Below are 57,671 nucleotides of genomic sequence, written 5' to 3'. Positions count from 1 at the left end.
CGGCCAGCCTTGGCGCAAAACCTGCTGCCAATGGGCTAACGCATGCGCAGACTGCTCGCCGCCGCGGGCTTCGAACAGGCTGTACATCTGCTGTAGTGCCCGTGAATTACTGTTGGTCGGAAAGCCAGCCATAGCCCTGCTCCTCCAACTGTTTCACCAATGAGAAATCACCGGACTTCACGATGCGCCCCTGGGAAAGCACGTGAACGTAATCCGGCTTGATGTAATCAAGAATGCGCTGATAGTGGGTGACAATAATAAAGGCGCGCTTGCCGTCACGCAGCGAATTGACGCCGTTGGCGACGATCTTCAGGGCATCGATATCCAGCCCGGAATCCGTTTCATCCAGAATGCACAGCTCCGGCTCCAGCGCCGCCATTTGCAGGATGTCGTTGCGCTTCTTCTCACCGCCGGAAAAACCGACGTTGACCGAACGGGTCAACAAATCCGCTGGCATATTCAGCAACTCGATCTTCTGTTCGATAAAGTCGGCGAAATCGAAGCGATCCAGCGCCTCTTGGCCACGGTAATTACGCACCGCATTCACCGAGGTCTGCAGGAAGAAATGGTTGCTGACGCCGGGGATCTCTACCGGATACTGGAACGCCAGGAATACGCCCTCACCGGCCCGATCCTCAGGAGCCAGCTCCAGCAGATCTTTGCCTTTAAACGTCACTTCCCCTGCGGTGACCTCATACTCTTCCCGGCCAGCCAGCGTGGCGGAAAGCGTGCTTTTGCCAGAGCCGTTGGGTCCCATAATGGCGTGCACTTCGCCCGGTTTGATGTCCAGGCTCAGCCCCTTGAGGATCTCATTACCTTCGGCGCTGACGTGCAAATTCTTGATACTTAACATGCTGTGTCCTCTGATCGCGCTGCTGCGCTATAAATACGGGTGCTTAACCGACGCTGTGTTCCAGGCTGATAGCCAGTAACTTCTGTGCCTCTACGGCAAACTCCAGCGGCAGCTCGGAGAACACGTCCTTGCAGAAACCATTGACGATCATCGAGATGGCATTATCTTCGCTGATGCCCCGTTGCAGGCAGTAGAACAGTTGGTCGTCACCGATTTTCGAGGTGGTAGCCTCATGCTCAAGCTGGGCGCTGTTGTTGCGAGTTTCCACATAGGGGAAGGTATGTGCCCCGCTGTTGGGCCCGATCAGCATTGAATCGCACTGGGTAAAGTTACGGGCGTTTTCCGCCCCAGGCAGGATTTTCACCAGCCCACGATAGGTATTTTGGCTGTGTCCGGCGGAGATCCCTTTGGCAATAATGGTCGACTTGGTGTTTTTACCAATGTGGATCATCTTGGTGCCGGTATCCGCCTGTTGGTAGCCGCTGGTCAGCGCCACCGAGAAAAACTCACCGATCGAGTTGTCGCCCTGCAAGATCACGCTTGGGTATTTCCAGGTGATTGCCGAGCCGGTTTCAGACTGTGTCCAGGACATTTTGGACCCTGAGCCTTCACACAGCGCCCGCTTGGTGACGAAGTTGAGAATACCGCCCTTGCTTTCGCCGCCGCCGGAGAACCAGTTTTGCACCGTGGAATACTTCACTTCGGCGTCTTTATGCAGGATCACTTCAACCACCGCCGCGTGCAGCTGATAGCTGTCGCGTACCGGCGCTGAGCAGCCTTCGATGTAGCTGACATAGCTGCCTTCATCGGCAATCAGGATGGTGCGTTCAAACTGGCCGGTTTTCGCGGCGTTAATACGGAAATAGGTGGAAAGCTCCATTGGGCAGCGTACGCCCTTCGGCACGTAGACAAAGGTGCCGTCAGAAGCCACTGCTGCGTTAAGTGCGGCAAAGAAGTTGTCGTTATGCGGCACCACTCGGCCCAGATATTTACGTACCAAGTCTGGATGGTCGTGAATGGCCTCACCGAACGAGCAGAAGATCACCCCACTCTCTGCCAGCTTTTCACGGTAGGTGGTCGCGACAGAAACCGAGTCGAAAATGGCATCTACCGCCACTTCACTACCTTCACGCACAGGTACACCCAACTGATTAAACGCCAGTTCAACCTCGCTGGTCAGGTAGCCGTTCTCCGAACTGGCACCAGGCTGCTGCTCCGCCCCAGGCTGAGAACCGCAGGAGTCATCACAGCTACCGCAGGACGGCGCTGAATAGTAGCTGTAATCCTGATAGTTAAGCTTGTCATAGTTGGCTTTCAGCCAGTGTGGCTCTTCCATTTGCAGCCAGGCACGGTAAGCCTCCAGGCGGAATTCCAGCATCCACTCGGGTTCGTTACGCTTGGCAGAGATGGCGCGTACCACCTCTTCGTTGATACCTTTGGCCAACTCATCGGTGGCCAGTTGGGTAAAGAATCCTTCCTTATAGCGACCTTCGCTGACCCAAGCCGGTACATCTTTCGCTGTTTCTACGTTGCTTCGTGTCATGTTGATTGCATCGCTTAAACGCCAAAGCTCTCACCGCACCCGCAGGCGTTCTGAGCTTTAGGGTTATTAAATTTGAACATCTGATTCAGCCCTTCCCGAACAAAATCTACCGTGGTGCCATCGATAAACGGCATCGCTTTGAGCGGCACGAACAGCTTGGCCCCGTCACGTTCGAACAACAGATCGTCGCTGGCCGGTTCGCGGGTCAAATCCAGTACGTAGGCAAAGCCCGCACAGCCGGATTGTTTGACGCCGAGTTGCAGCCCTTTCACCTGAGCATCCTGCTGCATGAGTCTGATTATCTGCTTCACCGCGCTGTCGCTCAGCGAAATGCCTTGCCAGACGTTGTCTGCCAAAGAAAAAGTACCAACATCTTCCGTATGCATATGACCTACCTCACATTCGTGTTTACTACAGCCGATCTGGCTTACCGCCCATGTTAGTGATAATGATTATCACTTCAACCTTTTGTTTTGCGGGGGTATTTACCAAACGCCCGGATTTACGCTCGGCAACACGATAAATCGATGGCGTATCCAAGCAAAATAGATATGGGGATAATTTTTATCCCTCTGAATTGATAGCAATTCATCATATCTCGTACGGCTTATCCCGCTGTTCCGACAAGGTTATAGCGCCGGATAAGTCGTCTGTTTTAAACATTCATAGAAAATACCTATTTCTACATTTTGTCTGTCTGAAAAATGCCTTTCCCTGCTTTAAGTCTAGTCGCTCGCGTGTTTTTAGCCCGTGGCGGTCAAAAGACCGACTACAGAAAAAAATCTGCGGGGAGCATTGATCATCGCCACAGCTACAAATATGATAATGATTATCATTAAGCTTTAATTGGGCGTGGACCTATGGCTATCTCGATGAATGCGTGGCTGCTGAGCAAAATTGATGAATACAAGTTCAACATCCGTGATGCCACGGTGGATTTCTATATGGCGGAAGCAGCGCTACAGCGGCCTGAATGCAACATCAATCATCTGAAGCGTTACAACGGTGTCAGCCTTGGCATGGCGAATTTATGCCTGGAAAATGGCGATGACGAGAGCTACCTGCATGCGCTGAGCAAACTGCATAACCGGCTGATTGTCGAGATCAACAACCCACAGCGTTGTCAGCTGTTCCGCGTGCAGTGCTATCATTTTGCCCGGCATACGCTAACGCTGATTTGCCAGAAATATTCGATGGAAGGCGGCTGGGACAAGGCTACCGCTTTTCAGAAGGATTTTGTGAAACGGGTGCCGTTCCAGCTGTAACGTTTACCCCGCAGGCGAAAACCTGCGGGGTTGGTGTTACTCCAATACTGCCGTGGTCAGCCGTGAGGTACAGCAGAGGCGATCGCGATCGTCGAAGATCTCGATCTGCCAGACCTGATTGCGGCGGCCGGCGTGCAATGCACGACAAACCCCGCGCACCTGCCCTTTAAATACCGCGCGCAGGTGGTTGGCGTTAATCTCTAACCCCACCACCTTTTGTTCCCCTTCGGTGCACAGATACCCCGCCATTGAGCCCATCGACTCGGCCAGCACCACCGAAGCCCCACCGTGTAACAGGCCAAACGGCTGGGTAGTGCGGTGATCGACGGGCATCACCGCCTCTAAATAGTCATCTTCCAAGCGGGTAAACTGAATGCCCACATGGGCCACCATGCATCCTTCACCGCTTTGGTTGAGTTGTTCCAGCGTTGTTTCACGTTTCCACAGCTTCACGCAATCATCTCCAGAAGTGCCTGTAATGGATGCCGCACGCCATTGCCTTCAATGCGTTTTACCTGGCTGCGGCAAGAATAACCGGTCGCCAGACAGCGTTGCCTTGGCAAACGCTGTAGCGCCTGATGCCATGATAGCTCATAAATCCCCAGGGAATTTTGCAGATTCTTGGCTTCGTGACCGTAAGTGCCCGCCATGCCACAGCAACCCACGCTGACGTTTTCCAACTTGGCGCCAAAACGGGCAAAGATGGCGGCCCACTGCTGGGTACTCGCCGGTAATGCGGTAGTTTCGGTACAGTGGCCAAACAGATACCAGGCTTCACCGGTCGCAGGCTGTTCTGCTCGTTCTGCCAGCAACTGTTGCAACCACTCATGAACCAGTTGCACCTGGAAATTACCCCGCTCGGCCCCGAGAATTTCTTGATACTCGTCGCGATAACACAGCACCAACGCCGGATCGACACCCACCATCGGCATCCCCAGTTTGGCTACCCGGTTAAGAAAGTCCGCTGTCTTGCGCGCCGTTTTGGCAAAGCGTGTCAGGAACCCTTTGATATGCTGTGCCTTGCCGTTCGGTGAGAATGGCAACAGCACCGGCTTGTAGCCCAGCTTTTCCACCAGCCGTACAAAGTCTGCCACAACCTGGGCATCGTAATAGCTGGTAAACGGATCCTGCACCACCAGCACATGCTGTTCGCGCTGGCTTTCGCTCAATGCTTCCAACTGTTCAAGCGTCATGCTGAACGCGCTATGGCCCGACAGTTGTTGGCGTAACGTTGGGCTCGATAGCAGCGGTAAATCCACCATACCTATGCTGCTGCGGCTCAGTTCGCGCACCCATGGCTGCTTGAAGAAGAAGTTGAACACCTTTGGCGCTTTGGCCATCAACGGGGTATAGCTCTCAACGCCAGCGACCACGTAGTCACGCATTGGGCGCAGATAACGGGTGTGATAAAGCTGCAGGAAGCGCGAACGGAAGCCCGGCACGTCGATCTTGATCGGGCACTGGGTCGAACAGGCTTTACAGGCCAGGCAGCCAGACATCGCTTCTTTGACTTCATGGGAGAAGTCATATTCGCCCTTGCCTGCATGCCAGCTATTACGGGTTTTCTCAACCAGCGTGCGGAAGCTGAGGCGCTGCTGCGGCAACTGCTTTTCCAGTGCGACGGGGTCCACGCCCTGCTCTGCCAATAAGCGTAACCATTCGCGAACCAGGGCCGCTCGGCCTTTCGGCGAGTGGATCCGATTCGCGGTGATCTTCATCGATGGGCACATCGGGCTGTGGACATCAAAGTTAAAGCACAGTCCGTTGCCGTTACACTCCATCGCGCCACGGAACGAAGTGCGGACATCGATGGGGATGCGGCGATCCAACGTGCCACGTTTCACCGCATCGACTTTCATCATCACGGCATCTACGCCCAGCGGCGGGCAGATTTTCCCCGGATTGAGGCGATTGAGCGGGTCAAACGCGGCCTTGATGCGGCGCAGTTCTTCATAGAGCTCCTCGCCGAAGAACGCCGGGCTATACTCCGCCCGGAAGCCCTTCCCGTGTTCTCCCCACAACAGGCCGCCATACTTGGCGGTTAACGCCACCACCTGGTCAGATATTTGCTTCATCAGCACTTCTTGCTGGGGATCGCACATATCTAAGGCCGGGCGCACATGCAGCACACCAGCATCAACGTGGCCGAACATACCGTAGCTCAGGTTATGGCTATCCAACAGTTGGCGGAACTCGGTGATATAGTCGGCCAGATGCTGCGGCGGCACGCAGGTATCTTCGGCAAACGGGATGGGTTTGGCCTGCCCTTTGGCGTTACCCAGCAACCCAACCGCCTTTTTGCGCATATTGTAGATACGCTCAATGCCGGTCAAATCGCCGCAAATCTGATAGCCGATCACCCCAGCCTGTTGCTCGGAGATCAGATCGTCCAGACGCTCGCACAACGCTTCCATCTGGCCGTCGATCAGTTCTTTATCGTCACCGGCAAACTCAACGATGTTCAACCCGAGCATCTCTTTATCGGGCACGTTGGTGATCAGTTCGCTGACCGAGTGCCAGACGATATCTTCGCGGGCCAGATTCAGCACTTTAGAGTCGATGGTTTCCACCGACAGCGCCTTGGCTTCCACCATAAAGGGCGCATTGCGCAGGGCCGAATCGAAAGAGTCATATTTGACGTTTACCAGCCGCCGCACCTTCGGCAGCGGTGTGATATCCAGCCGCGCTTCGGTGATAAAGGCCAAGGTCCCTTCGGCACCGGTAAGAATGCGGGTCAGATCGAAGGTTTGCAGATCGTCGCTCAGCACGTGGCGCAGATCGTAGCCGGTTAGGAAGCGGTTAAGCTTGGGGAATTTTTCCAGGATCAGTGCGCGTTGCTCGCGACAACGGTTCAGCACGGTGTGGTAGATCCGCCCCTCTGGCGTATCTTCCTGGGCAATCGTTTCCGCCAGCGGCGTTGGCATGGCGCGAGTGTCGATCATTTCGCCCCCCAGCAACACCGCCCGCAGCCCCAGCACGTGGTCTGAGGTTTTGCCGTACACCAGCGAGCCCTGGCCAGACGCGTCGGTATTGATCATGCCACCTAGGGTGGCGCGGTTGCTGGTAGAAAGCTCCGGCGAGAAGAAATAGCCGAACGGCCGCAGATACTGGTTAAGCTGGTCTTTAATCACTCCGGCCTCTACCCGCACCCAACCTTGCTCGACGTTGATGTCCAGAATGCGGTTCATGTAGCGCGACATATCAACCACAATGCCGGTGTTAAGTGCCTGCCCATTGGTGCCGGTGCCACCACCGCGCGGGCTGAAGGTGAGCGCCTTGAAGCGCTCCTCGTCGGCCAGCCGGGCGATAAGCGCCACATCGGCGGTTGAGCGAGGAAACACCACCGCATCGGGCAACAGCTGGTAAATGCTGTTATCCGTCGCCATCGTCAACCGATCGGCATAGCTAGTGGCGGTATCGCCGTTGAATCCGCTCTGTTTTAACGCGGCCAAAAAGTCCAGCACCCGTTGAACGAGGCCGGATGCCTGAGAAATTTGTGGGATCATTCGCTTGTTTGACTCTGTCTGCTCTTCATTGCTTAACCGGGCCCGGAACTGACCCTCCCCTGTCTTTTATTATCACGATAACCGCAAGGGCCGTTACCCGCCCCTGCATCATCGCTATCTACCTCATAATGGCGGGTGTTTTGCCGCTTGTACATCCTGAATTTGGCATTATTTGGCGGGGAAAATGATAGCGCAACCGATGGCTGCGCTATCGGCAGAAGAAAATCTGGCGGTTATTCCACTGCGCTTAATAGTGAAAGGCGGTACCGCTGATGACGTTCCACGGCAAAATGTGCTGCTGACTGTGAAAGTTGCCAAAAATGCTCCATGATAAAAGGGTACCAAGGAATTAACTCACTAGGATGAAAACGCATTCATGACACAACCGCAACGCCGCTACGATTTACCGACGATAATTTTTGGTGTGCTGTTTATCGCCATTATGATCGTCGCCAGTTTTTGGGTCATTCAACCCTTTATTCTGGGATTTGCCTGGGCATCGATGGTGGTGATCGCCACCTGGCCGGTATTGATTAAACTACAGAGCCTACTTTGGGGCCGCCGGTCGCTAGCCGTGCTGGTGATGACCATCCTGCTGCTCTTACTGTTTGTGCTGCCTATTGCCCTATTGATCAGCAGCGTGGTGGACAACAGCGCGCCAATCGTAGCCTGGGTGAACTCTCCGGGCCAGCTCCACGTTCCACAGTTGGAGTGGCTGCGTTCCATTCCAGTGATCGGGCACAAAGTCTATAACAGCTATCATCTGTTGGTGAACACCGGTGGTAACGCTCTGGTGGCCAAAATTCAACCTTACTTTGGCCAGACCGCCACCTGGTTTGTCACCCAGGCAGCGCATATTGGCCGTTTCCTGATCCACTGTTCGCTAATGTTACTGTTCAGCGCCTTGCTGTACGCCCGCGGTGAGCAGGTTGGCATGGCGATCCGCCATTTTGCCGTGCGCCTTGCTTCCACTAGGGGCGACGCGGCCGTGTTACTGGCCGGGCAAGCGATCCGTGCAGTCGCATTAGGCGTGGTGGTGACCGCATTGGTGCAGTCGATCCTGGGCGGTATTGGGCTGGCCGTTTCCGGCATTCCGGCGGCCACCTTGCTGACCGTAGTGATGTTCGTCTTTTGCCTCGCTCAACTGGGGCCATTGCTGGTCTTGGTCCCGGCCATTATCTGGCTTTACTGGACCGGTGATACCACCTGGGGCACCGTGCTATTGGTGTGGAGCTGTGTGGTCGGAACTCTGGATAACTTCCTGCGCCCGGCGCTAATCCGCATGGGTGCCGACCTGCCGTTGATTCTGATCCTGTCAGGCGTTATCGGTGGCCTGCTGGCCTTCGGGATGATTGGCCTGTTTATCGGCCCTGTCGTGTTGGCGGTCTCTTATCGGTTGGTTAGCGCCTGGGTGAACGAAGCTCCAGAGCCCACCGCCGATCTGGAAGAAGTCGCCAAAGATTTAGAACAGTTGTGATCCCTACATCGCCTGCTCATTCATTGGGCAGGCGATTAATCAAAATATTCCCATTCCCCACCGCATCGTTCCCGATAATTATTCTGCTGACTCACCTGCTGCAATAATAGATGCCATTCAAGTACCTGTTCTCACAATGAACCATTACAAACCAGGCTGTTTGATTGGGACGATTCTTAATGACGCGCGCCAGATAACTGCCTAGTATGAAACTCTATCTTGCTGAAAATCATTGCTTTCCATGCATTGCTTGCCAGTCAAGTCAGCTAACAAGGTAACCTCGAATCACTGAATTGCTGTGTGTAGTCTTTGCCCGTCTTTTGATGGGCTTTTTTTTGTGCAAAATAACCCGCCAATATAAAAAAACCGCCAGGTTTAACCGGCGGTTTTATGTTTTCAATAGACGTTGTTATTCAGGTTTACTTTCTTTGTGACAAATTAACCCAGGTCTGCACCACGGTATCCGGGTTAAGCGACAGGCTATCAATCCCCTGATCCATCAGCCACTCGGCAAAGTCCGCATGGTCTGACGGGCCTTGTCCACAGATGCCGACATATTTGCCGTGACGCTTGGCCGCCTGGATCGCCATGGAAAGCAGCGCCTTGACCGCCTCATTGCGCTCGTCAAACAGCTCAGAGACCACTCCGGAATCGCGATCCAGCCCCAGCGTGAGCTGCGTCATATCGTTGGAACCGATAGAGAAACCATCAAAGTGCTCAAGGAACTGATCGGCCAGCAAGGCGTTGGAAGGGATCTCACACATCATAATCACTTTCAGCCCGTTCTCGCCGCGCTTCAACCCTTGACGCCCCAACTCTGCCACCACGGCCTCCGCCTGAGCCACGGTACGCACAAACGGCACCATCACCTCAACGTTGGTTAGGCCCATCTCATTACGTACCCTCTTCATCGCGGCACATTCCATGGCGAAGCAGTCTCGGAAGCTGTCCGCCACGTAACGACCCGCGCCACGGAAACCTAGCATCGGGTTTTCTTCGTGCGGCTCATATTTCTCGCCACCTACCAGGTTGGCGTATTCGTTAGATTTAAAATCGGAAAGGCGCACAATCACGCGCTTCGGCCAGAATGCCGCGCCCAACGTGGCGATCCCTTCAGTCAAACGACCGACATAGAACTCGACCGGATCGTCATAGCCCAACATCAGCGTTTTTATTTCTGCCTGCAGCTCTGGGGTTTGCTGGTCGAACTCCAACAGGGCACGCGGGTGTACGCCGATCATGCGGTTGATAATAAACTCCAACCGGGCCAGCCCTACGCCTTCATTTGGCAAGCGAGCGAAGTCGAACGCACGGTCAGGGTTTCCGACGTTCATCATAATCTTCAACGGAAGTTCCGGCAGTTCAGTGACTTCCGAGCTTTGCACGCTGAATTCCAGCATGTCGCTGTAGACAAAGCCGGTGTCGCCTTCGGCGCAGGAGACGGTGACTTTCTGCCCTTCTTTCAGCAGGTCCGTTGCGTGGCCACAGCCTACAACGGCAGGGATCCCCAGTTCACGGGCAATGATCGCTGCATGGCAGGTACGCCCACCACGGTTGGTTACGATCGCTGCCGCCTTCTTCATGATCGGTTCCCAATCCGGGTCGGTCATGTCGGTGACCAACACGTCGCCCGGCTCGATGCGATCCATTTCGCTGATATTGTGGATGACCTTCACCGGGCCTGCCCCAATACGATGGCCAATGGCTCGCCCTTCTACCAGCACGGTGCTGTTACCGTTCAGTTGGTAGCGTTCCATCACCTGCTCATTGGAGCGCACGGTTTCTGGCCGCGCCTGGACTATCAGCAGCTTGCCGGTGTGGCCGTCTTTGGCCCACTCGATATCCATCGGGCGGCCATAGTGTTTTTCGATCAACAACGCCTGATGTGCCAGTGCCTGGACTTCATCATCGGTCAAAGAGAAACGATTGCGTTGCTCTTCTGGCACATCTTCGATACGGACCTGCTTGCCGTGATCCTGTGAAGGTGCGTACACCATGCGGATTTTTTTCGAGCCAAGGTTGCGGCGCACAATGGCCGGTTTGCCCTTCAGCAGCGTCGGTTTATGGACATAAAACTCATCCGGGTTGACCGCCCCTTGTACCACCATTTCCCCCAAGCCGAACGCCGAGGTAATAAATACCACCTGATCAAAGCCGGATTCGGTATCAATGGTAAACATGACCCCAGAGGAAGCCAGGTCGGAGCGCACCATGCGCTGTACACCGGCGGAAAGCGCCACGCCACGGTGATCGTAACCCTGATGCACACGGTAAGAGATGGCCCGGTCGTTAAACAGAGAGGCGAAGACGTGTTTGATCGCCACCATCACCGCATCAATGCCCTGCACGTTGAGGAAGGTTTCCTGCTGGCCAGCAAACGAGGCGTCTGGCATATCTTCGGCCGTGGCGGAAGAACGCACGGCAAAGGAGGCTTCGCTTTCGCCCTCGGACAGTTGTTGGTACGCCAGGGTAATTTCACGTTCAAATTCCGCGTGGAAAGGCGTATCGATCACCCATTGGCGAATTTGCGCACCGGCCTTGGACAGTTGAGCAATATCGTCCACGTCAGTCTGATCCAGCAGCTGATAAATGCGCTGGTTAACCCCACTTTGCTCAAGAAAATCGTTAAATGCCTGGGCGGTGGTGGCGAAACCGTTGGGTACGGCCACGCCCAAATCGGAGAGATTGGTGATCATTTCACCGAGGGAGGCATTTTTGCCACCGACACGGTCAACGTCGTGCATGCCAAGCTGGTTGTACCAAAGCACATTACGCAAGTCTGGGCCATTGTTAGACATCGAGACAATCCTTATTGCTATCAGTAGGGTATTGACGGATTTTTGACGGGTACCGCAAAAACGGCACCCACCCACACTAGCACAATGATCCATAGACAATAGACAGGTGAATCGATCAAGCCAATGAAGAAAATAGCAATTAAGAGAATTCCAGCGAGCACAATTTTATTAGGGATCGTTCCCTAACTGGCTAAAAGCTTACAATTCAACAAATTATGTATTATTTAAACTTTTGCTTAAATACCCGTAATTTTAGTGATTGATTTGACGAAAATAGCGCCAATTTGCGTCGGAGCAGGTAGTTAAAATAGCACCATTCATTTTATTAAAAATGAAATATAGTTTTATTAAATATATTCAATTGCCGCGAATGATCCCCAGCGTCACAAAATTTCTGTCCTCCTCTTTACCGTATGTGGGTATGCAGACCATGATGTTGCTATCCGTCGTTTCAGGCATTAAGGAGTTATGGGTGGAAAGAAGCGTTTTTTATATCTCGGATGGCACGGCCATTACCGCCGAAGTATTGGGGCATGCGGTGCTGTCACAGTTTCCCGTCAAGGCCACCACTTTCACTCTGCCCTTTGTGGAAACCGAAGCGCGTGCGCGGGGCGTATGCCAGCAGATCAATGATATTTACCAACAAACCGGTGTGCGCCCACTGGTGTTCTATTCGATTATCTCGCCGGAGGTTCGCCAGGTGATCACCCAAAGTGAAGGATTCTGCCAGGATATCGTGCAAGCCCTGGTTGGCCCGCTGCAGGGGGAATTAGCGGTGGATCCAACGCCGGTCCCTAATCGCACCCACGGGCTGACGGAAAACAATCTGGGCAAGTATGACGCCCGGATCGCGGCCATTGAATACACCCTGGCCCATGATGACGGCATATCGCTGCGCAATCTCGATCAGGCGCAGGTGATCCTGCTCGGCGTATCCCGCTGCGGTAAAACCCCTACCAGCCTGTATCTGGCGATGCAATTTGGTATCCGCGCGGCCAACTATCCGTTTACGGCCGATGATATGGACAATTTGCAGCTACCCACCGCGCTAAAGCCGTTTCAACATAAATTATTTGGGTTGACCATTAACCCAGAGCGGTTAACGGCGATCCGCGAAGAACGCCGCGAAAACAGCCGTTACTCTTCCCCGCGCCAATGCAGGATGGAAGTTGCCGAAGTGGAAGCACTGTTTCGCAAAAACCAGATCCGCTACCTCAATACCACCAACTATTCGGTGGAGGAGATCTCCACCAAGATCCTCGATATCCTCGGTATGAGCCGGCGAATGTTCTGATAGTAGGGGCTGGCCGGATAGTCGTCCATCCCCCCTCTTTTGTGCTTTTTTACCGGTTTTAATCAGCCGATCACAATCTCTACGGTTGAAATCAGCCGTTTTTGCGTTATTGTGATCGCCATCACTTCCCGGTATTCCTGCCGTCGCGAAGAACAGTTTTAGAGACAATCATGCACAAAACAGATGAACTGCGGACCGCGCGCATCGACAGCTTGGTCACGCCTCAGGCGTTGGCAGAAAAGTTGCCGATCTCAGCATCGGTAGCCGATAACGTGACAGCGTCACGTAAACGTATTGAAAAAATCCTCACCGGCGAAGATAAGCGCCTGTTGGTAGTGATTGGCCCCTGCTCCATTCACGATCTGGATGCGGCAATGGACTATGCCACCCGTCTTAACGTACTGCGCGAGCGCTATCAGGATCGCCTGGAAATCGTGATGCGCACCTATTTTGAAAAACCGCGCACCGTAGTGGGCTGGAAAGGCTTGATTTCCGATCCCGATCTGGACGGCAGCTATCAGGTCAACCGTGGTATTGAGATGGCGCGCAAGCTGCTATTGTCAGTAAACCAGCTTGGCCTGCCAACGGCGACCGAGTTTCTGGATATGGTGATCGGCCAGTATATTGCCGACCTGATCAGCTGGGGCGCGATTGGCGCTCGCACCACCGAAAGCCAGATCCACCGTGAAATGGCTTCGGCGCTCTCTTGCCCGGTCGGTTTCAAAAATGGCACCGACGGCAATACCCGCATCGCCATTGATGCCATCCGTGCCGCGCGCGCCGGTCATATGTTCCTGTCGCCAGACAAAACCGGCCAGATGACCATTTACCAGACCAGCGGTAATCCTTATGGCCATATCATCATGCGCGGCGGCAAGACGCCAAACTATCACGCGACCGATGTGGTAGCCGCCTGTGATAGCCTGCGCGAGTTCGATTTACCTGAACAGCTGGTGATCGACTTCAGCCACGGCAACTGCCAGAAATTGCATCGCCGCCAGTTGGAAGTGGCGGAAAACGTCTGCCAACAGATCCGTGCAGGCTCCGTGGCCGTCGCAGGCGTGATGGCCGAAAGCTTCCTGGTGGAAGGCACGCAGAAGATCGTGGCTGGCCAATCACTAACCTACGGCCAATCCATTACCGACCCTTGCCTGAGCTGGTCGGACAGCGAGCAGTTGCTGGCTATGCTGGCCGATGCGGTGGATACCCGTTTCTGATTATTTTAGCCAGCATGCTTTTGGCCTGCTGGCTCTCATTTATCCGTTCACGCAGTATCACTTTCGTGATGGGATTGAAAACTCAATAATTCATCCACTCAATCATAAAAACCAAAAAAGGGATGAAAGAAAGCGTTACGTACAACATACCTATGTTATCTATTTCTTTTAGACGTTTCTTTCCTTTACCCCACCGTATTACACAAGCCAATAGCATGAGAATAATGCAAAAATTTGCAGTGAAAATCTTATAGCCACTAGATACCCCTGCAAACAAAAGCATCAAAGAGGCAAGTGCCATTGTATTCCTCTTAACGTCTGGAAATACTCCCAACCCCACAAAGAAGTGGCAACACACTGATAATATTAGAAAAATAACAATTAACACATTCACATCATCTCCCTATGTAACAATTAGCTCATACTTTCCCTATTTACGTAGATACCACAAAAAAAATAACATTACACATTCAAAAACCCAAGCGTCAATGCCTGTAAAATAAAAGCTGAACACCTATGATTACTCACTCAATTAAACATTTTAAATATAAAATGGCATTTGCATATGATGCTTGCTTTAATTTAATTATTGTTTTCCAACGAGTAAGTGGGGATCTTAAACACTGCATTACCGGATCTTCATCACCTAAATCAGGTTATTGATGCCATATTCTACGAAGTATTCTTACGTCATTCCGCTATACTTGCCAAACATCTGAACTAAACCGATCTGGAGCCCTCTTCCGTGAACCATTCACTGCTGTCCATTCCCTGTATCACCCTGCAAGGGGAACATAAAACGCTGGCCGACTTCCCGGCGCGAGCCTACCTGGTGGTCAATACCGCCAGCAAGTGTGGCTTTACCCCGCAGTATGCGGGCTTGGAAAAGCTGTGGCAGTATTATCGCTCACGCGGGTTGATGGTGCTGGGCTTCCCCTGCAATCAGTTTGGCGGACAAGAGCCGGGCAATCCGCTGGAGATTGCCAACTTCTGCACCCTCAACTATGGCGTCAGCTTTCCGCTGTTCAGCAAGATCGACGTCAATGGCGCGCAGGCGCATCCCCTGTTCAGCGAGTTAAAACGCCGTGCTCCCGGTCTGTTAGGTAGCCAACGTATCAAGTGGAACTTCACCAAATTCCTGCTCACCGCCGATGGCGAGCGCATCACACGCTTTGCCCCCATCACCAAACCTGAGCGCCTGTTCAGCCGTATCGAAACTTTGTTGAAATAGCCGTTTTATCAGCAAATTGGTCGCAATCAATCCAGCCCCGGTAAGCATGACGACAAAAAGGTTCCATCGGTAAGAAAATTTCCCTTGATGTAACCTTTCGCTAACATGATAATGATTATCAATTTGATATTAATTACCATTTACCGGTTGAATTTATGGACAATCTCAATAATTGCCAACAGTCCAACAACGCTTTGGTGACTCCTGACGGCAGTGCTCCTGCCGCTTTACCGCCCTGCTTCGACAGTGCCGAGCTGCTGGGCACCGATGGGCTGGCGGTGATCATCCATCAAGGGCAACGCTATCAACTTCGCCAAACCAAAGCGGGAAAATTGATCTTAACCAAATAACGTCTTAGTTCCTTTTAACGCCAGCCACCCCGATCTTGCGATCCAGGCAGCCAGCAAATCTATTGATATGTTTAAAACATACGGAGAGTTGCCACATGCCTGCCATTTTTGCCTCCCGGCTGCGTTTATCCGCATTAAGCCTGGCCATTGCCTGCGCTTTGCCTACGGTGGTTTTTGCCCAGACCGACACCAGTGTTTCCGCTGCCACCAAGGCACAAGAAAAAAACAAAGATGAGACCATGACCGTGGTCGCCACCGGTAATCAGCGCAGCAGTTTTGAAGCGCCGATGATGGTGACGGTGATCGACGGCAACAGCCCTCAGAGCCAAACCGCCACCACCGCCGGCGATATGCTGCGTCATGTGCCTGGGGTTACCGTAACCGGTACTGGCCGGAGCAATGGGCAAGACATTATGATGCGGGGTTACGATCGCCGTGGCGTGTTGATCCTGGTTGATGGTATTCGTCAGGGAACCGATACCGGCCATATCAATGGCACCTTCCTGGATCCTGGCTTGGTAAAACGGATTGAAGTAGTGCGTGGCCCATCGGCACTGTTGTACGGCAGTGGCGCATTAGGTGGGGTTATCTCCTATGAAACGGTGGATGCCGCCGATCTGCTGTTGCCCGGCCATAACACCGGCTACCGCGTGTTCGGCACAGCGGCTACCGGCGATCATAGCCTGGGCATGGGCGCCAGCGCTTACGGTAAAACTGACGTTCTCGATGGTCTGATCTCTTTCGGCACCCGCGATATTGGCGATATTCGCCAGGGCGATGGCTTTAATGCACCGAACGACGAGACCATCAGCAACGTTCTGGCCAAAGGCACCTGGGCCATCGATGACAACCAGTCCCTGAGCGGTAATCTGCGTTATTACAACAACCGGGCGCAAGAACCTAAGAATCCGCAAACGCCTGATGTTTCCAGCAGCAATGTGTTAACCGACCGTTCCACCATTCAGCGTGACGCACAGCTCGGCTATAAGCTCAAGCCCACAGGCCAGGATTGGCTGGATGCCGATGCCAAGCTCTATTACTCCGAAGTAGAGATCAATGCGCATACCGACGGCAGCACGGATGAAGCTCGCAAACAAACTACCAAAGGTGGCAAGCTGGAAAACCGTACCCGCCTGTTTGCTGACAGCTTCGCTTCGCACCTGTTTACCTATGGTAGCGAAGCCTACCGACAGGAACAGACGCCAGGGGGGGCAACAGAGAGCTTCCCGCAGGCCAAAATCAACTTCGCTTCCGGCTGGTTGCAGGATGAGATCACTCTGCGTGACCTGCCCGTCTCTTTCCTGGCCGGGACGCGTTATGACAACTACAAAGGCTCTAGCGACGGTTATGACGACGTCAATGCCAACAAGTGGTCATCACGTGGTGCGATGAGCGTTACCCCTACCGATTGGCTGATGATGTTCGCCTCCTATGCTCAGGCGTTCCGCGCACCAACCATGGGCGAGATGTACAACGACTCCAAGCACTTCTCGATCCCGATGGGCCCGACCACCATCACCAACTATTGGGTGCCTAACCCGAATCTGAAGCCGGAAACCAACGCTACGCAGGAATACGGCTTCGGCTTGCGCTTTGACGATCTGTTAATGGCCGATGACAGCCTGCAATTCAAGGCCAGCTACTTCGATACCAAAGCCAGAGATTATATTACTACCGGTGTCACCATGGAGTTAGGCCGTGGCCCACGCGGTATGTACTGCATCAGCTGTACTACCTTCTCAACCAATATCGATCGCGCCAAGATTTGGGGATGGGATGCCTCGCTGAACTATAAAACCCGGTGGTTCGGTTTGGATCTGGCCTACAACCGCACACGTGGTAAAGATGAAGCGACGGGTGACTGGCTCTCCAGTATCACCCCGGATACGGTCACCAGCGTGTTGGATATTCCTATTGCCGAGACCGGTTTATCCACCGGCTGGGTGGGAACCTTTGCCCAGAGTGCGCACCACGTAGCTACCGGCTACAGCAAGCAAGCCGGGTATGGCGTGAACGATTTCTACCTAAGCTATAAAGGCCGCGAAGACCTGCAGGGCGTCACCACTACCGTGGTACTGGGGAACGCTTTCGATAAAGAATATTACTCACCACAGGGCATTCCGCAGGATGGTCGTAACGCCAAACTGCTGGTCAGCTATCAGTGGTAACCCTTTGAACCACAGCGGGCAGACCGTTTTTGCCCGCTCCTCACCCACTAACACAGGAATCAAATTAATGAGCGAGACCCTATACCAACGTTATGAACAGGCGAAAATTGATCACCCAGGTAAATATGCCCGCGATCTGGCCGAGCTGTTGGGTATCAGCGAAGGCGAACTGACCCACGCCCGCGTCGGCCACGATGCTCGTCGCCTGCAGGCCGATGCCCGTACGCTGCTGACCGAACTGGAACAGGTTGGCGTCACCAAATCCATCACGCGTAACAGCTATGCGGTACACGAGCAGGTTGGGCGTTATCAGAATCAGCACCTCAATGGCCATGCCGGGCTGATCCTCAATCCGCGCGAGCTGGATCTGCGCCTGTTCCTCAACCACTGGGCCAGCGTTTTTGCCCTGAGTGAAACCAACAAGCGTGGCGTGCGCCACAGCATTCAGTTCTTTGATCATCAAGGCGACGCGCTGCATAAGGTCTACACCACAGACGAAACCGATCTCGCCGCCTGGTTCGCCCTGGTCGAGCGCCATCGAAGTGCGGAAAACCCGACACTGGAGCTGCAAGCGGCCGAAATTAAAGAGAGCAACAGCGCACCAGATGCCGCCAAAATCGATGCCGACTGGCGAGCCATGACCGACGTCCACCAGTTCTTCCAACTGCTGAGCCGCAATAATCTGACCCGCCAACAGGCCTTCCGCGCCGTGGGTAACGATCTGGCCTATCGTGTGGACAACAGCGCGCTGACGGCGCTCCTGGAAGCCGCCAAGTCTGCGCAGAACGAAATCATGATCTTCGTCGGCAACCGGGGCTGTGTGCAAATCTTTACCGGCCAGATTGAGCGCCTGATGCCGCAGGACGGCTGGGTCAACATCTTCAATCGCCACTTTACCCTGCACCTGATTGAAGGGGCGATCGCCGAAAGCTGGATCACCCGCAAACCAACCAAAGATGGCGTGGTCACCAGCCTGGAGCTGTTTGCTGCCGATGGCACCCAGATCGCGCAACTTTACGGGCAGCGTACCGAAGGCCAACCGGAGCAGCTCCAGTGGCGTGAGCAGGTTGCTGCACTTGAACCGAAGGAAGTCGCCGCATGATAGCTTCATTGCCCCGTCGCCTGGCGCTGTGCATCGCCCTGGCGTTTCCATTAGCCGCCGTGGCGGCCGAGAGGATTGTTTCGATAGGTGGTGACGTGACCGAAATTGCCTTCGCGCTGGGCGCGGGCGATGAAGTTGTGGCACGAGACAGTACCAGTTTGCACCCTGCTGCGGTGCAGAAATTGCCCGACGTAGGCTATATGCGCCAGCTGAATGCCGAAGGTATTCTGGCGCTGAAACCCACCCTGATCCTGACTACCGAGTTGGCAGAGCCAGCGTTGGTACTCAGGCAATTGGAAGACAGTGGCGTAAAGGTGGTGCGTATCCCTGGGGATACCACCGTGCAGGCGGTGCCCGAAAAAATCAGCGTGATAGCCGATGCCATCAATCGCAGTAGCCAAGGCAAGCAGTTGGCCGAACGCTATCAGCAACAGTTGGCAGCGATAGCCAATACGCCGCTACCGGTGAAAGTGCTGTTCGTGATGAGTCACGGAGGTATCACCCCCATGGCCGCGGGCCAGCAAACCGCGGCAGATGCCATTATCAGAGCCGCTGGGTTGAAAAACGCGATGCAAGGTTTCAGCCGATACCGCCCGCTCTCGCAAGAGGGCGTGATTGCCAGCGCACCAGACTTGCTGTTGGTGACTACCGATGGCGTTCGCTCCATCGGTGGCCAGGAAAACCTGTGGCTGTTGCCCGGCATGGCTCTGACACCGGCGGGGAAAAATCGCCGCGTGCTGATCGTTGATGATATGGCACTGCTCGGTTTTGGTCTGGAAACGCCGCAGGCGCTGGGCCTGTTGCGTAAAGCGGCGGAGCAAAAGTAATGCGTTGCCGAACCTCACCCCGCCTGGCGATCGTCAGCCTGCTGATCCTGCTGACGATCCTGGCGCTTGGGGCCGCTAACCTTGGGGCGTTGACACTGTCATTTCGAACCCTGTGGCAGGCTCCTTTCAGCGATGCCTCCTGGCATATCTGGCTGAATATTCGCCTGCCACGCGTGCTATTGGCCGTAGTGATCGGCTGCGCGTTGGCGGTTTCCGGGGCGGTGATGCAGGGATTGTTCCGCAACCCCTTGGCCGATCCCAGCCTGTTGGGGATCAGCAGCGGCGGCGCACTGTTAGTCGCCCTGGTGATCGTCATGCCGCTGGCCCTGCCCCCGCTCATCGCTCTGTATAGCCATATGCTGGCGGCGTTTCTTGGCAGCCTGCTGGTTTCAATACTGATTTATGGCATCAGCCGCAGCGGACACGGCAGCCTGTCGCGGCTGTTGCTGGCCGGTATCGCCATCAATGCGCTGTGCATGGCAGCGATTGGTGTGCTGTCGTACCTCAGTAGCGACCAGCAATTACGTCAATTTTCGCTGTGGATGATGGGCAGCCTTAGCCAGTCACAGTGGCCCACCCTGGTGGTATCCGCTTCGCTGATCCTGCCTGCCGCATTGCTGACGCTGTTACAGGCTCGTCGTTTGAATCTGCTACAGCTGGGCGATGAAGAGGCACATTACCTTGGGGTCAATGTGCAACGCGCCAAGCTGCAGTTGCTATTACTCAGCGCCCTGCTGATTGGGGCCGCCGTAGCGATGAGTGGCGTGATCGGCTTTATTGGCCTGGTGGTCCCCCACCTGGTGCGCATTCGGCTTGGGGGCGATCACCGCTGGTTGTTACCAGCCTCTGCACTCGGCGGTGCCTGCCTGCTGCTGGTGAGCGATACCCTGGCACGTACGCTGGTCGCCCCGGCAGAAATGCCGGTAGGCCTGATGACCAGCCTGATCGGTGGTCCCTATTTTCTGTGGCTGGTGATGCGCCAGCGGGAGCGCTCCGATGGATGATTCATCAATGCTGATAGCACGGCAGTTGCGTTACAACCTGGGGGATCGCCGGCTGATCACCGATGTCTCCCTAAGCATCGCCAGCGGTGAGATGGTGGCGATTATTGGCCCCAACGGCGCGGGGAAGTCGACCCTGCTTCGCTTACTTACCGGTTATCTGGCCGCTGAATGTGGCGAGTGCCGTCTGCAAGGTAAACCGCTTGAGCAGTGGCAACCGCAGCAGTTGGCCAAGGTCCGGGCGGTAATGCGTCAACACAGCGAGCTGGCCTTTCCGTTTACCGTAGAAGAAGTGGTGGCCATGGGACGCTCTCCGCATAGCGGGCGCGATGCCAAACGGGCGATCCAACAGGTGATGGAGCAGACCGATTGCACCAGCCTGGCCCACCGTGATTACCGCCAGCTTTCCGGCGGGGAACAGCAGCGGGTGCAACTGGCCAGAGTATTGGTGCAGTTGTGGCAGCCACAACCTGCACCATCCTGGTTATTCCTTGACGAACCCACCTCGGCGCTCGATCTGTATCATCAACAACATACCTTACGCCTGCTCCGCTCCCTGACGCGTCAGCAGCCGTTGGCGGTCTGTTGCGTATTGCACGATCTTAATCTGGCCGCGCTGTACGCCGATCGCATTCTGCTGTTGCATCAGGGCCGCCTGGTCGCTTCCGGTACCCCGCAGCAGGTATTACAGACGGATATCCTGACGCGTTGGTATCAGGCAGATCTCAGTGTCGCCGCCCACCCAGAGACCGCACTGCCGCAGGTGTTTTTACGTCAGTAACGGTAAGCCATGGAGGGCTTGCTGCATTTAGCTCGAACAGGAAATTTCCAGATGCTTGCCCCAATCCGGTGGCAAGGCCGCCAGATCGTCATACTGGGCATCATCGGCAAAAGGTTGCAGCAACGCCTGGTGCAAACGTGCCAGCTTAGTGACATCGTCCTGCTCTGCCGCTTCGATGGCCTGCTGCGCCAGATAATTACGCAAGATCAGTTTAGGATTCGCCAGCTTCATCGCTTGCTGGCGCTCGGCATCACTCACCTGTTCAAGCTGTAAGCGCTGGCGATATTGTTGATACCAGCCGTCAAACGCCTCTCGATCGATAAATTCATCGCGCATTGGCGTTTGCGACTGTTGCTGCTCAACATCGCTCAACAGACGGAAGGTGCGAGTATAGTCACGCCCTTCTTGTGCCATCAGACTCAATAAGCCAGTCAGCAGATCGTTATCCTGTTTTGACGGGGTGAAGAAGCCCAGTTTGGCACGCATTTGCTCGCCATAAGCCTGCATCAGCGCCGGTTCATAGGCGGCTAGCGCCTGCTGTAACTGCTCGGCACTCAGCAAACCGGACAGCGTTTGCGCCAATCGATGTAGATTCCATAGCCCCACGGCTGGCTGGTTATCGAACGCATAACGGCCCTGATGATCGGAGTGATTGCAGATATAGTCTGGCTGGTAGTCATCAAGGAATCCATAAGGCCCATAATCCATCGTCAGGCCGAGGATCGACATATTGTCGGTATTCATCACCCCGTGGGCAAACCCCACGCACTGCCAGTGAGCAATCATACGTGCGGTACGTTCCACCACATCGGTAAACCACAGCAGATAGCGATCTTGTTCATCAACCCATTGCGACCAATGGCGCGCAATAACGAAGTCCGCCAGTTGCCTGACCTGTTCCGACTGTTTGCGGTAATAGAAATGTTCGAAATGACCAAAGCGGACATGGCTTTCCGCCACTCGCAGCAGCATTGCCCCGCGCTCCGGTTGTTCACGGAACACCGGATGCTCGCTGGTGACAATTGTCAGGGCCCGCGTCGTCGGGATCCCTAAATGGTATAGCGCCTCGGAGGCCAGGAATTCACGGATCACCGAGCGCAGCACCGCCCGCCCATCGCCCATGCGGGAATACGGCGTTAACCCAGCGCCTTTCAGATGCCAGTCCATACTGCGGCCGTCCGCGAGCCGCTGTTCACCCAGCAGGATCCCCCGGCCATCTCCCAACTGCCCCGCCCAGGAACCAAACTGATGGCCGCTGTAAACCTGCGCCAAAGGCTGCATGCCGGGTAACAGGGTTTCACCTGCCCAGATTGGCGTTTTCTCTGGAGTAAACCAGCTAGCGTCCAACCCCAGTTCCTCAGCCAGCGGCTGGCTGTAATACAGCAAACGGGCCGCTTTGAGCGGCGTCGGCTGCAGTGCGGTATAAAAACCAGGCAGCTGTTGGTAATAAGCGTTTTCAAATTGCGGCATAGGCCCTCCGTAACGCTTAGTGTAGAGCCTGGAGGAGCGGATTAACACGGAGGATTTACAAGGGAATCGCCCCTGGCCGGAAAGCAGCAGGGGCGTGGTAGACTAAAAAGCGGTGGTGAGCCCTGTTAGCTTGGTTATTTAGCGCCGGCGACGTGAGTCTTTTAATGACCTACTACGCGCATGGCTAAAGTGCTTTATCAATGATAAAGCGACAATAATTATCAGTACTGGGATCACGGTAAAAATCATCCAGTCCACTATTTACCCCGGTGTGTAAGCAAAAATCAGTTATTATTATCGAACTCTTCAGCAATCCTGCGTAGAGACCGCAGATTATCCACACTGATGGCAGGCCATAAAAATCCCTGTAGCCCTAAAACACCGGTGTTGGTCAGTTTATTGAAATACTCATGTTTCTCAATGCCGCAAACAATAACTCCCTTACAAAGTTGATTGATATTCTTAAGCAGTGAATCGATAACCAGGTCATATCCCTGTTGGGTAACCAATTGCCAATAAAAACGTTTGTCGATCTTCACAACATCAAATAAACCATCGTACAAGGCGGTCAACGTCGCTTTGCCCGAACCGAAGCCATCGAGCCACAGCGAAAAGTAAGCACTTAACAAGCGGATTTTCCCGTTGTCTTTCCCCGCGGAAAGGTTGGGGAAACTCTCATTGATTTCAAAGGCAATAAACGGCAACTGCTGAACGCGTTGACGACGCTCTTCGCTGCCAAGCAGCCAATCGACAACCGTTTCTTCGATATTAATGGTCAACAGCACCTTGTTGGCAACAAACCACGAGGCCTGCTTTTCGGCCAGCATTAACTGGTCGTTGAATAACTCAATCCTTTGTTCCGGGGTTAATAACCGCAGGCCGATCTCCGTAGGCATCGCCAGGTTATCGCCCGAGCCAGTAAAACGGGTGAGAAGTTCCACCGCCAGTAATCTTCCCGTCATGGCGTAAATCGGCAGGAAGACATACTGACTAATAAAATCAACGTCAGATTGAATATTCATTTTAATGCCAGAGGCTTAATGGCGTGCAAAACATCCTATAACAATAAGTTATACCGATCAATCCCTGGGAGATAGTTCAGAAATAGTAATGCGATTAGCCAGGCATTGCCAAGTAATTGATAGTTTTAGCGATGTTTTTTTGTGCAGGCAGTCAGATGCGTTAATTTACTTTGCGGCAGCTATCGTTACAAATTAATAGCCTTATGCAAGGTGTGAATTCATTTTTGATGTTCAACGATCAGGTGATGCGGCGACCACCTGATTTTATTAATAAAATTCCTAATTTATTTGCCACACAGCACTACTTGATGGTTTCCAACAGCCAACGCCGCAACTCACTAAGCTCGTTCTCCTGCTGCGGATATTGCGCTACCAGCTGTGCACAACAGTCTGCCAACGCCTCGCTGCGATAGGCACAGCCCACCAGCTTTTCGGCCAAAGTCTGTAATGGCGCAGGGTTAAGGCTGTCGGTGAAGATCTGCGCGCGTACAATCGCGCCCTTCTCCACGTCAAAGAAGATATCCACCCCACCCCAGGTAAAGCGCTCATTCAGCAAGTGGCTAAACGCTGGCGCTTTGCCAAAATTCCATTCCCAACTGCTCTGCTTGGCAAATTGCTGGGCAAAATCAGGCAGGTCTGGGAAGACATCCGGGGAGATCACTTCCGGCTGTGCCGTTTCACCATAATGGGCGAAGAAAGCCTGAATGACGGCGTCACAAACCTGCTGATGGTCGATTTCTGGCACAAACTCGGCCAGGTTGGCGACCCTGGAACGCACGGAAGTGATGCCTTTCGCCTGCAATTTTTTCGGATCGGGATTGAGATAGTCTGCCAGGCGATTGAGATCGGCATTCAACAGCAGCGTACCGTGATGAAAACCGCGATCCTGAGTTTCGCGGTAGGCTGAGCCGGAGATCTTGCGCACTCCGTCGGCCGTTTCGACCACCAAATCGTTACGTCCGGAAGCCGAAGCATCAACACCCAGCTGTTTCAGCGCCGCCAGAATAATGCCGGTAGAGACGGTTTTATCATAGCCGGGCTTACCGGCCATAAAGGTAAAGCAGGTATTGCCCAGGTCGTGAAACACCGCCCCGCCGCCGCTGCTGCGCCGTGCCAGACGAATGCCATCCTGTTCCATCCGCCGGGTATTGCACTCTTTCCACGGGTTCTGCGACTGGCCGATCACCACGGTTTCGGCATTACGCCACAGGAAGAGGATTTTTTGCGTGGTCATTTCGCGGAAGATGCACTCTTCTACCGCCAGATTAAACCAGGGATCGTAGGAATCGGAAATCAATAAACGTAAGGAATTCATGGCAGTCACCTCATCATGCAGTGCTGCCATAATACACCAGATAGCGGGTTTGGGGCGTTAAATCCGGCGCGCCTGCCAGTACACCTTACGCCAGTAAACGTTGTTGAGTGAGGAACGCGTCACGCCTTTGCTGGTAGAAGCATGAATAAACTCGTCGTTGGTATCGTAGATCCCCACATGTAGGCCATTCTCTCCGCTGCCGGTTTTAAAGAACACCAAATCGCCCGGCATCAGCTCGTCGCGCGAGACTTTGGTCCCCAGCCCGGTTTGCTGCGCCGTGGATCGCGGTAATTGCATATCAAAACGATCGCTGAAGGTGCGATAGACAAAGCCGGAACAGTCAACACCGCCGCGATCTAGCCCACCGTAGCGATACGGGGTGCCATACCATTGACGCAGTTGCTCGTTCAATTGCGCTACCACCACGATGGAATCGGACAAACGGCCACTCGGCGGTGGCGCATGGCTGCTGCAACCGGCGAGAATTAAACTGGCTAATAGAAACCACACACGCATCGCATTTTACCTTTCACTTGAACACCGAAGCGGATCAACCGCCTGCGATATTTCACCACGCCACCCCAGGTAAGGAGAATGCTGTTTGGCATTAATTTATCGCTCAAGATAATAAAAAGGCAAGTTTTGTCCATGAGATATTCGAATCAACAGCGTTTTTTCCGCTATTAACGATTTTTTGCCGCCCGATGGCTGTTAATCAACCAGACGCCGAACAGAATAAACAGCGTCCCCAGCGTTTTGAGCAAAGTGGCCGATTCATTAAACCAGGGCAGGATCACCGCCGCCAGGTAAACCAGCGCGTAGCTGACGCTCAATAGCGGATAAGCCCGGTTCAGTGGCAGATAATGTAGCGCGAAGAACCAGCACAGCATTGATAATGCATAGCCGAAGATGCCAACGGCCACCGCTATCAAGGCCATTCCGTACTGGCTGAGTAACGGCCAGGTAACATCGGCAAACGACAACAACGGGATTTGCCCCATGCCCCACTTCATCAGCAACTGGGCCAGCGTCACTAACAGAACGCTGCCCGCCCCCCAAAGATAACCTTTCATGATTGCAGACTCATCAGCAGGATCCCCAGCATGATCGACGCCACGCCGCACCAGTGACGCACCGTAGTCGGCTCGTTAAACAACCAGCGTGCCGCCAGCGTCACCAGGACAAAATTGAGGCTCAGCATCGGATAGGCCAGGCTGAGCGGCAGGCGCTGCAACACATTTAGCCATACCAGCATGCCCAGCCCCAATAGCAGCACCGCCAGCGCCAACCAGCGCAGCGTTAAAGCCCGCCGCCGATCGCCAGCCTGTTGCCAGGTAAGAGCAGCCTGTTTCTGACACAGCTGCCCCGCACAGGTGAACAGGCTAACCAGGATCACCAACAAATACCCCATCATGGTTGCTGCTTATACCATACCAATGCCATGCGGTGCATCTCGACCACGCTGTCTGGCGGTGGCAAATCTGTCGGCACGTGCTCACCACGGGAGAGTTGCATTACCAGTGACACATCCCCCTGTTTGCGAGCCTGAGCCAACCAGCCAGCAAAATCCTCTTCGCCGATATAGTGGCCACGTGCATCGGGATACGCCAAGCCATAACTCAGCTCGCCTTTTTCACCGTACATCAGCACATCGCTGCGTTTCAGTTCCCAAGCCAGGCCAGCGGCGATACCCACACGATCGGCCAACACAAACTGGCTCTGGCTGAGCGTGGCGATATTGTCACGAATGAAGTTTTGCGGCTGCTTGGAGTCGATCACCTGCTGCGGAATAGCATAGCCGATCAACAGACAAAGCAGCAGCGGACAGGCGGCCGCCCAGGTCCAGCGTTTTGCGTTATCACGAGCGGAAATCACGGCAAACAACAGCCAACCACCAAAGGCAATCAGGCCGAGCACGATTTTTGGCCACTCATCGGCGGTAAACAGATGCACTTTATGTAACACACCGGAGCCGATGAGCAACAACGCGATAATGCCAATCAGACCAAACAGGCCATTCAGTAGGGCATTCACCTTAAAGACGCGAGTACGTAACTGCCCCGCGCAATCCTCGGCGTAAGCCGCCATCAGCAGTGCCAACGGCGCCATGCAAGGCAGAATATAGGTCGGCAGCTTGCCTTTGGCGATGCTGAAGAAGATCAGCGGCATCACCACCCAGCTCAACAGGAAAAACAGCTCCGGGCGCTGCACACGCTCACGCCATCCCTTAAGCAGGGAACCTGGCAACAACCCCAACCACGGCAGTACCGCAGCGATCAGGATCGGGATGTAATACCAGAAAGGTGCCTTATGCTGGGCATTCTCTTCGGCAAAGCGCTGAATATGCTCCACCCAGAAGAAGTAGTTCCAATAATCCGGCTCTCGTTGGGCCACTGCCAGCGCCCACGGCAGGCTGAGCAGTACCGCCACCACGATCGCCACTGGCCCATAGCAGAACAGATCTTTGACCTTACGCTGCTGAATAACAATGGGGATAACGGCAATCACCGGCACTGCCAGCGCCAGAAAGCCTTTGGTCATAAAACCCATGCCACAGGCCAGCCCGAGCAACACATAGCCACCCAGCTTACCTTTGGCTGTGGTGGCTTTCAGCGTCAGGTAATAGCTGACCATGGCTGCCGTCAGCCACAGCGAGATCATCGGATCGAGCACGCTATAAGTACCGATACTGAAAACCAGCACCATTGACAGGAAAATCAGCACCGCCAGGTAGGCACGACGCGCATTTTTCCACATCAGCCAGGCCAGAGCAAAGACCAGCAAGGCGGTCAGGCCAGTGCTGAATATCGAGCCAAAGCGCACGGCAAAGTTGCTATCGCCGAACAACCACTGGCTAATGTTGTTAAACCAGTAACCGGCGACCGGCTTTTCAAAATAGCGCAGGCCGAGCAGATTAGGCACTATCCAATCTCCGCGTGCCAGCATTTCACGGCTGATTTCGGCGTAGCGGGTTTCATCCGGCTGCCACAGCAGCCGCCCATTCACCGGCAGCAGATACACCAGGGCAAAAAAAATGGCCAACACGATGGCCCAGGATCCTTTCAACGCTTTCATGAAACCTTTTCTCCCCCAACTTCGGTTTGATAACCCAACCAGCCTTCTCGGCCAGGAAATGGTGCGCGTATAATGCGGCCTAGCGGCAGTGATGACACGTCTTGGGGCAGCAATGCGCTCAGCGGGCAGAACTCGATGCCTTGCTGTTTTGCACGCTGTAATAGCTGTTCGAACATGGCCGACTGCGACATACCTTCCACCTCGGTATGTATGGTGTACACTGGCACCCCACGATCGTTTTCTATCGCTCGCAGAATATAATCATTGAAATCCGCCATGCTGGTTTCACGGCCAATCACCTCATCAAAGGTGGGGAGCGTAACGGGGATTTGCACCGTGCCCGGCTGGCCGTTCTCTAATAGCGGACGGAAAGGATGGGTGCCGCGGCAATCACTGTTGTACTCGAAACCAAAACCTTGCTTCACCTCCACGATGCGCTGATCGGCACGCCACCCCGCCACCGCCGAAAATCGGACCGGTTGGCCGATCGCATTGGCCAGTGCATCAACACCCAACTGAACCTGACGTGTCAACTCGGGTTTGGACCACTGCCCCACCTTGGCCTGCCACCCTTGATGATCCCAGGCATGCAACCCCACTTCGTGGCCCACTTCCAACGTGCGCTTCATCAACGGCCCCAAAGATCGGGAAATATTCCGCCCAGGCCACGCAGTTCCCGCCAGCAGGATATCCCAGCCATACAGGGAAGCGGCCTTGGAACGTAGCATTTTCAACAGGAATTGGGGGCGAAGCAGGCGCCACAAGTGGCGCCCCATGTTGTCCGGCCCGACGCTGAAGAAAAAGCTGGCCTGAATATCGTATTTGGCAAACAGTTCCAGCAGGCGCGGTACCCCTTCACGGGTACCGCTAAAGGTGTCTACATCAACTCGCAGGCCGACCTTCCTCATGCACCATCACCTTCCTTTACCGTGGTACGCAGGAAGTAGTCCAGCGTCTCGGCAACGGTTTGCTGCATAGCGATCGTCGGCTGCCAGCCGAGCAGGCGGCGAGCATTCTTGATGCTTGGCGTACGGTGTTCAACGTCCTGATACCCTTTGCCGTAGTAGCTACTGCTTTCCACGTCCTTGAAACCGGCAAACGGCGGGAAATTGCCGCGCAGCGGATGCTCATTGAAGCTGGCCAGCAGCATTTCCGCCAGCTCACGAATACTGGCTTCGTTGGTTGGGTTGCCGATGTTGACGATCTGACCATCGCATTGGCCGTCGCGGTTTTCAATAATGCGGTACAGCGCTTCAATACCGTCGTTGATATCGGTAAAGCAGCGTTTCTGCGCCCCACCGTCCACCAGCTTGATCGGTGAGCCTTCAACCAGGTTCAGGATCAATTGGGTGATCGCGCGCGATGAGCCGATACGCGCCGCATCCAGGTTATCCAGGCGTGGCCCCATCCAGTTAAACGGACGGAACAGCGTGAACTTCAGGCCTTCTTTGGCCCCATAAGCCCAGATCACCCGATCCAACAGCTGTTTGGAAACCGAATAGATCCAGCGCTGTTTATTGATTGGCCCGACGATCAGACGCGAGGTGTCCTCATCAAACTCTTTATCGTCGCACATGCCATAAACTTCTGAAGTGGACGGGAAGATGATGCGTTTGTTGTATTTCACACAGTCGCGAACGATTTTCAGGTTTTCTTCGAAATCCAACTCGAACACGCGCAGCGGATTACGGGTGTATTCGATCGGTGTGGCTATCGCCACCAGCGGCAGAACCACGTCGCACTTCTTGATGTGATATTCGATCCACTCGGAATGAATGCTGATATCCCCTTCCACAAAGTGGAAGCGTGGGTTATCCAGGAAACGGCTGATGGCATCAGAACCGATATCCAAGCCATAGATATCATAACGATCTTCGCGCAACAGGCGTTCAGTGAGATGGTTGCCGATAAAACCGTTCACGCCCAGGATCAGCACGCGGGTACGGCGCTTCATCACAGAGTTTGGCTTGGCAGCCAGACGTACGTCGCTCACCATGCCCATTTCCGCTGCCAGACGGCTGCCTTGTACATACAAACCAGATTCGCTCTGGCCAGCCACGATTTCCAGCGCGCCTTCACCACAGGCAATCACCAATGGGGTGGTGCTCAGCACCGTGCCAGGCTGCTTATCATGCGCGGTGTCCAGCACGCGTGCGCGCCAAACGATCACTTTGCGCTGGCCCAGATAGCTGAATGCGCCCGGATAAGGTTCGGTGACAGCACGTACCAGGTTGTTGATTTCATGAGCAGACTTGTGCCATTGGATCTCACCGTCGGCAGCGGTACGGCGGCCAAAATAGCTGGCCTCCGCTTCGTTTTGCACCGTCAGGCTGGCCGTACCGTTTTTCAGTTTCGGCAACTGCTCTTTCAAGACAATCTGCGCCGCTTCCAACACTTTTTTGTGCAGCGTCAGCGCGGTGTCCTGCTCGGAAATCGCCACTTTATGCTGACCTACGATATCACCGGCATCCGGACGTTTGACCATCTTGTGCAGCGTAGCACCGGTCTCGGTTTCGCCGTTCACCAGCGCCCAGTTGATCGGCGCGCGACCACGGTAGCGTGGCAACAGTGAACCATGCAGGTTAAAACCGCCTTTAGGAGCCAGAGAAAGGATCTCATCGCTCAACATATTGCGGTAGTAGAAAGAGAAAATGATATCCGGCTGTAGTTCACGGATACGCTCAACCCACAGCGGATGATTGACATCTTCCGGCGCATACACCGGCAGCTCCAGTTCAGCACCCTGGCGAGCAACGGAAGAGAAGAAGTTGTTTTCACCTGGATCATCGGTATGGGTAAATACGGCCTGTACGTCATAGCCCGCTTCTGTCAGCGCTTTCAAACCTGCGCAGCCGATATCATGGTAAGCAAATACAATAGCTTTCATCATTCTTCTTCCTGATTATTTTGGGTTGGTTTGGCACCGACCACTTTCTGGACAAAATAGCGGGGACGAGCGCGGACGTCGTTATAAATCCGGCCGATGTACTCCCCTAACAATCCCATACCGACAAACTGTGCACCGATAAAGGTGAATAACACCGCAAACAGCGTGAACACTCCGCCTGCCGCCCATTCCGGCCCCAGGACCAAGCGCAGCACGATCAGCAACACCGCCAGCACGAAGCCTGACAGCGCAATCACGCTACCTACCACGCTGAGCAGACGCAACGGCGTGGTAGTCAGGCAGGTGATCAGGTCATACATCAGGTTGATCAGCTTCATCAGGCTATATTTGGAGTCACCGAACTCGCGCTCAGCGTGACGCACCTCGATCTCCGTGGTACGGCGAGCAAAGGTGTTGGCCAGGATCGGAATAAAAGTACTGCGCTCATGGCAGTGCAGCATCGCCTCAATGATATGGCGGCGATAGGCACGCAGCATGCATCCATAGTCGCCCATGGATTTACCGGTCGCGCGCTGGATCATCATATTGATCATGCGGGAAGCCGTCTTGCGGAACCAGGAGTCCTGACGGTTGGCACGCACGGTCCCCACCACGTCATAACCCTCTTCCGCGACGCTGACCAGACGGGGAATTTCCTCCGGCGGGTTTTGCAAATCGGCATCCAGGGTGATCACCAGATCGCCACTGACCTGATTGAAGCCCGCCATGATGGCGGAATGCTGGCCGTAGTTACGGTTCAGCAGCACGGCAATAATGCAACTATCAGGCTGTTCCGCCGCAGCGGTCAGCATGGCGGCAGAGTTGTCGCTGCTGCCATCATCAATCAGAATAATTTCATAAGGTTGCAATAGTTGTTTACAGGCGGCGGTGGTGCGCTCCAACAAGGCAGGTAAACTCTCCTGCTCGTTGTACACCGGGATCACCACCGAAACTTTGCTAATAGGTTCAGCGCGAGACACGGGAAGACTCCAATACGGAAGACAAGGCATTGACCACGCGATCGACATCGGCTTCGGTCATATCTGGGAACAGCGGTAAAGTGCACAGGCGTGCCGAGTTCCATTCGGTATTGGGCAGTGACAGCTGTGGGTAACGTTCGCGGTAGAATTTTTGCGTATGGGCGGCGCGGAAATGCAGACCGGTGCCGACCCCAACTTCTTTCAGCCGTTCCATCAGTTGATCGCGCCCAATGCCGCAACGTTGTTCATCAACACGCACCATAAACAGGTGCCAGGCGTGATCGTGCGGATAATCTGGTAACCCCAACGGCTGGAAAGGCGAATCTTGCAGCGCGGCCAGGTAACGTTCCGCCAGCACCTTGCGCCGGGCGTTCAACTCTGGCAAACGCGCCAGCTGCACCACAGCAATCGCCGCATGAATATCTGACAGGTTGTATTTGTAGCCAGGTTCAACCACTTCTGCCTGCGGCTTACGCCCCTGCAGTTGGCGGTCAAAAGCGTCAACGCCCAGGCCGTGGAACTTCAGGCAGCGGACGCGATCGGCCAGTTCATCGTCATCGGTCGCGATCAGGCCGCCTTCAGCACAGGTCAGGTTTTTGATGGCGTGGAAAGAGAAAATGGCAGTACCCCGCGCGCCCACCCATTCACCATCGAAACGGGTGCCTACGGCGTGAGCCGCATCTTCAATCAGGGGGAGGTTGTGGCGTTCAGCCACTGCGCGCAGTTCATCCATCGGTAATGGTGCGCCCGCATAGTGAACGGGAATAATCGCTTTGGTACGTGGGGTGATGGCCGCCTCAACATCGGCTGCACTGACCATCAAAGTGTCCCGGTCAACATCGATCATCACCGGCGTAGCGCCAAGCAATTCGATCATGTTGAGGGTGGAAACCCAGGTTTGTGAAGGGGTAATGACTTCATCCCCTGGCCCGATATCCAGAGCCATCAGAGTGATGTGCATTCCCGCCGTTGCGGAGCAGACGGCAACCGCATGCTTGCAGCCGAAAGTTCGGCAAAACTCGCTTTCCAACTGCTGATTTTGCGGCCCGGTGGTGATCCAGCCAGAACGCAACACCTTTTCTACCGCCGCAATTTCTTCATCCCCAATGGCCGGGCGTGAAAAAGGCAGGAATTGATCCATAATTAAACCCCAAACGTCTCGATTTTCTTTAAACTACTGTAAGACTTTTACATTTAACGAATAGTAAACGTCGCAAAGAATGATCACTGGTGGATTAACTGCCAATGTACTTGGGCAAGCTTAACTAAACCTTAAGGGAGAAATTATTATCAGGAAACCTTCTGTAAAACTTCTTCATCAAGGAACTTATAATTAGTTTTATAATCATTGAGTTATGCAGTTATATTTTTTTACTTATTTTTTTCAACCCGATCAGCGTAGCAGGTAATCGTGGATTTTCCATCTTATTTTGTGAGCTTAACCAGAGAATTTGTCCCCATGCAGGGGAATTATATCGAGCACGTTTACTTTCCGTTTAACTTCTAATTAACCGATTAAAATAGCAGCTAAACATCGCTAGGCCGTTTTGGTCATAATCCAGCGCTGCTCTCCTACCGCCTGCAGATGAAAATCCACGTCATAAACCTTGGATAATAACCCCGGCTCCATGACCTCGTGGGTCCCCCCCTCGGCGACCAACCTTCCGGCTTGCAGCAACCAGACCCGATCGGCCTGTTGCAAGGTATGATTGAGATCGTGAGCGCAAACCAGGGCGCTGCGGCCACTTTGGCAAAATTCGCGCAACAGGCGATCGAGCGCCACCTTTTGCGCCACATCCAGGCTGTTGGTCGGTTCATCCAGCAGCAGTAATTGGCTTAGCGGGTTAACCGTTGGCCAAACCTGTAACAATACTGCGGCCAGCCGCACACGTTGCCATTCCCCCCCAGAGAGTTGAGTCAACATGCGGGATAATTTATCCGCCAGCTTTAGGCTACGTGCCAAATACAGGATGGCTTTTTCCAGGTCACCTTCGTCCGCCCCGGCGGGCTGATGTAAGGCGAGATATTGAAATACCGGCATCAGCGCAACCGGAGGCTGCTGCTGGCACAGATAAGCCCGGTGTTTTGCCAGTTCATTCCCCGTATACGCTTCCAGCAAACGCCCAGACAGCCAAACTTCGCCAAGCCCTGGCAGCATACCCGCCAATCTGGCCAACAGCGTGCTCTTACCCGCGCCGTTTGGGCCGATCAGGTGCACCTGCAACCCAGCGGCGATCTGCCCAGAAAACGGCATCAATCGCCCTTCTACCCCTACCTCACTGAGCTGCAGCATGGTTCTGATCGCTCCTTTACTTGGCCAAAGCCTGTTTGATGGCCTCGGACACCTGTGGATCTTCTGGCGTCATATCCGGCGAGAAGCGTTGGATCACCTGACCGTCGCGGCCAATCAAGAATTTCTCAAAGTTCCACAGGATATCGCCGGTCTGCTTCGGCGCACGGCCTTTGCTGCTCATCCGCTCCAGGAAACCACTGCCTTCTGGTGCGACGGCCTGTGGCTGTGCGGCAATCAGTTCCCGATACAGCGGATGACGGCCCTCACCATTGACTTCAATTTTGGCAAACATCGGGAACTGGACGCCAAAGGTGCCACGGCAGAACGCCAGGATCTCCTCATTACTGCCCGGTTCCTGACCAAGAAACTCATTGGAAGGGAAGCCCAACACCGCAAAACCCTGCTCACGCCAGGTTTCATAAAGCTTTTCCAGACCTTCATATTGCTTGGTCAGGCCGCATTCCGACGCTACGTTGACCACCAGCAGTACTTTGCCGGCATAGGCGTTCAGCGTGGTAGATTGGTTCTCAATGGTTTGCAGGGGAATGGCATAAATGGGGTTGCTCATCAGATGTTTTCCTTTGGTTTTATTTGCAGGTGAGACAGAAAAACGCCGCCGGTCATTACCGGCAGCCGGTTTACCTTACGCTTTTTGTCCGGGCCAGTAACCAGATAAAAAGAGGCGCTCCCAGCGTTGCAGTAACCACGCCGATGGGTAATTCTGCCGAAAACAGCGCAATCCGCGCCACCACGTCAGCCACTAACAGCACGCCCGCGCCCGCCAGCGCGCAGCCAGGTAACAGATAACGTTGGTTGGTCAAACCGCTGAGGCGCAAAATATGCGGGATCACCAGGCCGATAAAGCCAATCACACCCGCCAAGGCCACACTGGTGCCCACCAGCCAGCCGATGGCCAGCACCAGCAGATTACGCCATACGTGCAGGGAAAGACCCAACTGCCGCGCCTGCATTTCGCCAAGCGCCATCAAGTTCAGCACCTTGCCTTGCGCACATAGCCACAGCAGCGCCGGCAACAGGGCTAACAACAGCCATTTCTGCCGCCAATCCACCCCGCCGAAACCGCCCATCATCCAGTACATCAGTTGCCGCAGGTCGAGGCTCGAACTGAAATACACGGCCCAGGTCATAATCGCGCTGCACACAATCCCCAGCGCTACCCCCACCAGCAGCAAACGTGCGTTGCTCAAGCGGCGACGGCGGGCAAAAATCAGCAACAGGAAGGTCATCACCAGGGCACCTGCGATGGCGTTCATGCTCATCAGCGCCACCGGCAGCAGGCCGTTGCCAAACAGCACCGTCAGCACCAGCGCCACTCCGGCACCGTTGGATACGCCAAGCAGTCCAGGCTCCGCCAACGGGTTCTCAAACAGAGCCTGCATCGCCGCCCCGGCCACCGCCAGGCTTGCCCCCACCAGCATCACCGCCAGCGCTCGTGGCAGGCGCAATTGCCAGACAAACAGCTGTGCAGGCTCCCCCAACCACTGCGCAGGCCAGATCCACAGATCCCCGGCGCTCAGGCTGAAGGAAAATGCCAGTACGACGCCCAGCGTCAGCCAGGCCAAATAGCGTTTATCACGGCGGTGTTGATGCTGTTGTAACAAAGTGAAGGTCTGACTGCTCGGCATAACTACACAACTTCCCTACTGGCCGATAGCGGCCTGAAAATAACGTCTTGCAGCAAATAGTAGGAGGTTCGGGCGTTTAGGGGAAGAACTGAGTGAACGAATGGTGGGGAAAGCAGCGGCTGGCAATACCGATCATCGAGGTGATGATGGGAATAGATGGCAACAGCATGCAGCGCTGACCAATTGAGGTTGGTAAACCGCCCAAAGAAAAAGGCCGCTTGCGCGGCCTTTTTGGCGTTGTGTAACCTACTCTTTCGGGCTGGCGTTCTCCACCCGGCTTTTCAGTTTCTGTCCCGGACGGAAAGTGACCACGCGGCGCGCCGTAATCGGAATGTCCTCACCGGTTTTCGGGTTGCGTCCCGGACGTTGGTTCTTGTCTCGCAAATCAAAATTGCCAAAACCAGACAGCTTGACCTGTTCTCCGTTCTCCAGAGCTCGACGGACCTCTTCAAAGAACAGTTCAACCAGATCTTTGGCATCCCGTTTGCTAAGCCCTAGCTTCTCAAACAGGTGTTCTGACATTTCAGCTTTAGTAAGCGCCATAGGTTCAATCCCTCAAGGATGCTTGGAATCGCTGTTTTAGAGCCTCTACACATTTTGCAACGGTAGCGGCAATCTCCTCTTCTTCCAGTGTACGGGCGGTATCCTGCAACACCAGACTGATAGCCAGGCTCTTATAACCCTCAGCTACGCCCTTGCCACGGTACACATCAAACAAGTTTACGCCAACTACCTGATTTGCGCCAACTTTCTTACACTCTGCCAAAATATCTTCTGCGGCGACGTTTTCAGCCACTACAACGGCGATATCGCGGCGGTTTGCAGGGAAGCGAGAAACCTCTCGGGCCTGAGGCACGGCGCGGCTTGCGAGCTTGTTCCACTCCAATTCAAATACCACAGTACGGCCGTTAAGATCCAGTTTACGTTCAAGTTCTGGGTGAACCACACCGATGAAACCGACACGTTCGCCGTGTAAATAAATGGCCGCACTTTGCCCAGGATGCAGGGCGGGATTGGACTCTGCCTTGAACTGAATTTCGGATAATTTACCGGTCAGCTCCAATACCGATTCCAGATCCCCTTTCAAATCATAGAAGTCCACCGGCTTTCTTGCCAGATCCCAATGCTCATCATGGGTATGCCCGGCAATCACGCCAGCCAGCATGACATCCTGACGAATACCCAGATTTGCCGTAGTATCAGGCACAAAGCGCAGCCCGCTCTCAAACAGGCGCACCCGAGTTTGCTGGCGATTCTGGTTGTATACCACCGCCGAAAGCAGGCCAGTCCACAGTGACAGACGCATTGCAGACATCTCTACCGAGATAGGGCTTGGCAGGATCAGGGCTTCTTCACCTGGGTGCAGCAACGCTTGCACTTTCGGGTCGACAAAACTGTAAGTAATTGCTTCCTGATAGCCATGATCGACCAACATGGTCTTTACACGCTTGAGGGTCAGATCGGATTCGCGGTGTTTAGTCATCACCAGATCGGCGCGCACTGGCACATCCGGGATGTTGTTGTAGCCATAGACACGGGCCACCTCTTCCACCAAATCTTCTTCGATCTCCATATCGAAACGCCAGCTTGGCGCCACCGCGAGCCAGTTGTCGCCCTGCTCGGTAACCTGGCAACCCAGACGACGCAGAATATCGCTCACCTGCTCGCTTGGCACCACGTGGCCAATTAGACGGTCCAGCTTTTCACGGCGCAGCGCAATGGTGGCACGCTTCGGTAAGGTGCTCTCATCGCTAACATCAATGATTGGGCCAGCCTGCCCACCGCAAATGTCGATCAACAGGCGTGTGGCACGCTCCATCGCTTTATGTTGCAGTGCCGGGTCTACGCCACGCTCGTAACGATGTGAAGCATCGGTATGCAGGCCATGACGGCGAGCACGGCCAGTAATCGACAGTGGGCTGAAGAAAGCACACTCCAGCAGCACATCCTGGGTTTCATCATTCACGCCAGAGTGTTCACCGCCAAAGATACCGCCCATGGCCAGCGCTTTTTGCTGATCGGCAATCACCAGGGTGTCTGCCTGCAGTTTGGCTTCGTTGCCATCCAGCAGACGCAGGGTTTCACCTTCGCGAGCCATACGCACCACGATACCGCCCTCAATGCGATTGAGGTCAAAGGCGTGCATTGGCTGGCCCAGCTCCATCAGCACGTAGTTGGTCACATCAACCACGGCATCAATCGAGCGAATACCGGCGCGGCGCAGCTTCTCGCGCATCCACAGCGGTGAAGGTGCCTTCACGTTGATGCCTTTCACTACGCGGCCAAGGTAACGTGGGCACGCCTGAGGGGCTTCTACACGGATTGGCAGAGTATCGGTGATAGTGGCAGCTACCGGGCTCATATCCGGCTCGCTCAGCGGCAGTTGGTTCAGCACGGCAACGTCGCGCGCGACGCCAATGATGCCCAGGCAATCGGCACGGTTCGGCGTGACGCTGATTTCGATCGCGCTATCGTTCAGTTGCAGATAGTCACGGATATCGGTGCCGATCGGCGCATCTGCCGGCAGCTCAATGATGCCGTCATGATCGTCTGAAATCGCCAGTTCGGAGAACGAACACAGCATGCCTTCAGAAGGCTCGCCACGCAGCTTGGCAGCCTTGATTTTAAAGTCACCAGGCAACACGGCACCGACGGTAGCAACGGCTACTTTCAGGCCAGCACGGCAGTTTGGCGCACCACAAACGATGTCTAACAGGCGCTCACCGCCCACGTCGACTTTGGTTACGCGCAGTTTGTCGGCGTTCGGGTGTTGACCGCACTCCACCACATGGCCCACGACCACGCCGTTGAACACGCCAGCCACCGGCTCAACGCCGTCTACTTCCAGGCCGGCCATGGTGATTTGATCGGATAATGCTTCGCTGCTGATGGCCGGGTTTACCCACTCGCGCAACCAGAGTTCACTGAATTTCATGTGATATTCCCGCCTTACTTAAACTGTTTGAGGAAACGCAGATCGTTTTCGAAGAACGCACGCAGGTCGGTGACGCCGTAACGCAGCATCGTCAGACGCTCCATACCCATACCGAAGGCAAAACCGGAATAGATTTCCGGATCGATGCCCACGTTGCGCAGTACGTTCGGGTGCACCATGCCGCAACCCAACACTTCCAGCCACTTGCCGTTTTTGCCCATGACATCCACTTCGGCAGAAGGTTCGGTGAACGGGAAATAGGAAGGACGGAAACGAACCTGCAGGTCTTCTTCAAAGAAGTTGTTCAGGAAATCGTGCAGCGTCCCTTTCAGGTTGGTGAAGCTGATGTCCTTGTCGACGATCAGCCCTTCCATCTGGTGGAACATCGGGGTATGCGTCTGATCGTAGTCGTTACGATACACACGGCCCGGCGCGATGATACGGATCGGTGGCTGCTGGTTCTTCATGGTGCGGATCTGCACGCCAGAGGTTTGGGTACGCAGCAGGCGCGTCGCGTCAAACCAGAAGGTATCGTGATCGGCACGGGCTGGGTGATGCCCTGGGATATTCAGCGCGTCGAAGTTATGATAATCGTCTTCGATTTCCGGGCCGGTCTCTACCGAGAAGCCCAGTTCGCCAAAGAAGGTTTCGATACGATCGATGGTGCGAGTAACCGGGTGCAGGCCACCGTTCTCCAGGCGACGCCCTGGCAGCGAGACGTCGATGGTCTCCGCCGCCAGGCGAGCGTTCAGCACCGCAGACTCCAATGCGTTCTTACGCGCGTTCAGCGCATCCTGAACTTCCTGTTTTGCCTGGTTGATCACCGCCCCGGCTGCCGGGCGATCTTCCGCTGGCACTTCACGCAGGGACTGCATCTGTAAGGTAAAATGACCTTTCTTGCCAAAATATTCGACGCGTACCAAATCCAACGCGGCAACATCTTGGGCATCTTCTACGGCTGCCTTGGCGTTGGCAACCAGCTCTGCGAGATGTGACATTGCTTTCCTCTTCCTCTGGCCTTGTGGCCCTAAGTAATTGTTATCTATTATTCCAACACGCCTTTGGTTGATCTTCAAAGAATTTCAAGCCGTAGCCAGGCAAGTGCCGTGGGCCTGAAAGGCGCTGAAGGTGGCCAAAAACAAAAAAGCCTCCACTTGGGAGGCTTGGGCGCTACTTTCCGTTTCTTTTCTTACGCGCAAAGCCTCCTGAAGTCAGGCGCTAAAGTAAAAAAAGAAGCGGAAAATAACAGCGTGCATGTTGGTAGTACCTTGTCGATGGATTGGCAACCAGTGTGATAGCGCCAGCCGATAAAAGTCAATATCCGTATTGGGAACAAACAGTAAAAGAGGGAGCAAGCTCCCTCTTTTCAACCAGCTTACGCCAGTGCTGCTTTCGCTTTTTCAACCAGTGCGCCAAAGGCCACTTTGTCGAATACTGCGATGTCAGCCAGGATCTTACGGTCAATTTCAATAGAAGCTTTTTTCAAGCCGTTAATGAATTTGCTGTAAGACAAGCCGTTCTGACGAGCAGCTGCGTTGATACGTGCAATCCACAGCTGACGGAACTGACGCTTACGTTGACGACGGTCACGGTAAGCATACTGACCTGCTTTGATTACTGCCTGGAAGGCAACACGATAAACGCGCGAACGGGCACCGTAGTAACCTTTCGCTTGTTTCAGTATTTTCTTGTGACGTGCGCGTGCAATTACACCACGTTTTACGCGAGCCATATGCTCTCTCCTAAAGTCTTATTCTAGATTCAAAAAATATGGCTTATGCGTACGGCAGGCACGCAGTAACCAGGACCAGATCGTTTTTAGACACCATGCCTTTCGGACGCAGATGACGTTTACGCTTGGTTGCTTTTTTGGTCAGAATATGACGCAGGTTAGCATGTTTGCGCTTAAAACCACCGCTGCCGGTCTTTTTGAAGCGCTTGGCTGCACCACGTACAGTTTTAATCTTTGGCATGTTAATTAAATCCACTTCGCATTGTTAAACAACGAATCAGTGAGGCGAATAAAACCCACGCACGCTTGCACGGCGTGGGTTCGATTACTTGGAAGCCTTACTGTTTCTTCTTGGGTGCGAGCACCATAATCATCTGACGGCCTTCGATCCTTGTTGGGAAGGATTCGACCACTGCCAGATCAATATCTTCACACAGGTCTTTACGGACGCGGTTAAGCACTTCCATACCGATCTGCTGGTGCGCCATTTCACGCCCACGGAAACGCAGGGTGATCTTGGCTTTATCGCCGTCTTCCAGAAAGCGAATCAGGTTGCGTAGTTTGACCTGATAGTCGCCATCATCGGTGCCAGGACGGAATTTGATTTCCTTAACCTGGATAACTTTTTGCTTCTTCTTCTGTTCTTTGGTCGACTTGCTCTTCTCGTAGAGGAATTTGCCGTAATCCATGATCCGGCAAACTGGCGGTTCGGCATTTGGGCTGATCTCTACTAAATCAACACCCGCTTCCTCAGCTTTTTCAAGAGCTTCATTCAGACTGACAATACCAATCTGCTCGCCATCGACGCCGGTTAGGCGAACTTCTTGCGCGCGAATTTCTTTGTTAATGCGATTTGGACGCGCCGGTTGAACTCGTTTTCCGCCTTTAATACTTTATTCCTCCAGTTGATGAAGACTTCGGCTGCGTATCTCATGTAGCAGCTTGTCTACGACTTCTTGTACGTCCAGGCTCCCCAGGTCTTTGCCACGGCGGGTACGAACGGCAACTTTGCCTGATTCGACCTCTTTATCACCGCACACCAACATGTATGGAACCCGTCGTAAAGTATGTTCGCGAATTTTAAAGCCAATCTTCTCGTTTCTCAAGTCCGCTTTTGCCCGAATGCCTGCATCTTGCAGTTTTTTGGTCAATTGCTGGACGTAATCAGACTGGCTGTCGGTGATATTCATCACCACTACCTGCACTGGAGCAATCCAGGTCGGGTAGAAACCGGCATATTCTTCGGTAAGGATACCGATGAAGCGCTCCATGGAGCCAAGAATAGCACGGTGTATCATTACCGGGACCACGCGTTCGTTGTTTTCGCCAACATACGACGCGCCTAAACGGCCCGGTAAGAAGAAATCGAGTTGCACGGTACCACATTGCCATGCGCGATCCAAACAATCATGCAAGGTAAATTCAATTTTTGGTCCGTAGAAAGCGCCCTCACCCGGCTGATATTCAAACGGAATCCCGTTTTCAGTCAGCGCAGCGGCCAGATCGTTTTCGGCTCGAGTCCACATTTCGTCAGTCCCAATGCGCTTCTCTGGACGGGTGGACAGTTTCACCACAATCTTTTCGAAGCCAAAGACACCGTACATATCGTAGACCATTTTGATGCAGTCGTTCACTTCGGAACGCACCTGATCTTCGGTACAGAAGATATGGGCATCGTCCTGGGTGAAGCCACGCACACGCATCAGGCCATGCAGCGAACCTGATGGCTCGTTACGGTGGCAGCTACCGAACTCGCCCATACGCAGCGGCAGGTCACGGTAAGACTTCAGGCCCTGGTTGAAGATCTGCACGTGGCCCGGGCAGTTCATCGGCTTGATGCAATATTCACGGTTCTCTGAAGACGTGGTGAACATGGCGTCTTTGTAGTTTTCCCAGTGGCCGGTTTTTTCCCACAGCACGCGGTCCATCATGAACGGCCCTTTCACTTCCTGATACTGGTGCTCTTTGAGCTTCATGCGCACAAAGGCTTCCAGTTCGCGGAAGATGGTCCAGCCGTCGTTATGCCAGAACACCATGCCAGGGGCTTCTTCCTGCATATGATACAGGTCGAGCTGCTTGCCGATCTTGCGGTGGTCACGCTTGGCCGCTTCTTCCAGGCGTTGCAGGTAGGCATTCAGCTGCTTCTTGTCTGCCCAGGCAGTGCCGTAGATACGTTGCAGCATTTTGTTTTTGCTGTCGCCACGCCAGTAGGCACCGGAGGTTTTCTGCAGTTTGAAATGGTGGCAGAAACGCATATTCGGCACGTGCGGGCCACGGCACATATCCACGTATTCTTCGTGATGATACAGGCCTGGGCGATCGTCATGGCTGATATTTTCATCCAGAATCGCTACCTTGTAGCTTTCGCCACGGGCTGCGAAGGTGTCGCGGGCTTCCTGCCAGCTCACAGTTTTCTTGATGACGTCATAATCTTTGTCGGCCAATTCATGCATCCGCTTCTCCAGCAGATCCAGATCTTCCTGCGTCAGGGTATGGTCGAGGTCAACGTCATAGTAGAAACCGTTGTCGATCACCGGGCCAATGGCCATTTTGGTATCGGGCCAGAGCTGTTTGATCGCATGACCCAGCAGGTGCGCACAGGAGTGGCGCATGATTTCCAGGCCTTCGGCATCTTTGATGGTGATGATAGCCAGTTGTGCATCGGCTTCGATAGCATCGTTGGCATCGACCAGTTCACCGTTAACGCGGCCGGCAATACAGGCTTTGGCAAGGCCAGGGCCAATATCACGGGCAACATCCATCGGGGAAACGGCATGGTCGTATTGACGCTGACTTCCGTCAGGAAGAGTAATAACAGGCATTCATAATTCCTTATCTACAGTGGTGACCCACACGACAGATCACATGCAGTACAGATATTTTGGTTAGTGTTGAGTCAGTTATGCTTCATATCTCGCCCACAATTGCCAGATTGACGCACAACTTGGTCCGTTAGTCACACGCGAACCTCCAGTGGCTGTTCACAGCCTTGCGAATAGTAACATTAAAACTGTAGAGGATAAATAAAGCGCAGTTTACTCTGCAGCAGAATCGATCTGGGCTTGACTTACCACGATGACTCGGTCAAATTACCCGGGTAAAATAATTTAACCCGGATATAAAACATGAAAACCATCAATACGCCAAGCTGCACCGCATTTTTGCAGCATCAACGGGTAGCCACCGGGTCTTATGCCGAAGTTGCACAAGCACTGGCTGCGCTGGATCTCACTGCCGGAGGACTGTTAGTGTTTGATGATGCTACCGGCTCCCAAGTGGATTACCCTTGGCCAGCAGGCTACGTTTGGCCCCAGCCTGATGGCGATGTCACTGAGCTTGATGGCGAACCGGCAGCTCAGCCCTCGGTTGGGAGGCCCAGGCTCGGCGTGGTAGCCCGCGAAGTGACGCTTCTTCCCCGTCACTGGGAATGGCTGGCACAACAGCGTGGTGGAGCCTCTGCGGCACTACGTCGTCTGGTTGATGAAGCCCGGCGCACCTCGGTCGAGCAGGATAATGAACGCCGTATCAAAGAGAACAGCTATCGATTTATGAGCGCCATCGCCGGTTCTTTACCAGGCTATGAAGAAGCCACGCGTGCACTGTTTGGCCACGATGGCAAGCTGTTTGCCGAACGCATTGTGCACTGGCCTGCCGATATCCAGGCACATCTGGCCTGGATGACTCGCGATGCCTTCCCCCGGTGATAATAACCCGGCGGGCGCAGCATGCGGCGCCCCTACATATGAGTTTCAGTATCACTAGAGCTCTTTATACGTCTTTCAGGCGCAGGAAAAACGATTAAATGCAAACCCGTCCGCAGCACAAGCAGCCACCGCTTTGGCGCATCTATCTGATCTTTTTGGTGCCTATGGTGCTGTCCAACTTCCTGCAAGGATTTTCAGGCACGCTGAACGGCATCTATATCGGCCAGATGCTCGGCACCCCTGCACTGGCCGCCATCTCTGGCATGTTCCCGGTGGTGTTCTTCTTTATCTCACTGGTGATTGGCGTTGGTGCCGGTGCCTCGGTGCTGATTGGGCAGGCATGGGGCGCGAATGAACCAGAAAAAGTCAAAACCATTGCCGGTACGGCCTTGATGCTGGGCGTGACGCTTGGCTTACTGGCGGCAGTATTTGGCAGTCTGTTCGCTCGCCAGGCGCTACAAGCCCTAGGCACGCCAGCGGACGTGCTGGAAGAGGCGGTTTCTTACGCCCGCATCATGATGCTGATTATGCCCTTGCTGCTGGTATTTGTGTTGTTCACCCAGTTGCTGCGCGGCGTCAGTGACACGATCTCCCCACTCTTGGCCCTACTGCTGTCTACCATCGTCGGCTTGCTGCTCACCCCGGCCCTGATCCGTGGCTGGCTGGGTTTTGCCCCCATGGGCATACAGAGCGCGGCTCTGGCGGGTATGGTCGGTAACGCAGTGGCGATGGTGTATCTGACATTGCGCCTGCGCCGCAAAAAACACGTGCTGGCCCCCGATCGGGCCATGCTGGCCGCGCTCAAGCTGGATACGGTGGTGCTACGCAAAGTGTTACGTATTGGCCTGCCCACCGGTTTACAAATGGTGGTAATTTCTATCTCTGAATTGATCATCCTGACGCTGGTCAACCGCCACGGTTCGGATGCCACGGCAGCCTACGGCGCCGTGACACAGATCGTTAACTATGTGCAATTCCCGGCCCTGTCGATTGCCATCACCGCCTCTATTTTGGGTGCTCAGGCCATCGGCGCTGGCAAAACCGAACGCATTGCCCCCATCTTGCGTACCGGGTTGTATATCAACCTCTGGTTGACCGGTTCGTTGATTATTCTGGTCTACCTGCTGTCACATTGGCTGTTGGGTCTGTTCCTGACCAGCCAGGTAGTATTGGCAGAAGCGGAGCATTTATTGCATATCATGCTGTGGAGCATGCTGGTATTTGGTTTCCAGGCGATTGTCGGCGGCATCATGCGCGCCAGTGGCGTGGTGTTGGTACCGGTGACAATATCCATTCTCTGCATCGTGGCCGTACAGTTGCCAGCGGCCTACCTGCTCAGCAATCACTTTGGCTTGGAGGGGGTATGGATGGCATTCCCTATCGCCTATTTGACAATGCTGGCATTGCAAACAACGTTTTATAGGTTGGTATGGAGGAACAGAAAAATTGAGCGTCTAGTCTGACACGGATAGCCACAGTACTTATTTGGGCGTAGTGACTGCGCCCCCATTTCATTCTTTTGCTGGGGTTTGTTATATGTCGAGTATTCTGCAGTTGTTTCAGGCCATCGGGGTTGGGCTGGCCCTACTGTTGCCACTGGCCAACCCGCTAACCACCGTGGCGTTGCTGCTCGGTCTGTCGGGAAATATGACCAACGAAGAACGCAACCATCAGTCGCTGATGGCTTCGGTCTACGTGTTCTGCATCATGACGGTCGCGTTCTATGCCGGTCAGCTAGTGATGAGCACTTTTGGAATTTCCATCCCCGGGTTGCGGATCGCCGGAGGGTTGATTGTCGCCTTTATCGGTTTTCGCATGCTGTTCCCACAGCAAAGTGCCGATGAAACACCGGAGGTAGAAACCAAAAGCAGAGAGCTGCACAAGAAAACCTCGGCCAATATCGCGTTTGTCCCGCTGGCCATGCCAAGCACCGCCGGGCCGGGTACTATCGCCATGATCATCAGTACCTCATCCAGCGTCCACGAAAATACCCTGGGCTTTGCCCACTGGGTGCTGCTGGCCGCACCGGTGGCCATTTTCCTGTCGATAGCGATCATTCTGTGGGTCTGTTTACGCAGTTCCACGGCGATCATGAAACTGGTTGGTGAAAGCGGTATTGAGGCCATTTCCCGCCTGATGGGCTTCCTGCTGGTGTGTATGGGCGTGCAGTTTATTATCAACGGCGTGTTGGAGCTGATTTCTACCTACGTACCAATGACCTAACCCTACCGGCCCCGCTGTTGCGGGGCCAACTTGCTCCCTATGCCAAACCGTAAACCAAAGCGGAAAGCGCAATCAGCCCCATCACCAGCACAAAGACATTGCTCAATGCTCGATAACGGCGCATAGCCGGAACCGCGCGCACCGCATACATCGGCAGAATAAACAGGATCACCGCAATCAGCGGACCGCTGATGGTTTCAATGATATGCAAGGCGCTCGGATTCCAAACGGTGGCCGCCCAGGTCAGCAAGAACAGCACCACACCGGAAATACGATGGGTTGTGACTGCAGTGAGTGGCTTGCCAACGGCGCGTGTTAGCCCATCGATCAGACTGGTTGCCCCTTCGGTAACGCCTAATGAAGTACCAAGATAGGATTTTGCCATCGCCAACATCGCCATCACCGGCCCAAGATAGGCAATCAGCGGGTTGGAAAATTTGTTGGCCAGGGTGGTCAACACCGTGATGTTCTGTGCTTTCGCCTGCTCCATCTCCTGGTGCGAAAGACTCAGCACGCAGCTGAACACGAAGAACAGCACGGTGACGCAAATCAGCAGGTAGCTGTAACGCATAATCCGCGCACAACGGCGCTCAGCGTTGTCACCATATAAGCTTTTCTGGGTGGAAGCGAACGACGAAATGATCGGCGCATGGCTAAAGGAAAATACCATTACCGGGACCGCCAACCACAACGAATGCCAGAGGTCGGGGCTGTCAAATTGGGTGTTGGCCAAACCACTGACAAAGTTCTCGGTCTGCCAGGTGGGTACCAGATACAGCGAAATCCCCATCAGAAACACCAGCAATGGGAATACCAGAACGCCCATCGCGGCCACGATCGTATCCTTTCCACGCAGCAGTACCAAATTGAGCACCACCACCACCGCCAAACTCAGCCAGATGCGGGGTACCGGGGCAAAGTGAAATTGATGGGTCAGAAAGCTGTCCAACGCGTTGGTGATGGAAATACTGTAGACCAGCACGATGGGGAAAAACGCCATCAGGTACAGCACCATAATGATCTTGCCGGCTAACACGCCGAAATGTTCGACCACCACGTCCTGAATGTTGCCATCGCGGCTCGAGCCGGAAAGGACAAAACGGGTTAGTGCCAAATGGGGTAAATAAGTCAGAGGGAAAGCGAACAGTGCCATCAATAGCAGCACCAATGGGCCATTCAGACCGGCATTGATCGGCAGAAACAGGGTGCCGGCACCCACGGCCGTGGCATAAAGCCCGAACATCCAGACGGTGTCGGTCTTGTTCCATTTGGCAGGTTGAGCAATGGCCAACCTGCCATGATCTGGAGAAATCGTACTCATGAGACAGCTTACCTTAATCTACAGCGCCAACGATTGCGCCCGACGGAAACTCCCTTCTCCGTAGAATGTTTATATAAAACAGGATATTAATGGCGAGAGAAATTCACCTACCTGATAAAAGGACGGCAAAGGATAAAGAAAATCTCTGGAATGGTCTATATTTCGGCGGTTAACTGCGCGCTTCGTGAGCAGCCTATGCCGCCCACGAGCCATAGGGAATGAAACAAAGCTTAGGCGCTGGCGGCGGCGACAAACCGGCGTATTTCGCCAATATGCTGCGGGCCGTAACTACATTGCCCTACTTCTATTTTTGGCTTGTTACGCCCATGGAAGTCGCTGCCACAGGTAACAAACGCCGAGCGGCTCAGGGCAAACTCATACAGCTGGCTGGCCAACTCCGGTGAATGATAGCTTGAGAACACCTCGACCCCCATCACACCAATCTTCAGCATGTCATCGATGACTTGAGTATGGTCCTGCTTAACGTTGGCACCGATATGCGCCAGGATCGGTATTCCCCCATTATGGCGGATCACCTCCACCATGCGGTTCATGGCGGGATAGGTGACTGGCATATAGCACACCTTCCCTGGTCCAAAGAAGTCCCAGTAGAAGTTGATTAGTGGCATATCGGCCCTTTCCCCCCCGGGTCGATAAGGCATCAGCAATGGATGCCCATCATTACGTGGATCGTCGAGTATCACCTCGCCCATCTGCTCTTCCTGCGGGATAGCGCCACCGCATACCTGCTCCAGGCGTTGCTCATCCAGATGGAATTTCAACCCACGCAGCTTGGCAAACTTCTGCGGCGTCAGTTCCCGTTGAATGCTGCTGAAATTGTTATAGATTTCAACAAAGTCATTGCTGGGGGTAAACCCGTAGCCCAACAGGTGGAAGTTGCGCCCAGCGAAGGTGCAGTCGATCTCGATACCAGACAGGACATTGAGGCTGGACGATGCCAGCGCCTTGGCTTCCGGCACCGAATTGGCATTATTATGGTCGGTCACCGCCAACGTACTGATGCCGTTGGCCAGGCAGCGTGCAATCAGCGTCTCAACCGGGAAGTCTGCATCATCGCTGTAGTTGGAATGCATATGCAGGTCGATTTTTTCCATGGCAATGTCCTTTGGCGAATGCTCAAACCAAGACCATACTAAAGCCGCCCTTGAATGCATACAGTGGATTTGACACTTTGTATCGTCAGGATCACAAAAGCGTGGGTCTGCTCACGGGATGTAGATCGACATGTTGACGAGATGGATAACGGTGCAGACTGTTAACAGGCATTGACGGTGCCAAATAGCTGTGGCTACTTGGTCATCTATCTAAAATGCCCCACTTTTCCAGGGCATCTCACCTGATGAAATCTGCTTTTTTGCCAAAGATGGCAAACCGCAACGCATCATGTTCGGAAAAGCAGCGTATCGATTAACCTCGCACATTTCCTTTTGAACTTGATGCGCTTTCTGTAGGTATATTTTCGACCAAGACTAATACAGATACGCTTACGTCTATCAACCTCAAAAGCGATGGAAACGTACACCACAATTAATAAAACTATTACCATCACGCCCATAGCCTCCCTTTGGTTTCAACGCTCCCTTGCGATTAACATTAATAACATTAATGAAATTTTTATTCACCAATAAATAAAATTAGAACAACTCAATCAATAACAGTGACATAGAACAAATATGAAGTGCAATATCTCGCAGAAAGGTAAAAATCTCAGGTCAAATAGTCTAAAGACCCAGGAATGGGCTGTTAAAAGTGATTAAAAATCACACACCATGAAATGATTAGCAACTCTAACTTATTTAAGGATAGTTGAGATAAATAAAGGGCCTCGAACGAGGCCCTTGTGAGGATTACTTGACACCCACAGGCGCTGGCTCTGGGACAGTAGAACTGCCCATCGCCTTCTCATCGCGGATAATTGAACGATCCTTACGCACGTCAGCTACATCGGAAGCACTGATGGCTTTGGCATTATTACCCCAGCTGGAGCGGATAAAGTTCACCACGTCAGCTACCTGCTGGTCGTTCAAGCGCCAGCCAAACGGTGGCATGGTGAGGTTGGAAACCGCCCCCTTCACTGCTGGCGTGGTATTGCCGACCAGCACAATGTGGATCAGCGAGGTCGCGTCTTCGGTCTGCACCACCGGGTTGCCCTTCAGTGCCGGGAAGGCACGCTTGTAACCAACACCATTTGTACGGTGGCAAGCGGCACAGTTATCGACGTACAGCGCGGCTCCGGGCTTGCTGTCGTTACCACGCCACAAATCTTTGGCGACGCTGTCTTCAACCGGAGCGGCCTGCTGTTTACCGTCTTTCGGCGGCAAGATTTTCAGATAGCGGGCGATCGCGGTCAAATCCTCATCGCTGAGATATTGCAAGCTATGTTCGACCACGTCGCTCATGCCCCCAAATACCACCGACTTATCGTTGCGGCCGGTTTTCAGGAACTCGGTCAGTTCGCTCTCGCTCCAGGTGCCTAAGCCATCTTTATTATCGCCACGCAGGCTGGATGCTACCCAACCGTCGATCGGCGCGTTACTGCCAGACAGGTAGTCATCCCCTTCCGTGTTGCTCAACGCCTTCTCTTGCATGGTCAGGCTGCGCGGCGTATGGCATGCCCCGCAGTGCCCAAGCCCTTCGACCAGATAGCGGCCACGTTCGATAACCGGATCGGCGTTGGCGTTGGCCGCAAAATCAGCCGGTGTTGGTGCAAACATCGAACGCCAGATGTGCAGTGGCCAACGCATGGACAGCGGCCAGGGAATATCGGAGTCTTGGTTCGCTTGTTCGACTGGTTGCACGCCGTGCATGAAATAGGCATACATGGCACGCATATCCTCCTCTTTCACCAGCGCAAACGAAGGATAAGGCATCGCCGGGTACAGGGTGCTGCCGTTCTTGGCGACACCTTTGCGTACCGCATTGTCGAAATCTGCAAAACTGTAATCGCCAATGCCGGTGGTTTTGTCCGGGGTGATGTTGGTGGAATAGATAGTGCCAATCGGCGTTTCCATCGCCAAACCACCAGCAAAGGGCACACCGTTTTTACCATTGGTGTGGCAGGCCACACAGTCACCGGCACGTGCTAGATATTCACCACGTTTGAGCAATTCGCTGCTGACCGTCGCGTCCTGCGCCAAAACGGAAAAACTCAGTGCACTGAGTACCAGTGCGGGAACCAAAGCTTTCATCACTCGCATCCTCATGCCTGCACCAATGGGCCTGGGTTTTTCAGATACTGCTCGCGAATGGCACGGGCAGACCAGTAGGCCAACGCGGCAACGGTGCCGGTCGGGTTGTAGCCTAGCCCCTGCGGGAAGGCCGATGCGCCGATCGAGAACACGTTATGCACGTCCCAGCTTTGCAGATAACGGTTTACCGCGCTGGTCTTGGGATCTTCTCCCATCACCGCCCCGCCGTTCATGTGCGTAGTTTGGTAGCTGGTGGTATCGAAATGGCTGTTGGCGTTTTTCGGGCTGCCGGAAATCAGTTTCGGGTTCATCGCCTTGGCGATCGGGGCCATCTTGTTGAACATAAACTGCGCCATCTTGATGTCGTTTTCCTGCCAGTCGAAGGTCATGCGTAGCAGCGGTTGGCCAAAGACGTTCTTGTAGGTCGGATCGAGATCGAGATAGTTGCTACGATAGGACTGGTGCGCGCCATGCGCATCCATAGAGACATGGTGCGTATAGGCATCCGCCACCGCGGCTTTCCACTTGCTGCCCCAGGCTGGAGTACCAGGAGGCGTTGGCAGGCCGGAGATCGGTTTGGTACCCGCCTGGTTGACCCAGAACGGTGAGCCACCGACAAAGCCCTCTTTGCCGTGATCAAAGTTATCCGCGTTGAAATCATCCACGCCGACGCCGTTACCGCCCGCGCCAATAAACGGGTTGGTATGGACGTCCTTATCAAAGAACGCCTTGATGGTAGTCATGTTCTGGTAGGCAAAATTACGCCCAACCACCCCTTCACCGGTCTGTGGATCGTAAGGTTTGCCAATGCCGGAGAGCAGCATCAGATGCACATTGTGGAACTGGAAGGCCCCGAGGATCACCAGATCGGCAGGTTGTTCAATCTCACGCCCCTGGGCATCGATATAGTTCACCCCGGTCGCCCGGCTTTTGTCAGCGGTCAGGTTAACTTTCAGCACGTTAGCGTTGGTGCGCAGCTCAAAGCGCTTCTCCATCCGCAGTGCTGGCAAGATATTGACGTTTGGCGACGCCTTGGAATACATGTAGCAGGCATAACCGCTGCAGTAACCGCAGAAGTTGCAAGGACCCATCTGCGCGCCATAGGGGTTGGTATAGGAATCTGACGTATTGGCAGAGGGCAGATTGTAAGGGTGATAACCCACCTCACGCGCCGCCTTTTCAAACAGCTGCGCGGAGAAGGTGTTCTTCTGCGCTGGCAGTGGGAAATGGTCAGAACGGTCTGGTGCAAAGGGGTTTCCGCCTTTGTCTTTACCCACCAACTGCCCCTTCACCGACCAGGCTGTGCCGGAGGTGCCGAATACCTTCTCGGCCTTATCGAAGAACGGCTCCAGTTCGTCGTAGCTCACCCCAAAATCCTGGATCGTCATGTCTTTTGGAATAAAGCTTTTACCGTAGCGCTCTTCATAATGGCTGCGCATACGCAGCTCGATAGGATCGATACGGAAATGCACGCCAGACCAGTGCAGGCCAGCTCCGCCCACTCCGGTACCCGGCAGGAAAGCCGCCAACTGGCGATAAGGTACTGCGGTTTGGCTGGTGTTGTGACGGATGGTCACCGTACTTTTAGAAAGGTCCTGGAACAACTTGCGGCGGATATTATAGGTTAGTTCATCGATCACCTGCGGGTAGGAGCCGTCTGGGTAGGTATCGCGCATCGGGCCACGCTCAAGCGCCACCACGTTTAGCCCGGCCTCGGTCAACTCCTTGGCCATAATGGCACCAACCCAACCAAAACCGACGATCACCACATCCTGCTTCTTCATTACCGTTGCCATAATTACCCCCTCTCCCCACGAATCGATACTGGTGGGAAGGGATAACGTTCCCCTCGCTCAACCCAGTCCATAAAGTCGGCGCGCGCGCCCGGAAAATTAATCAGCTTCCATCCCACCATTTCTTTGTTACCGCCATGGATTGGATCGCTGAAAAAACCTTCACGGGTGTTTTGCAATAGGTAAGAGAAGAACAGCTTGGCAGGCAGTTGCGCAAACTCGGCCTCACCGGATTCAAACTTCTGCAACAGCGCATCCTGTTGTGCGCCATCCAGCTCGGCGAATACTTTACCTGCCGTTTTCTTGCTGTAGGCATCCGCGTCGCTGATACCCAGGTTATAAATCTGTTTCGGCACCAACGGCAGTTGATAACCCATTTCCGGTGCAACATCGGGATTGAACGGCCCTTGCATGTACCAGATTGAGCCGGTGGCATAAGGCGTATTCATCTGCCGATCGATAAACTCCGGCACGCCTGCTTCCAAAGCGCCCGGGCCGCGCTCGTCCGCAGGGATCAAACGCGCGACCGCCGCCTGGACAAAGGCCCACTCTTCGGGGGTAAAGAAGGTTGGTTGATAGTCAGCCTGCTTGGGGGTGTCGCTAGCGGCAAGCACGGGTGTGGGCGCCGTCAGGGCACTCACACCGCTGCCACCGATAACGGCTGCGGGGATCAGCGTCATCGACTTCAGCAAGAAATCACGCCGGGAGTTGTTGGTTTTATCGTTCGACATAGCACATTCCTTCCAAAAAAAATCACAACTATTTAACCTCAACCTCGCGTTCCATACGGAGTTTAAACATATATTGTTACGTAATTGTTTATTTTTTGAAGGTCAGAATGTGAGCTTTGGCAGCAATGTTACCGGTAACTATTTGATTGAGCGTAAAGTTTTCTTTGTTAATGTAAAATTAACAATTTGTGCGGTTTTTTAGTTCAAAAGGCGGGAGAACAACGGAAATGGGATGCAGAGCACATTTTTACCGGCAAGAAATAGCAAAACCGGCCCTTTATTGGGGCCGGCTGTAGGCAATCTGAGGCTAGTCAGCCATCGCTTGATAAGCAGTGGTAACCTTCCACAAGTAACGCGGCGCTTGCGGTGCCGGGTGTTTCTTCTGGATATGCTGATAAAACTCGTCCGGGCTCATCTGATTGATGCGGTTTACCGCCACACGTTTATCCGATGAGAAGGTCCGTAACATCGCGCCTGCCCCGTTCACATAGGAAACGATGGTGGCATAGCGTAACGTTTGTGGATTGGTGATCCCGGCTAGCTGCTGGCTTTGAAGAATATTGATATAGGCTGTTCCCAGATCAATATTGACCGCCGGATCCTTCAACTCACGTGAACTTGGCTGCCCGTTCTTTCCCTTCATACGGTAAGCATCGCGTCCAGCGGTTGAGGCTTTCAGCTGCATGAGCCCCACGGCATTCGAGGTGCTGACCACGTTCGGGTTAAACCCGGACTCCACCTGAATGATCGCCTTAATCAGCGTTTCGTCGACGCCATAGTTGCTGGCAGCCTGACGGATATAATCGTTATAAGCGACCGGTGTCCCGGTACGGTTGCTTGGTGTTTGCGTTGGGGTTTTGAGCCAACCGCCCGAAGTGCCACTGCCTGCCTGGTTGCCGGTTGTTTGCGGATCTTTCGCACAACCGGCTAATAGTACGATTGCCATCAGGCAACCTATTTTTGTTTTCACAGAATCCCTCACTCCTTTCAATGAGTTGCGTAGCATATACAACGGGTAAGGATACCTGCATAACTTTTTTGGTCTATTCTCAGGCTATCCATATACCAAGAGGTGATTTATGAGTCAATCTTCGTCCATAGGATTTGTGGTGACTTTCACCTATCCGGAACAGAGCTTAACCGATTTAGCCAAATTAACCGGACAAATGACGCTGGCCGGTTTTTCCACCATGCTCAGCGACAGCAACGGCATTCCCCATGAGCTGGGGATCAACAGTTTTTCGCTAACAACGCCATTAAATCAAGAAGATGTCAAACAGTTGGCACAAGGCTTGGGCGAGGTGGCATTGGGGGCAAAACCCGAAGTGGAAATAGTCACTGGCAGTGATTACTTTAAGCGGTTACATCCCGATACATAAAATGTTATAACTCACACGGCGGTACTATTTCATTAACAACAACATAACCCCTTGGCAAAGCTTGGTGATGCTTGACTTCCGCTCAATTGATATTGATAATCATTTTCATTTGAATAAGGAGACGTCATCATGCCAATGAAAAACAACGTATTTACTCGTCGTCGTTTTAGCTTGTCCCACTTTCGCCCCCTTGCCCTGCTCTGCATATGCCTTAGCGTTGTTGCTGTGAGCCAACCGGCTTCGGCAAAGGAAAAGCTGCGCGTGGTGACCACCTTCACCATTATCCAGGATATCGCCCAGAACGTGGCGGGCGACGCTGCCGTAGTGGAGTCCATCACCAAGCCTGGGGCGGAAATCCACGACTATCAGCCCACGCCGCGGGATATCGTTAAGGCACAGCACGCCGATCTGATTTTATGGAACGGGATGAACCTGGAGCGCTGGTTCCAACGCTTCTTCGAAAATATCAAACAGGTGCCCGCCGCCGTGGTAACCGAAGGGATCACCCCGCTGCCGATCCACGAAGGCCCGTATAACGGTAATCCAAACCCCCATGCCTGGATGTCGCCAAGCAATGCGCTGATCTACATCGAGAACATCCGCAAAGCGCTGGTGCAGCACGATCCTGATAACGCCGAAACCTATAACCGCAATGCCAAAGCCTACGCTGAAAAAATCGCGGCGCTGGATGCCCCGCTACGCGAGCGTTTGTCGCGTATTCCGGCAGCCCAGCGCTGGCTGGTAACCAGCGAAGGCGCCTTTAGCTATCTGGCCAAAGACTATCAGTTGCAAGAAGTCTACCTGTGGCCAATCAATGCCGACGAACAGGGCTCACCGCAGCAGGTGCGCCGGGTGATTGATACCGTGCGGGCCAACCACATTCCGGTGGTGTTCAGCGAAAGCACCATTTCGGATAAGCCTGCCAAGCAGGTGGCCAAAGAAACCGGCGCACAATACGGCGGCGTGCTGTACGTCGATTCGCTGTCTGCCGCCGACGGGCCGGTGCCCACCTATATCGATCTGCTCAATGCCACCGTGCAGACCATCGCCAAAGGATTCAATCAATGAGTGCAGAGACCTTTATCCGCCCCGAACTTAGCGTGGATGACGTATCGGTCACCTATAACAACGGCCATACGGCGATCCATAACGCCAGTTTTACCCTTAGCGGTGGTTCGATCTGTGCGCTGGTAGGGGTTAACGGCAGCGGGAAATCGACCCTCTTCAAAAGCATCATGGGCCTGGTAAAACCGACATCTGGCCAGGTGACGCTGAGCGGGCAGCCGGTTGTCGCCGCGCTGAAGAAAAACATTATCGCCTACGTGCCGCAAACCGAGGAGGTTGACTGGAACTTCCCGGTGCTGGTGGAAGACGTGGTGATGATGGGCCGCTACGGCAAAATGAACTTCTTGCGCATTCCTACCAAGGAAGACCGGCTGCGGGTCGATAAGGCGCTGGAACGCGTTGGCCTGACTGAATTACGTAGCCGACAGATCGGCGAGCTTTCCGGCGGGCAGAAAAAGCGCGTATTCCTGGCCCGTGCCCTGGCTCAGCAGGGAACGGTGCTGCTGCTTGATGAGCCTTTTACCGGCGTAGATGTCAAAACCGAGAACGCCATTATCGATCTGTTACGTTCGCTGCGCGATGAGGGGCACCTGATCCTGGTATCGACCCACAACCTCGGCAGCGTACCGGAGTTTTGCGATCGAGTGATCCTGATTAACCGTACCGTGCTTGCCGCCGGCCCGCTCGAGACCACGTTCACGCAAAGCAATCTGGAACTGGCGTTCGGTGGCGTGTTGCGCCATATCAACCTCTCCGGGCCCGATCTGCACGATGACAACGATCCCCGCACCGTGACGGTAATCACCGATGACGAGCGCCCTGCGGTGTTTTATGGCCATACCAAGAGCGATCCTCCGGCGCAAAGTCAGCAAAAGGAGAATAACCCCTGATGCTCGAGATCCTGCTGCAACCGTTCAACTACAACTACATGGTCAAGGCGATGTGGGTCAGCGCCATCGTCGGTGCGGCCTGCGCTTTTCTGTCAGCGTATCTGATGCTGAAAGGCTGGTCGTTGATGGGGGATGCGCTTTCCCACTCCGTGGTGCCTGGGGTGGCCGGTGCCTATGCCCTCGGCCTGCCCTATGCAGCCGGTGCGTTTTTCACCGGCATGCTGGCCGCGCTGGCGATGACGTTGGTACGCCACATTACCCGCCTGCGTGAAGATGCGATTATCGGTTTTATTTTCTCCACCTTTTTCGCCGTCGGCCTGTTGATCATTTCGCTCAATCCTACCTCAGTGAACGTGCAGTCGATCATCTTCGGCAACATTCTCGGCATCGCAGATGAAGACGTGTTGCAGGTGGAGATTATTATCGGCGTTTCGTTACTGATCTTATGCCTGGTGTGGAAAGACCTGCTGGCGGTATTTTTCGATGAAAACCACGCGGTGTCGATCGGGCTTTCGCCACTCAAGTTGAAGATACTGTTCTTTACCCTGCTTAGCGCCTGCACCGTGGCCGCGCTGCAAACCGTCGGCG

General features: G+C 54.1%; 54 protein-coding genes and 1 other annotated feature (2 of these 55 running past the window's edge). Of the genes, 19 read left to right on the top strand and 35 right to left on the bottom strand.

Annotated elements, in window-relative coordinates:
- The 4 genes in view from sufD to sufA are tightly spaced (at most 43 nt apart) and all read right to left on the bottom strand, a layout consistent with a single transcriptional unit that may run on beyond the window.
- On the bottom strand, positions 1–132 hold the beginning of the coding sequence (gene sufD, locus KGP16_RS12250; RefSeq protein ID WP_179247406.1) for a Fe-S cluster assembly protein SufD. It extends 1,155 nt beyond the left edge of the window; only the first 132 of its 1,287 coding nucleotides appear in the window; its start codon is at positions 130–132; its stop codon lies off the left edge, out of view.
- Positions 107–853, bottom strand: coding sequence for a Fe-S cluster assembly ATPase SufC (gene sufC / locus KGP16_RS12245; RefSeq protein ID WP_021804565.1), 747 nt, complete (start codon positions 851–853; stop codon positions 107–109). Before sufC ends, sufD begins: the two co-directional genes overlap by 26 nt.
- A 43-nt stretch (positions 854–896) precedes the next feature.
- Positions 897–2,396: a Fe-S cluster assembly protein SufB gene (sufB, locus tag KGP16_RS12240; protein WP_037374809.1), complete on the bottom strand. Its 1,500-nt coding sequence runs from the start codon at positions 2,394–2,396 to the stop codon at positions 897–899.
- 14 nt (positions 2,397–2,410) lie between these two features.
- Positions 2,411–2,782, bottom strand: coding sequence for a Fe-S cluster assembly scaffold SufA (sufA, locus tag KGP16_RS12235; protein WP_021178114.1), 372 nt, complete (start codon positions 2,780–2,782; stop codon positions 2,411–2,413).
- A gap of 474 nt (positions 2,783–3,256) precedes the next feature.
- On the opposite strand from sufA, the gene KGP16_RS12230 reads away from it, so the two are divergent.
- Positions 3,257–3,661 carry a hypothetical protein gene (locus tag KGP16_RS12230; protein ID WP_024486172.1) on the top strand — a complete coding sequence of 135 codons (405 nt, stop codon included), beginning with the start codon at positions 3,257–3,259 and terminating at the stop codon, positions 3,659–3,661.
- 36 nt (positions 3,662–3,697) lie between these two features.
- On the opposite strand, the gene menI is transcribed toward KGP16_RS12230, so the two are convergent.
- Together menI and KGP16_RS12220 are read right to left on the bottom strand one after the other, a co-directional pair.
- Complete coding sequence (gene menI / locus KGP16_RS12225; RefSeq protein WP_021178115.1) at positions 3,698–4,114, bottom strand: 1,4-dihydroxy-2-naphthoyl-CoA hydrolase; 417 nt, start codon at positions 4,112–4,114, stop codon at positions 3,698–3,700.
- The gene (locus tag KGP16_RS12220; protein ID WP_021804567.1) at positions 4,111–7,167 is read right to left on the bottom strand and encodes an FAD-binding and (Fe-S)-binding domain-containing protein; all 3,057 of its coding nucleotides are present in this window, start codon (positions 7,165–7,167) and stop codon (positions 4,111–4,113) included. The genes menI and KGP16_RS12220 overlap by 4 nt, the downstream gene beginning before the upstream one ends.
- A 184-nt stretch (positions 7,168–7,351) precedes the next feature.
- Here KGP16_RS12220 and KGP16_RS12215 point away from each other — a divergent pair, with 184 nt between their 5' ends.
- On the top strand, positions 7,352–7,498 hold the full coding sequence (locus KGP16_RS12215) for a hypothetical protein (protein ID WP_155621742.1): 147 nt from the start codon (positions 7,352–7,354) through the stop codon (positions 7,496–7,498).
- A gap of 45 nt (positions 7,499–7,543) precedes the next feature.
- The gene (gene ydiK, locus KGP16_RS12210) at positions 7,544–8,644 is read left to right on the top strand and encodes an AI-2E family transporter YdiK (RefSeq protein WP_021804569.1); all 1,101 of its coding nucleotides are present in this window, start codon (positions 7,544–7,546) and stop codon (positions 8,642–8,644) included.
- Positions 8,645–9,063: 419 nt separating this feature from the next.
- On the opposite strand, the gene ppsA is transcribed toward ydiK, so the two are convergent.
- Positions 9,064–11,442, bottom strand: coding sequence for a phosphoenolpyruvate synthase (gene ppsA, locus KGP16_RS12205; RefSeq protein ID WP_021804570.1), 2,379 nt, complete (start codon positions 11,440–11,442; stop codon positions 9,064–9,066).
- A 472-nt stretch (positions 11,443–11,914) separates the two neighbouring features.
- Between ppsA and KGP16_RS12200 the strand changes: the two genes are divergently transcribed.
- The 9 genes from KGP16_RS12200 to KGP16_RS12160 all read left to right on the top strand — a co-directional run bounded on the left by KGP16_RS12200 (position 11,915) and on the right by KGP16_RS12160 (position 21,413).
- Complete coding sequence (locus KGP16_RS12200; RefSeq protein WP_223501387.1) at positions 11,915–12,736, top strand: pyruvate, water dikinase regulatory protein; 822 nt, start codon at positions 11,915–11,917, stop codon at positions 12,734–12,736.
- Positions 12,737–12,906: 170 nt separating this feature from the next.
- Positions 12,907–13,953 (top strand): 3-deoxy-7-phosphoheptulonate synthase, encoded by a 1,047-nt coding sequence (locus KGP16_RS12195; protein WP_021178121.1) that lies wholly within the window; start codon positions 12,907–12,909, stop codon positions 13,951–13,953.
- A gap of 745 nt (positions 13,954–14,698) precedes the next feature.
- Entirely contained in the window at positions 14,699–15,184 is a 486-nt protein-coding gene (locus KGP16_RS12190; RefSeq protein WP_021804573.1) for a glutathione peroxidase, read from the top strand.
- Between the two features lie 155 nt (positions 15,185–15,339).
- Positions 15,340–15,534 carry a hemin uptake protein HemP gene (hemP, locus tag KGP16_RS12185; RefSeq protein ID WP_021804574.1) on the top strand — a complete coding sequence of 65 codons (195 nt, stop codon included), beginning with the start codon at positions 15,340–15,342 and terminating at the stop codon, positions 15,532–15,534.
- 95 nt (positions 15,535–15,629) lie between these two features.
- A complete protein-coding gene (locus KGP16_RS12180; protein ID WP_094981796.1) occupies positions 15,630–17,702 on the top strand; it encodes a TonB-dependent hemoglobin/transferrin/lactoferrin family receptor in 2,073 nt (690 codons plus the stop codon).
- A 67-nt stretch (positions 17,703–17,769) separates the two neighbouring features.
- A complete protein-coding gene (locus KGP16_RS12175; protein WP_094981797.1) occupies positions 17,770–18,804 on the top strand; it encodes a hemin-degrading factor in 1,035 nt (344 codons plus the stop codon).
- Positions 18,801–19,631, top strand: a complete 831-nt coding sequence (locus tag KGP16_RS12170; protein WP_094981798.1) for a hemin ABC transporter substrate-binding protein — start codon at positions 18,801–18,803, stop codon at positions 19,629–19,631. The genes KGP16_RS12175 and KGP16_RS12170 overlap by 4 nt, the downstream gene beginning before the upstream one ends.
- Positions 19,631–20,635, top strand: coding sequence for an iron ABC transporter permease (locus KGP16_RS12165; protein ID WP_094981799.1), 1,005 nt, complete (start codon positions 19,631–19,633; stop codon positions 20,633–20,635). Before KGP16_RS12170 ends, KGP16_RS12165 begins: the two co-directional genes overlap by 1 nt.
- Positions 20,628–21,413: a heme ABC transporter ATP-binding protein gene (locus KGP16_RS12160; protein WP_094981800.1), complete on the top strand. Its 786-nt coding sequence runs from the start codon at positions 20,628–20,630 to the stop codon at positions 21,411–21,413. The genes KGP16_RS12165 and KGP16_RS12160 overlap by 8 nt, the downstream gene beginning before the upstream one ends.
- 27 nt (positions 21,414–21,440) lie before the next feature.
- Here the strand turns inward: KGP16_RS12160 and KGP16_RS12155 are convergent, their stop codons facing one another.
- The 22 genes from KGP16_RS12155 to thrS form a co-directional block, all read right to left on the bottom strand.
- Positions 21,441–22,883, bottom strand: a complete 1,443-nt coding sequence (locus KGP16_RS12155) for a protein adenylyltransferase SelO (protein WP_094981801.1) — start codon at positions 22,881–22,883, stop codon at positions 21,441–21,443.
- A gap of 284 nt (positions 22,884–23,167) precedes the next feature.
- Positions 23,168–23,905, bottom strand: coding sequence for an EAL domain-containing protein (locus KGP16_RS12150; RefSeq protein WP_021804581.1), 738 nt, complete (start codon positions 23,903–23,905; stop codon positions 23,168–23,170).
- 301 nt (positions 23,906–24,206) lie between these two features.
- Positions 24,207–25,220 (bottom strand): lipoate--protein ligase A, encoded by a 1,014-nt coding sequence (locus tag KGP16_RS12145; protein ID WP_059202022.1) that lies wholly within the window; start codon positions 25,218–25,220, stop codon positions 24,207–24,209.
- 57 nt (positions 25,221–25,277) lie between these two features.
- Complete coding sequence (locus KGP16_RS12140) at positions 25,278–25,736, bottom strand: NlpC/P60 family protein (protein WP_021178133.1); 459 nt, start codon at positions 25,734–25,736, stop codon at positions 25,278–25,280.
- Between the two features lie 167 nt (positions 25,737–25,903).
- A complete protein-coding gene (arnF, locus tag KGP16_RS12135; protein WP_059200705.1) occupies positions 25,904–26,293 on the bottom strand; it encodes a 4-amino-4-deoxy-L-arabinose-phosphoundecaprenol flippase subunit ArnF in 390 nt (129 codons plus the stop codon).
- Positions 26,290–26,634 (bottom strand): 4-amino-4-deoxy-L-arabinose-phosphoundecaprenol flippase subunit ArnE, encoded by a 345-nt coding sequence (arnE, locus tag KGP16_RS12130; RefSeq protein WP_021178136.1) that lies wholly within the window; start codon positions 26,632–26,634, stop codon positions 26,290–26,292. Before arnE ends, arnF begins: the two co-directional genes overlap by 4 nt.
- A complete protein-coding gene (gene arnT, locus KGP16_RS12125; protein WP_021804585.1) occupies positions 26,631–28,295 on the bottom strand; it encodes a lipid IV(A) 4-amino-4-deoxy-L-arabinosyltransferase in 1,665 nt (554 codons plus the stop codon). Before arnT ends, arnE begins: the two co-directional genes overlap by 4 nt.
- Positions 28,292–29,203 (bottom strand): 4-deoxy-4-formamido-L-arabinose-phosphoundecaprenol deformylase, encoded by a 912-nt coding sequence (gene arnD / locus KGP16_RS12120; RefSeq protein ID WP_094981802.1) that lies wholly within the window; start codon positions 29,201–29,203, stop codon positions 28,292–28,294. Before arnD ends, arnT begins: the two co-directional genes overlap by 4 nt.
- A complete protein-coding gene (gene arnA / locus KGP16_RS12115; protein ID WP_094981861.1) occupies positions 29,200–31,182 on the bottom strand; it encodes a bifunctional UDP-4-amino-4-deoxy-L-arabinose formyltransferase/UDP-glucuronic acid oxidase ArnA in 1,983 nt (660 codons plus the stop codon). Before arnA ends, arnD begins: the two co-directional genes overlap by 4 nt.
- Positions 31,182–32,162 (bottom strand): undecaprenyl-phosphate 4-deoxy-4-formamido-L-arabinose transferase, encoded by a 981-nt coding sequence (gene arnC, locus KGP16_RS12110; RefSeq protein WP_021804588.1) that lies wholly within the window; start codon positions 32,160–32,162, stop codon positions 31,182–31,184. The genes arnA and arnC overlap by 1 nt, the downstream gene beginning before the upstream one ends.
- Positions 32,149–33,303, bottom strand: a complete 1,155-nt coding sequence (gene arnB / locus KGP16_RS12105; protein ID WP_021804589.1) for a UDP-4-amino-4-deoxy-L-arabinose aminotransferase — start codon at positions 33,301–33,303, stop codon at positions 32,149–32,151. Before arnB ends, arnC begins: the two co-directional genes overlap by 14 nt.
- A gap of 396 nt (positions 33,304–33,699) precedes the next feature.
- Positions 33,700–34,455, bottom strand: coding sequence for a vitamin B12 ABC transporter ATP-binding protein BtuD (gene btuD / locus KGP16_RS12100; RefSeq protein WP_223501382.1), 756 nt, complete (start codon positions 34,453–34,455; stop codon positions 33,700–33,702).
- A 16-nt stretch (positions 34,456–34,471) separates the two neighbouring features.
- A complete protein-coding gene (locus KGP16_RS12095; RefSeq protein ID WP_021804591.1) occupies positions 34,472–35,023 on the bottom strand; it encodes a glutathione peroxidase in 552 nt (183 codons plus the stop codon).
- A gap of 70 nt (positions 35,024–35,093) precedes the next feature.
- A complete protein-coding gene (gene btuC / locus KGP16_RS12090; protein ID WP_021804592.1) occupies positions 35,094–36,101 on the bottom strand; it encodes a vitamin B12 ABC transporter permease BtuC in 1,008 nt (335 codons plus the stop codon).
- A 246-nt stretch (positions 36,102–36,347) separates the two neighbouring features.
- A complete protein-coding gene (gene ihfA / locus KGP16_RS12085) occupies positions 36,348–36,644 on the bottom strand; it encodes an integration host factor subunit alpha (protein ID WP_004943604.1) in 297 nt (98 codons plus the stop codon).
- 4 nt (positions 36,645–36,648) lie between these two features.
- Entirely contained in the window at positions 36,649–39,036 is a 2,388-nt protein-coding gene (gene pheT, locus KGP16_RS12080; protein WP_094981804.1) for a phenylalanine--tRNA ligase subunit beta, read from the bottom strand.
- 14 nt (positions 39,037–39,050) lie between these two features.
- Positions 39,051–40,034 carry a phenylalanine--tRNA ligase subunit alpha gene (gene pheS, locus KGP16_RS12075; RefSeq protein WP_021804595.1) on the bottom strand — a complete coding sequence of 328 codons (984 nt, stop codon included), beginning with the start codon at positions 40,032–40,034 and terminating at the stop codon, positions 39,051–39,053.
- Between the two features lie 139 nt (positions 40,035–40,173).
- Positions 40,174–40,298 (bottom strand) — a sequence feature (Phe leader region).
- Positions 40,248–40,292: a pheST operon leader peptide PheM gene (gene pheM / locus KGP16_RS12070; protein ID WP_121608962.1), complete on the bottom strand. Its 45-nt coding sequence runs from the start codon at positions 40,290–40,292 to the stop codon at positions 40,248–40,250. (Overlaps the previous feature by 45 nt.)
- Positions 40,299–40,411: 113 nt before the next feature.
- The gene (gene rplT, locus KGP16_RS12065; RefSeq protein ID WP_004963673.1) at positions 40,412–40,768 is read right to left on the bottom strand and encodes a 50S ribosomal protein L20; all 357 of its coding nucleotides are present in this window, start codon (positions 40,766–40,768) and stop codon (positions 40,412–40,414) included.
- Positions 40,769–40,811: 43 nt separating this feature from the next.
- The gene (gene rpmI, locus KGP16_RS12060) at positions 40,812–41,009 is read right to left on the bottom strand and encodes a 50S ribosomal protein L35 (protein WP_004931418.1); all 198 of its coding nucleotides are present in this window, start codon (positions 41,007–41,009) and stop codon (positions 40,812–40,814) included.
- A 97-nt stretch (positions 41,010–41,106) separates the two neighbouring features.
- Positions 41,107–41,658 carry a translation initiation factor IF-3 gene (gene infC / locus KGP16_RS12055; RefSeq protein WP_071683678.1) on the bottom strand — a complete coding sequence of 184 codons (552 nt, stop codon included), beginning with the start codon at positions 41,656–41,658 and terminating at the stop codon, positions 41,107–41,109.
- A 3-nt stretch (positions 41,659–41,661) separates the two neighbouring features.
- Positions 41,662–43,590 (bottom strand): threonine--tRNA ligase, encoded by a 1,929-nt coding sequence (gene thrS, locus KGP16_RS12050; RefSeq protein WP_021178149.1) that lies wholly within the window; start codon positions 43,588–43,590, stop codon positions 41,662–41,664.
- A 303-nt stretch (positions 43,591–43,893) separates the two neighbouring features.
- On the opposite strand from thrS, the gene KGP16_RS12045 reads away from it, so the two are divergent.
- The 3 genes from KGP16_RS12045 (at position 43,894) to KGP16_RS12035 (ending at position 46,695) form a co-directional block, all read left to right on the top strand.
- The gene (locus KGP16_RS12045) at positions 43,894–44,472 is read left to right on the top strand and encodes a DUF2239 family protein (RefSeq protein WP_181817497.1); all 579 of its coding nucleotides are present in this window, start codon (positions 43,894–43,896) and stop codon (positions 44,470–44,472) included.
- Positions 44,473–44,570: 98 nt separating this feature from the next.
- Positions 44,571–45,935, top strand: coding sequence for an MATE family efflux transporter (locus tag KGP16_RS12040; RefSeq protein WP_094981805.1), 1,365 nt, complete (start codon positions 44,571–44,573; stop codon positions 45,933–45,935).
- 73 nt (positions 45,936–46,008) lie between these two features.
- Positions 46,009–46,695: a MarC family NAAT transporter gene (locus KGP16_RS12035; RefSeq protein WP_094981806.1), complete on the top strand. Its 687-nt coding sequence runs from the start codon at positions 46,009–46,011 to the stop codon at positions 46,693–46,695.
- A gap of 37 nt (positions 46,696–46,732) precedes the next feature.
- Here the strand turns inward: KGP16_RS12035 and KGP16_RS12030 are convergent, their stop codons facing one another.
- From KGP16_RS12030 to KGP16_RS12005, 6 genes are all read right to left on the bottom strand, one after another.
- A complete protein-coding gene (locus KGP16_RS12030; protein ID WP_021804601.1) occupies positions 46,733–48,016 on the bottom strand; it encodes a serine transporter in 1,284 nt (427 codons plus the stop codon).
- A gap of 230 nt (positions 48,017–48,246) precedes the next feature.
- The gene (locus tag KGP16_RS12025) at positions 48,247–49,131 is read right to left on the bottom strand and encodes a PHP domain-containing protein (protein WP_115158418.1); all 885 of its coding nucleotides are present in this window, start codon (positions 49,129–49,131) and stop codon (positions 48,247–48,249) included.
- Positions 49,132–49,884: 753 nt separating this feature from the next.
- A complete protein-coding gene (locus KGP16_RS12020) occupies positions 49,885–51,225 on the bottom strand; it encodes a cytochrome c (RefSeq protein ID WP_223501381.1) in 1,341 nt (446 codons plus the stop codon).
- A gap of 11 nt (positions 51,226–51,236) precedes the next feature.
- Entirely contained in the window at positions 51,237–53,021 is a 1,785-nt protein-coding gene (locus KGP16_RS12015) for a GMC family oxidoreductase (protein ID WP_021178195.1), read from the bottom strand.
- A 2-nt stretch (positions 53,022–53,023) separates the two neighbouring features.
- Complete coding sequence (locus KGP16_RS12010) at positions 53,024–53,749, bottom strand: gluconate 2-dehydrogenase subunit 3 family protein (protein ID WP_021804604.1); 726 nt, start codon at positions 53,747–53,749, stop codon at positions 53,024–53,026.
- Positions 53,750–54,056: 307 nt separating this feature from the next.
- A complete protein-coding gene (locus tag KGP16_RS12005; protein ID WP_223501379.1) occupies positions 54,057–54,719 on the bottom strand; it encodes a transglycosylase SLT domain-containing protein in 663 nt (220 codons plus the stop codon).
- 109 nt (positions 54,720–54,828) lie between these two features.
- Here KGP16_RS12005 and ghoS point away from each other — a divergent pair, with 109 nt between their 5' ends.
- The 4 genes from ghoS to yfeC all read left to right on the top strand — a co-directional run.
- Positions 54,829–55,128 (top strand): type V toxin-antitoxin system endoribonuclease antitoxin GhoS, encoded by a 300-nt coding sequence (gene ghoS, locus KGP16_RS12000; protein ID WP_071680433.1) that lies wholly within the window; start codon positions 54,829–54,831, stop codon positions 55,126–55,128.
- Positions 55,129–55,257: 129 nt separating this feature from the next.
- Complete coding sequence (locus tag KGP16_RS11995; RefSeq protein WP_021804608.1) at positions 55,258–56,196, top strand: metal ABC transporter substrate-binding protein; 939 nt, start codon at positions 55,258–55,260, stop codon at positions 56,194–56,196.
- Positions 56,193–57,083, top strand: coding sequence for a manganese/iron ABC transporter ATP-binding protein (locus KGP16_RS11990; RefSeq protein WP_179247388.1), 891 nt, complete (start codon positions 56,193–56,195; stop codon positions 57,081–57,083). Before KGP16_RS11995 ends, KGP16_RS11990 begins: the two co-directional genes overlap by 4 nt.
- Positions 57,083–57,671 carry the 5' portion of an iron/manganese ABC transporter permease subunit YfeC gene (gene yfeC, locus KGP16_RS11985; RefSeq protein WP_179247387.1) on the top strand. It continues 275 nt past the right edge of the window, so 589 of the gene's 864 nt are visible here — the first part of the coding sequence; it begins with the start codon at positions 57,083–57,085; its stop codon lies off the right edge, out of view. Before KGP16_RS11990 ends, yfeC begins: the two co-directional genes overlap by 1 nt.

Origin of the sequence: Serratia sp. JSRIV006 (assembly GCF_019968685.1) — a bacterium.
Classification (GTDB): domain Bacteria; phylum Pseudomonadota; class Gammaproteobacteria; order Enterobacterales; family Enterobacteriaceae; genus Chania; species Chania fonticola_B.
This window is presented reverse-complemented; position numbering and strand designations above follow the sequence as displayed.

Bases quoted from the DNA above. Each gene is read 5' to 3' on its own strand.
- KGP16_RS12140 (WP_021178133.1), bottom strand. From the start codon at position 25,736: ATGCGTGTGTGGTTTCTATTAGCCAGTTTAATTCTCGCCGGTTGCAGC.
- btuC (WP_021804592.1), bottom strand. From the start codon at position 36,101: ATGCCGAGCAGTCAGACCTTCACTTTGTTACAACAGCATCAACACCGC.
- KGP16_RS12095 (WP_021804591.1), bottom strand. From the start codon at position 35,023: ATGAGCAACCCCATTTATGCCATTCCCCTGCAAACCATTGAGAACCAA.
- arnF (WP_059200705.1), bottom strand. From the start codon at position 26,293: ATGAAAGGTTATCTTTGGGGGGCGGGCAGCGTTCTGTTAGTGACGCTG.
- KGP16_RS12160 (WP_094981800.1), top strand. From the start codon at position 20,628: ATGGATGATTCATCAATGCTGATAGCACGGCAGTTGCGTTACAACCTG.
- KGP16_RS12150 (WP_021804581.1), bottom strand. From the start codon at position 23,905: ATGAATATTCAATCTGACGTTGATTTTATTAGTCAGTATGTCTTCCTG.
- hemP (WP_021804574.1), top strand. From the start codon at position 15,340: ATGGACAATCTCAATAATTGCCAACAGTCCAACAACGCTTTGGTGACT.
- sufA (WP_021178114.1), bottom strand. From the start codon at position 2,782: ATGCATACGGAAGATGTTGGTACTTTTTCTTTGGCAGACAACGTCTGG.
- arnB (WP_021804589.1), bottom strand. From the start codon at position 33,303: ATGGATCAATTCCTGCCTTTTTCACGCCCGGCCATTGGGGATGAAGAA.
- KGP16_RS12015 (WP_021178195.1), bottom strand. From the start codon at position 53,021: ATGGCAACGGTAATGAAGAAGCAGGATGTGGTGATCGTCGGTTTTGGT.
- KGP16_RS12180 (WP_094981796.1), top strand. From the start codon at position 15,630: ATGCCTGCCATTTTTGCCTCCCGGCTGCGTTTATCCGCATTAAGCCTG.
- btuD (WP_223501382.1), bottom strand. From the start codon at position 34,455: ATGCTGCAGCTCAGTGAGGTAGGGGTAGAAGGGCGATTGATGCCGTTT.
- ghoS (WP_071680433.1), top strand. From the start codon at position 54,829: ATGAGTCAATCTTCGTCCATAGGATTTGTGGTGACTTTCACCTATCCG.
- KGP16_RS11995 (WP_021804608.1), top strand. From the start codon at position 55,258: ATGCCAATGAAAAACAACGTATTTACTCGTCGTCGTTTTAGCTTGTCC.
- thrS (WP_021178149.1), bottom strand. From the start codon at position 43,590: ATGCCTGTTATTACTCTTCCTGACGGAAGTCAGCGTCAATACGACCAT.
- rplT (WP_004963673.1), bottom strand. From the start codon at position 40,768: ATGGCTCGCGTAAAACGTGGTGTAATTGCACGCGCACGTCACAAGAAA.
- arnA (WP_094981861.1), bottom strand. From the start codon at position 31,182: ATGAAAGCTATTGTATTTGCTTACCATGATATCGGCTGCGCAGGTTTG.
- KGP16_RS12230 (WP_024486172.1), top strand. From the start codon at position 3,257: ATGGCTATCTCGATGAATGCGTGGCTGCTGAGCAAAATTGATGAATAC.
- KGP16_RS12020 (WP_223501381.1), bottom strand. From the start codon at position 51,225: ATGAAAGCTTTGGTTCCCGCACTGGTACTCAGTGCACTGAGTTTTTCC.
- KGP16_RS12030 (WP_021804601.1), bottom strand. From the start codon at position 48,016: ATGAGTACGATTTCTCCAGATCATGGCAGGTTGGCCATTGCTCAACCT.
- KGP16_RS12195 (WP_021178121.1), top strand. From the start codon at position 12,907: ATGCACAAAACAGATGAACTGCGGACCGCGCGCATCGACAGCTTGGTC.
- KGP16_RS12170 (WP_094981798.1), top strand. From the start codon at position 18,801: ATGATAGCTTCATTGCCCCGTCGCCTGGCGCTGTGCATCGCCCTGGCG.
- KGP16_RS12035 (WP_094981806.1), top strand. From the start codon at position 46,009: ATGTCGAGTATTCTGCAGTTGTTTCAGGCCATCGGGGTTGGGCTGGCC.
- rpmI (WP_004931418.1), bottom strand. From the start codon at position 41,009: ATGCCAAAGATTAAAACTGTACGTGGTGCAGCCAAGCGCTTCAAAAAG.
- KGP16_RS12215 (WP_155621742.1), top strand. From the start codon at position 7,352: ATGATAGCGCAACCGATGGCTGCGCTATCGGCAGAAGAAAATCTGGCG.
- pheT (WP_094981804.1), bottom strand. From the start codon at position 39,036: ATGAAATTCAGTGAACTCTGGTTGCGCGAGTGGGTAAACCCGGCCATC.
- pheS (WP_021804595.1), bottom strand. From the start codon at position 40,034: ATGTCACATCTCGCAGAGCTGGTTGCCAACGCCAAGGCAGCCGTAGAA.
- arnT (WP_021804585.1), bottom strand. From the start codon at position 28,295: ATGAAAGCGTTGAAAGGATCCTGGGCCATCGTGTTGGCCATTTTTTTT.
- KGP16_RS12175 (WP_094981797.1), top strand. From the start codon at position 17,770: ATGAGCGAGACCCTATACCAACGTTATGAACAGGCGAAAATTGATCAC.
- arnE (WP_021178136.1), bottom strand. From the start codon at position 26,634: ATGATGGGGTATTTGTTGGTGATCCTGGTTAGCCTGTTCACCTGTGCG.
- ydiK (WP_021804569.1), top strand. From the start codon at position 7,544: ATGACACAACCGCAACGCCGCTACGATTTACCGACGATAATTTTTGGT.
- ppsA (WP_021804570.1), bottom strand. From the start codon at position 11,442: ATGTCTAACAATGGCCCAGACTTGCGTAATGTGCTTTGGTACAACCAG.
- KGP16_RS12025 (WP_115158418.1), bottom strand. From the start codon at position 49,131: ATGGAAAAAATCGACCTGCATATGCATTCCAACTACAGCGATGATGCA.
- KGP16_RS12220 (WP_021804567.1), bottom strand. From the start codon at position 7,167: ATGATCCCACAAATTTCTCAGGCATCCGGCCTCGTTCAACGGGTGCTG.
- ihfA (WP_004943604.1), bottom strand. From the start codon at position 36,644: ATGGCGCTTACTAAAGCTGAAATGTCAGAACACCTGTTTGAGAAGCTA.
- KGP16_RS12155 (WP_094981801.1), bottom strand. From the start codon at position 22,883: ATGCCGCAATTTGAAAACGCTTATTACCAACAGCTGCCTGGTTTTTAT.
- KGP16_RS12165 (WP_094981799.1), top strand. From the start codon at position 19,631: ATGCGTTGCCGAACCTCACCCCGCCTGGCGATCGTCAGCCTGCTGATC.
- KGP16_RS12040 (WP_094981805.1), top strand. From the start codon at position 44,571: ATGCAAACCCGTCCGCAGCACAAGCAGCCACCGCTTTGGCGCATCTAT.
- KGP16_RS12045 (WP_181817497.1), top strand. From the start codon at position 43,894: ATGAAAACCATCAATACGCCAAGCTGCACCGCATTTTTGCAGCATCAA.
- arnD (WP_094981802.1), bottom strand. From the start codon at position 29,203: ATGAGGAAGGTCGGCCTGCGAGTTGATGTAGACACCTTTAGCGGTACC.
- KGP16_RS11990 (WP_179247388.1), top strand. From the start codon at position 56,193: ATGAGTGCAGAGACCTTTATCCGCCCCGAACTTAGCGTGGATGACGTA.
- KGP16_RS12145 (WP_059202022.1), bottom strand. From the start codon at position 25,220: ATGAATTCCTTACGTTTATTGATTTCCGATTCCTACGATCCCTGGTTT.
- sufC (WP_021804565.1), bottom strand. From the start codon at position 853: ATGTTAAGTATCAAGAATTTGCACGTCAGCGCCGAAGGTAATGAGATC.
- KGP16_RS12010 (WP_021804604.1), bottom strand. From the start codon at position 53,749: ATGTCGAACGATAAAACCAACAACTCCCGGCGTGATTTCTTGCTGAAG.
- sufB (WP_037374809.1), bottom strand. From the start codon at position 2,396: ATGACACGAAGCAACGTAGAAACAGCGAAAGATGTACCGGCTTGGGTC.